Source organism: Kitasatospora sp. NPDC088779 (assembly GCF_040685395.1).
Classification (GTDB): Bacteria; Actinomycetota; Actinomycetes; order Streptomycetales; family Streptomycetaceae; genus Kitasatospora.
In genome coordinates this window covers 1-57,671 of record NZ_JBFBHW010000049.1, presented here as the reverse complement: position 1 = coordinate 57,671, position 57,671 = coordinate 1, and the positions used below count along the sequence as shown (strand labels likewise).

Here is a 57,671-nt window from a genome sequence, read left to right as displayed (position 1 = left end):
TGGATGTTGCAGATCTCGCCCGATCGGGCGCCCTCGTTGCAGATCCAGTTCCCCTCGTGCGCCACCTGCGCGGCGCTCACCCACTTCTTGGTCTGCGAGATGCTGGACTGGTCGGCCGCGCCGCCCGTCCAGATCTGCTGGTCCATCGTGATGCCCGAGGACGGCTTGATGACGGCCGCGTCGAGGTAGACGGGCCCCCTCTCGTCCTGGCGGACGATGTGGGGCGAGATCCGGGTGCCGATCGCCGGCCCCTGTCCGCCCGTGTCGTCCACGCCGTACCGGACGTTGGTCTCGTTGTTCGGCATGAAGCAGTGGTCCGCGGTGAGCATGGCGTTCTCGCCGCGGTAGTTGATCGCGAACGCCGTGCTGCAGAACGGTGAGATGATCTGCGCGCCGCCGGCGCCCGGATCGCTCCGGCGCGAGGGTTCGCCGAGGCTGATCGACTCCGTGCCGTTCGATTCGACCGTCACCGGAACGCTCACGGACGCCACCGCCCGCCGCAGCCGCTGTGCGTCGGCCTCACCGCCCACCACGGTCGCGGTGAGGCCGCTCCCGTCCTGCGGCATCGCCACGTCGGTGATCCGTACTCCGGCGGAATCGGCGATGCGCGTCACCTCGTGCGAGGCGTCCTTCAGGTCCTGCGCACTGTGCGGCGCCGACTTCACGTCGACACGCACCGGGCTGTGCGCGACGACCGCCCGGACCTCGGGCGTCAGCTCGCCGTGCCAGTAGATCGTGAGGTGCTTCGTCTCGGGGGCGGCGACCACGCCGGCGAGGGCCTGGCTGCCGATCCGACCCGACACCTGTTCCACGGCCGAAGCCGTCTCGTTCATCTGGCCCTGGATGGCCATCAGTTGATGCCAGGACAAGAAGGGTGAAGGGCTCCCGAAGGAGTTCGCCACGGGCGCGATGCCGGGAGCCGCGAGCACTCCCACGACGGCGGTCGCGGTGGCGAAGGCCACGAGCGGCCTTCGCCACCTGCCCCTGCGGCGGGCCGGATCTTCGATGTGGTGGACCAACGGGAACTCCCCGGAGCTCGAAACTGCGGGGCGCCTCGGCGCCCCCTCACCCGTGCCTACGGGTGGGGGTGAACGCGCAGTTCAGAGCGGGTGCGGGCCGGCCAAGAACGCTTGCCGGTCCGTGGTTCGGACGCCCGGACGCACGGACGCACGGATGCACGCGAGGCGAGCGCTCACGCCGGCGAGGCCGTGGTGTGCTGGTCCCTCGTGTCCGCGTGCGAGCCGGTCCAGTAGCCGACGAGGTCCGCGTAGCGCGGTGAGGCGGCGAGCAGGTGCGGATGGGTGTCGCTCAGCGTCCGGTCGCCGTCCATCAGCAGGATGCGGTCGGCGCGCAGGGCCGAGCTCATCCGGTGCGCGATGACGACCACGGTGCCGCAGCGCCGCGCGAAGGCCAGCTCCGCCCGCGCCTCCGCACCCGGGTCGAGGTGGCAGGTCGCCTCGTCGAGCAGCACCACGCGAGCGTCCGAGACGTAGGCCCGGACCAGCGCCAGCAGTTGCCGCTCGCCGGCCGACAGAACGGCCCCGCCCACCCCGAGCCGGGTGTCCAGGCCGCCGAGCCGGCCGATCAGGCGGTCGGCACCGACGGCGGTCGCGGCCCGGGCGAGCTCGGTGTCCGCGGCCTCGGGGCGCAGGTAGCAGAGGTTCTCCCGGAGCGTCCCGGTGAAGATGTACGCCTCCTGGGGGATCAGTACGACGTGGCGGCGCAGCCAGTCCTCGCCGAGCCGGTCCACGGGGAAGCCGCCGATCCGGACCTGCCCGGCGCCGGGCGTCGCCAACCCGGCGAGCAGGTTGGCCAGGGTCGACTTGCCGATGCCGCTGGGGCCCACCACGACCAGCACGGCGCCGGCGGGCACGGCGAGCGTGAGGTCGCGGATGACCGGCTCGGCGTGCGGGCCGTAACCGAAGGTCAGGCGGTCGATGACCAGGTCGGCGCCGGCCGAGGCGGCCTCGGCCGGGCCGGCTTCGGCGGGCGGGTGGGCGGGGTGGCGCGCGGCCGGTTCGGACGGGACATCGGCCTCGCCCAACCGCTGTAGCACCGTGTGGAGTTGGATTCCCCAGGAGCCGATGACATCGACCATCGAGCGCAGCGTGGGCTCGATGGTGGTCAGCAGGTAGCCGACTGCGCCGACCAGCGCGCCGACCGTCAGTCCGTCTCCGGCCAGCAGCCACGGGCTCATCACGAACACGGCCAGCACCGGCAGTTTTCCGCCCGCCGAGACGAGCAGCGCACTGACCGCGCCGGTCCGCGCGACGGCCCGCGACGCCGCTTCCCACTCGCCGATCAGGACGTCCAGCCGCTCCCGAGCCCGACCGCGCGCGCCGGCGGCCACCAGATCACGCAGGCCCGCCAGGGTCTGACCGGCCTCGGCGGCCAGTCGCTCGTCCGCGATCAGCAAGGCCCGTCGACGCCGGCTCAGGACGCGCAGCAGCGGCATGTACGCCGCCAGCGTGAGGACCACCGACACCCCGGCGATGGCCGCCACCGGCAGAGCGAGGGCCGCCAACCCCACCAGGGCCATCACCAGTGACACGCCGACCTGCCGGACCGAGCGCAGCAGCGCGGAGACCAGTGCCCGTACGGTCTCCACCTGTCCGGTGAGCCGGGCCACGCTCGCCCCGTCGGAGCGGGCCGTGCCGGCGACCCCGCGCCGGAGCGTGGCGGAGACCACCGAGCTCACCAGTGCGTCCCGCAACGGCTCGACCAGCACGCCCAGCCTGGGCAGGAGTTGGCGGGTCACAGCAGCCCGGAGCACCATGGCGACGCCCAGCACTGCCAGCCAGGCCAGGCCCACCAGCGGGCGCCCGGCCAGGAATCCCCGGTCCAGGGCCCGCGCTATCAGGAGCCCGGACAGCAGAACCGGCAACGCCTCCAGCACGGACAGCGCCAGCACCGCGGCGACGACGCCGCCGCGGCTGCGCAGATGGCGCCCCAGCATCCGCCAGCCGGGGCGCGTGGTCACGGGATCGGACACGTCTCCTCCTCCACACTCTCCGAAGCCGCGGCGAACTGCGCCCGGTACTCCTGGTCGCTCCACAGCTCCGCATGGGTCGCCACGGCTCTGATCCGGCCGTCCGCCAGCCAGGCCACCAGATCCGCACGGGCCGCCGTGGAAGCGCGGTGCGCGACCATGATCCTGGTCCGCCCGGTGAAGGCGCTGTGCAACGCCTGCGTCACCCTCGCCTCGGTCACCGTGTCCAGGCTGGACGTCGCGTCGTCGAGCACGACCACCCGGCTGTCCTGGGCGAACGCCCTCGCCAGTCCGAGCCGTTGTGCCTCACCGCCGGACAGCGGAGCAACCGCCAGGCGGGTGTCGTATCCGTCGGGAAGCCGTCGGATGAAGTCATCGGCGCCGGCGGCCCGCGCGGCGGCCTCGATCACGGACTGCGTCGCCTCCGGACGAGCGAGCGCGATCGTGGCGCGGATGGTGTCGTCGAACAGCGCGGGCCGTTCGAAGGCGTACGCCACGCGACGGGAGAGTTCATCTGCCGTGAACTCCGTCACGGGTACGCCATCGAGCAGCACCGCGCCCTGGTCCGGGTCGTGGAGCCGCCCGACCAGCGCGGCGAGGCTGCTCTTTCCCCCGCCCGACGCCCCGACCACGGCCAGCGCCGTTCCGGCCGGGATCTCCAGGTCGATTCCGTCGAGCACCACCCGGTCCCCGGCGAGCACGCGGACCCCGCGGAAGGAGACCGCACATCCGGCGGTGGATCCGTCCGATCCCCGCTCCCCCGCCAGGGTCACGGGCTGGCCCACGGCCTCGGCGACCCGGCGGCCCGCCGCGACCGAGTGGGCCAACTCACCCACCGCGTCGACCTGTTGGAGAAGTCCGAGGGCGATCGCGACGTACCCCGTGACGGCGACGAGCTCCCCCGAGGAGATCCGCCCGGCGACCACCCCGTATCCGCTCACGGCGAGGACGAGGATCTCGATCGCCGGCAGCAGCAGGCCCATCTGCCAGGCGGTGGCGCGTTGCAGATGCCACGTCAGCAGGCCGGTCTTCGACAGCTCGGGCAGCGGCTCCAGCACGCGGGTCGTCTCCGCTGCCACGGTGCCGCTCGCCCGGATCGTCCGGACGCCGCCCAAGGCCTCGATCAACCGGTCCGCGATCTGTCCCTGCAACTCCTGATAGCGCGTGAGCGCCGACGAACTCCGGCGGAAGAACAACCGCAGGACGACGTACACCGGCGGCAGGCCGAGCAGGAAGGTCACCGCGGGTCGCCAGTCGATCAGCCACAGGGACACCACGCCCACGATCGAGGTGGCCACCGACATGACCGTGTCGAGCACGGTGAGACCGGCGTGCCCGGACTCGGCGCAGCTCCCGACCAGCCGGCCGGTGACATCCCCCGCAGCGTGCCGGCGCTGCCCGGCGAGTCCCGCGCCCAGCACCCGGTGGACGAGGCCGCGGCGCAACCAGCCGGTGGCCGCCGCCCCACTCGTTCCCGCGGCCACCACGTGCACCACCGCGACCCCCGTCGCCACCGCGAACGCCGCCGCCAGGGCCGATACCGGCCCGGTCAGCGGACGGTGGGCCAGGGCGTCGTCGAGTGCCCGGGCCAGCAGGGCGGGGGTCGCCAGCGTCACCGCCGCATCCGTGATCGACGCCAGTACGGCGAGGGCGAACCAGCCCCGGGCCTCCAGGGCTGCCGCCGCCAGCAGGCGGGGGACCGATCTTGTCGACGTCGTCATCCTCTCCTCCAGGAGGGCAATCGGGACCGGTGGCCGGGGCCGATCAGGGCCCCGGCCACACATTGGTCACTGGCCGGTGTAGGTGCAGGTCCAGCTACAGGTGTTCTGGCAGGGCCGCAGACCAGCGGCCTCCTCCTCCCCGTCCAGCGCCTGCAGCGCATCGACGTCAACGGTCATCGTGTTCACCTCCCTTCAGGCAGAAAACTCACCGTCCGACCGACCCGACATCACTGGCCGGTGTAGGTGCAGGTCCAGCTACAGGTGTTCTGGCAGGGCCGCAGACCAGCGGCCTCCTCCTCCCCGTCCAGCGCCTGCAGCGCATCGACATCAACGGTCATCGTGTTCACCCCCTTTCCTGAAGGTCGTCGCAGATGACGCCGGCCGTACCGGCGTCGCACGGCCCGAATGGCCGTGAGTCTCTGGTCCCGCGGTCCCGAGCGGTCCTCACGCGTTCCCGGGGCGCTGGGAGAGGAACTCCACCAGCTGCTCCCGCAGGTGCGCGCCCGCGAGGTTCTCCAGCGGGGAGTGTCCGCCGCCGGGTACTTCGGCGTAGCGGAAGTGGGTGCCCTCGCTGTGGCCGGTGTCGAGCAGCCGTTGCCGCAGCTGCCGGGACTGGTCGACCGGGATCGTCCGGTCGTCCGTGCCGTGGACGATCATCAGTGGGGTGCGGATCCGGTCGGCGAGGGTCCACAGGTCGCGGGGGCCCAGTCCGTCCTCGACCTCGGTCCGGCCGCCGAGCCGGTCGATGAGCGCACGGACCGCGGGCGACGCCTGAGCGTGCAGCCGGGCGGCGGACAGGAAGGGGGCGACGACGGCGCAGCGGGACCACAGCTGCGGGTCCGCGGCAGCCGCCAGCAGGGCGAGATGGGCACCGTAGCTGACCCCGTACAGCATGGGCGGTGGCGCCGATCCGGGGCGCCCTGCGGCGAGGGCTCTGACCAGGGCGCGGATGTCGGCGAGGTCGGGTCCGCCCCAGGCGCCGTGCAGGGCCTCGGCGTGCGCGGCCCCGTAGCCGGTGCTGCCGCGCTGGTTCGGGGCGACGACGGCGATGCCGGCGGTGGCGAGCCGGTGCAGCACCGGCTCGTATCCGAGGTCCCAGGCCGCCTCGGGCCCGCCGTGCAGGGCGACCAGTACGGCGTCGGCGCTGCGCCAGTCGCCTTGGCAGACGGCCTCGAACTGCCCTGCGGGGCCGGAGAACCGCTCGACTCGCGAGCGTCCCGCCGCCTGGCTTCCGGCTGGGGCCCACTCCGTCGTGGCCTCGGGCGAGAGCACCGCGATCTCGGCCGGGCGGTCCGCCGTGGAGACCGGCACCAGCAGGCCACTGCGCCCCCAGCCGGCCACCTGCTGGACCGCCCCCGCCGCCAGCGGCACCTCCGTGAGCCGGTCCTGGCGCAGGTCGTGGACCAGCAGCCGGGCCCGGGCTCCGCGGAGCACTCGCAGGGCCACCCGCTCACCGGCCGGGTCGAAGGCCAGTGGCAGGACGGCGCCGTCGATGGTGTTGAGCCGCTCGGGGGCGCGCAGTCCGGCCGGATCGGCCAGGGATCTCCACGCCAGCCGGCGTCCCTGTGGCGTGTCGGTCGCCATCAGCAGCAGACCGGAGGACGGGCTTGCCAGCAGGAGGGCGTCGCTTTCCCGGCCGGGCGCGCAGGGCAGGTCGTGGTGGCTGCCGTCGGTGAGATCGACGAGTACGGTCCGGGAGCGGCTCTCGTGTCGCAGGGCCACGCCGAGCAGCCGTCCGCTGTGCTCCAACCCGCAGATGCGGCCGACCGTGCCGGGCAGGGCCGCGACCGGCTCCCACCGCAACGGACTGTCGAGCACCCGGTACAGCGTCGACCGGCCCGGGCTGTCGGAGCGGACCGCCAGCGCCAGGGTGCCCGGTTCGGCGGAGGCGACCAGACGCAGCGCGCGGCACTCGACGGTGAGGCGCTCACCGGCCCGCCCCGTCTCCGGGTCGGCCAGGACGAGTTCGTGCCGGCCGGCCGCACCACGCAGTAGCAGGAGTCTCCCGTCCTCGGTCGGCAGCGGCTGGGTCCGCAGGGACTCCTCCAGCGCGAGCGTCCGGCGCCGGGACGACGGCCCGTCGAACGACCGGTGCTCGGGCACCAGGCCGCCCCGCGAGCCTGTCGTCAGGCACGCAGCATGCTCGGCCGTCGCGGAGAAGGCGAAACTCGTCCGGGTGGCCGGCAGCGCGGGCACCACGGGCAACTCGGGCGCGCGGCTCGGAGCCGGGGTCCAGGTCACCATGCGCCGGCCTCGATCCCGACCGGCTCGTCCGTCGGCACGGAGAGTGCGAGGGAGTCGGGCAGCCAGAGCCGGGTGCCGCCGTGCCGTAGCCGGACCAGTGCGGCCAGCATGCCGGCCGTCCCACCGCTGTAACCGGCCGTCACCTCGGTGTTCGACTCGTCGGGCAGGAGCAGGAGACCGTCGCGCAGCGTGTGGCGCGCGTGGGCACAGGCGACGAGTTCCGCCGCCCGCTGGCGGTAGTCCGGGTCGTCCAGGGCGGCGGCCAGGTCCAGCAGGAACTCCGCGTTGCCCGCCAGTCCGTGGCAGGCCGCCGGAGAGAGCTGCCACCTCCTGCGGTACACCTCTGCTGCCGCCTGTTCGGCCAGGTTCCGGTAGCGCTGGTCGGCGGTGGCGGTCCAGAGCCTCACCAGGAAGGTCCCCACTCCCGAGGATCCGCTGCACCAGTAGGGCGGACGGAAGGGGGCGTTCTCGTCGTGGTCGCTCTCGGGCCACCAGGCCGCACCGTCGCCGGTCCGCGCTGCCGCCACCAGGGTGTCACCGGCGCTTTGTGCGAGTGCCAGGAAGTCGTCCCGTCCGGTGGCCTGGCCGGCCAGCAGGAGAAAGGTGCCGATTCCGGCGACGCCATGGGCGAATCCCAGGTGCTTGGCTCCCGCCATCGCGGAGTCGAAGTCCTTCGGAACGGGCCAGAGCGTTCCGGACCGGCCCGGTTCGGCGGCGGCCACCAGCCCCTCGGCGGCCTCGACCGCCCGGGCCAGGAAGTCCGGCTCGCCGGTGGCCTGCCAGAAGTGCAGCTGTGTCAGACCCGCGCCGGCCGCGCCGTGGCAGACGTCGGGGTTCGGCCAGCGCACCGGCACCGCCCGGGCCAGGCGTGCCGCGGTGTCGGCCAGCTTGTCGTCGTCCAGCAGCCGGGCTGCGTCCAGCAGTGCCCAGGCGGTGCCGGAGCGGCCGAAGTACAGGCCGGGGAGCTGTGGTTCGTCCAGCCGCAGACGGCCCGCCGTCCAGTCGGCCGCCTCGGCGACCCCGGACCTGAGCCGGGGGTCCGTCCGCGCGACGTCGGCCGCGGTGAGCACCGCCAGGACCCCGGCGGCGCCGTGCTGCACGTTGAGCGGGTCGTTGAGGGCGGCGAACCCGTCGGCGGGCCACAGCCGCGGCTGCCCGGCCGGGGTCATGGTGTCCAGCAGGTGGGTCAGCCCGTCGGCCAGGACCCGCTCCTCGACGTCCGCCGCAAGGACCGGGCGTGCCGGTTCCCCGGGAAGCTCCGGCCGGCCGGACCGCAGTTCGGCCAGGAGCTCGCGCAGCCGCTCCAGGCTCCACCGCTGATCGACGGACTCCGCCATCAGCCCGAGGATCGCGGGGGCGAACGGCCGCGCGACCGGGTTGTCGGCAAGGGCCCGGGACACCAGAAGGGCCAGACGCTCGCCGTTCGTGCGGGTTGTCGGGCGGTCCGCGGCGAGCACCGTCTCGGCGCCACTCGCCAGGTGGAACAGGACCGCGCCGAGACTGAACAGGTCCGAGGTGAAGTCCGGCGCCGGGCCGCTGTGTTCCGCGGCCACCACCTCGGGCGCGGCATACCCCGGGGTGTAGGCGCGCTGGACCTGGTCGCCCGGTCGAACGATCATCTCCAGGTCGATCAGCCGCAGCGCCCCGTCTCGGGTGAGCATGAGGTTGTTCGGGTTCAGGTCCCGCAGCACATGGCCGGCGGCGTGCACACGCTCGACGATCGTCACCAGCTGCTCGACCAGGTCCAGCAGGACGGCGCTGACCGGCGCGGGATTCGCCACCACCCAGTCCCGCAGGTTCTCTCCGTCCACGCGTTCCTGGACGAGGTAGAGATTGCCCCCCTGGGTGAACACGCCGAACGCCTGCGGGCACACGCCCAGGGGTGCCAGCGCCGCGTGCATCCGCGCCTCGTGCTGCAACAGGTCGCCGGCGTCCGTGCCGGCGACGGTCGACCCGACGTGGCGTCGGGCCTCCTTGATGACGACCTGCCGATCGGTCTCCCGGTCCGTGCCGTAGTACACCCCGCCCTTGTAGGTGTGCCGGACGGCCGAGCGCACCACGTAGCGGCCGTCGAGAAGGACGGCGGCCGGACGGCTCGCCGCCTGCGGCTGCGAACCGGGCTGCGACTGCGGCTGCGGCTGCGGACCGGGCTCCGGCCGCTGCTGCGGCCACGGCGACCGCGCCCAGGCCGGTGGCTTGAACCGCGCCAGGCGGAGGTCCCTGACCAGAGCGCCGTCGGGGGTGCGCAGCAGGGACTCGACGGTGCCGTCGTTGCCGAGCTGCGTCGTGCCGGTGAAGACGCCGTAGCGGTAGTGCACCAGGCTGCCGGGGCGGTACGGCCGGTCGGAGAGGATGCCCGGGCCGGGCAGCCCGCGGGTGGCGTGGTGGAGCTCCTCGGCGAGTGCGCGGAAGTGGTCGTCGTCATCCGGATAGACGGTGATGAACTTGCCACCGCCACCCCGGTCGTAGCTCGCGGAGACCAGTTCGGTCACCCGGTCGAGAGTGCCGGCGAACTTGAACGAGGCCCGCCCGGCGACCAGGACCTCTGCTGCCTTGAGGAGGACGATGGGCGCGGACAGCGGGGTCGCCGAGAGGTGCAGCTTCCACCCCTGCGCCGGGATGGTGCGGCCCTCCGGAGCGACGTGGCACCAGAACTCCCGCGAACCGACCGTCCAGCCGCGCGCACCCAGCCGGTGCAGGACCGACGCCACGAGGTCCGGGAGCAGGTCGGAGTCCTCGTCGCGGACCGCGCTCGGCGTCGCTCTCGTACCTGTCATCAGCGGGCCTCCTGCGGCGGTGGGGAGCGGCGGTGCGGGGCGGCGGCGGACCGCTCTGCTCCGTTTGCATCACCGATCCTTCCGGCGATCCGCCGGCCCGGCATCGGGGCGGCCCACGTAGGTTCCGGTCGGCGACCGGGCGAATCCGGCCGGCGGGCACGTAGGTTCCCGGACCGGGACGTTCATCGCCCGGTACCCGCAGGCCGGTCGCGGGGTCAGGCACGGGGTCAGGCACGGGGGGAGACCTCGATGGCCAACCGGCAGAGCGCCGCACGGTCGGGACTGCCGGTCTTGCTGATCAGCGTGGCCATGTGCTTCTCCACCGTGCGCGGCGAGATGGACAGCCGCCGGGCGATGTCCTGGTTGCCGGGCCGCTCCACGAGCAGGGCGAGGATCTCGTACTCGCGAGCGGTGAGGCCCTGCGCGCGCAGCTGGGCCGGGATCCGGTCCCACCCGCTGCGGCGCTGGGCGACCGTCGCGCCGCTGCGACGCAACAGGGCCCGACAGGCGCCCGCCACCGAGGGGATGTCGTGGTCGTGGAAGTACTCCTCGGAGGTGCGCAGCCATGCCACCGGCTCGCCCCAGCCGTCGGCGATCGCCGCCTCGGCGACCAGCCGCAGTCCGAGGTGATGGGCCATCGGGAAGAGCCCGGCACTCTGCTCGGCCCTACGGACGGCCAGGGCGGCCTCCTCGGCCCGCCCCTCCCGGCCCAACAGGACCGCGTGGGCCAGCAGCAGGAACTGCCGGTTCCAGACCAGCCCCGCCGCCGGGGCGGCGGCCACGGCTTCGTACTCGGCCCGGCCTGCGGTGCCCGCGAGAACGTCCAGCAGGGGGCCCAGCCCGTACCGTCCGGAGAGGTAGAAGACGTTCGGGTGCCGCTCCTCCCATGCCGCCGCGGCGGCGAGTTCGGTGACCGCCTGGATCCGGTCCTCCTCCAACAGCGCGCAGATCGTGCGACAGAGGCCGAGCATCACCGGGGTCAGGAAGGACTCACCACCACCGGACTGCCGGAAGAGCAGCAGCTCGTGCTCCATCTCGCGGCGGCGTCCCGCGTGCGCGGCGAGCGTCGCCGAGGTGAGCAGCAGGTAGCGGTGGGTCCCGAGGTCGCTCATCCGCGCGCTGGCGTCCAGGCAGCGGTCGATGGTCTCGCGCGCCTTCGCGCCGTTCCCGGTGAGCACCGCGTTCATCGCGAGCAGTGCCTCCACGCGCTGGGTCAGCATGATGGCACCCAGCCCTCGCGCGGCGTCCCGCGCCTGTTCGAGCGTGCGGGTGTCACCGGTCCGCATGAAGCTGTTGGCGCCGAGCCGCAGCGCGGCCTCGATGCGCCAGACCGGCAGGCTGTGGGTCTCGGCGACGGCCAGCATCCGCCGCAGGCACTCGTCCGCGTCGTCGAAGCCCCGCTCCCGGGCCAGCAGCGCGAGCAACTGCCAGGCCTGGCAGGCGACCACCGGAAGCCCCTCGCGCTGCGCCACCGCCGCCGCCTCCAGGGCCGACCGCTCGGCGTCGACCATCCGCTCGCCCTGGCCCGGGAGCAGGGCGAGGTGCCCCTCGACCACGGCCAGCGCGGCGGTCTGCTCGGGGCCGGCGCAGCTGTCGAGGAGCGCCCTGGCCGCCGCCACGTGCGCGATGGTGTCGGCGCTCCGTTCCGCGATCACGGCGGCCCAGGCGAGCCGGGTGTGCAGCGCTATCCTGCGGTCGGTGCCGAGAGACCCCGCCCCGACGGACGGCAGGGTGTCCGCCGAGGCGAAGGCGCGGTCGAGTTGACCGGCTTCGGCGAGGGCGGACAGCAGCGCCTCCGTGATGTCGGTCCGGTCCGCCTGGTCGGCGAGGTCGTGAGCGCGCTCCAGCAACCGGACCGCCGACCCCGACGTGCCGTCGGCCAGCGCCCGTCGGCCCGCCTCCGCGTACGCCAGCGCCGCCGCGGCCTCGTCCCCGGCGGCGAGACGGAGCCCCGCGACCACCTGACACCGGCCGTCGGTCAGCTCGGGATCGGCCTCCAGCAGCGACGTGGCGGCCTGGCGGGCGATGGCCGCGCGCTCCGCCCGGGGGAGGTTCGCCAGCAGCGCCTCGGCGGTGAGCGCATGCCGGAACGCGTACTGGTCCGTACCGGCCCAGTCGGGGACGAGCAGGCCTGCCTCGACGCCGGACCTGAGATGGGCGAAGAGGGTCTGTTCGTCGTGCCCGGTGATGAGCCGGAGCGTGCCGACCGAGAAGCGGGCGCCCAGGGTGGCCCCGATCAGCAGGAGTTCCCGCAGCGCGGGGTCCAGCAGATCGATCCGGTGCCCGTAGCTCTGGACGACGCTCTCCGGAACGGTCGCGGAGAGGTCGCGGACCACGTGCCAGCCGTCGGCCTCCAGGCGGAGCGCCCCGGAGCCGACCATCTCCTTCAACAGTTCCTCGATCAGGTACGGGTTCCCGTCGCCGCCCTCGGCCAACCGGTCGGCCACGGCCACCGGTACCTCGTCGACGGGAACGGCGAGGCAGCCGCCGGCGATCGCGCGGACGTCCGGCGCGGCCAGTGGGCGCAGTGGGAGAAGGGAAGCCGTCCGGCGCCGTTCGGCCGCGCGGGCCAGGTCGAAGGCGGCCCCGGGTTCGGGGCGCAGCGTGGCCAGCAGCAGCACCGGCAGTCCGGCGATGTTGTCGACGAGGTACTCGACGACGGCGATCGTCTCGGTGTCCGCGTCGTGCAGGTCCTCCAGCGCCAGCACCATGCCCGTCCCCCGCCCGAGGACGGCGAGCAGGCGCAGCAGCGCCTCGGCGAGTTCGACCACGCTCTCGGGGTAGCCGGGGACGGTGGTGTGCCGCCATTCCGGAACGACCCGGGCCAGGGCCGGACGGTAGGGTTCGAGCTCCGCGTCCTCGGGCGGCCCGCTGGTCCGGAAACGGGACGACAGCGCCTCGACGAGCGGGCGGAAGGGGGTTCCCGCGCTCGTCGGGCTGCCCCGGCCGCGCAGGACCGGCAGGCCCAGGTCGGCGGCCTGGCCGCAGCAGTCGCCGAGCAGCCGGGACTTGCCGATCCCGGCATCTCCCAGCAGGAACACGGCACGACCCGCCCTCTCTCGGAGCGCCGTCAAGGCGCCGCTGAGCTGGGAAAGTTCGGCTTCCCGGCCGATGGTGACCGACGAGGTTGTACGCATACCGCGCAGGTTACTGGAGGGTTGTGACGGTCCGACAGGAATGGATCAAGGGGGGTTTCTCACACCCGGCAGCCGGTGCGACCCTGTCGGAGGCACCGGCTGCCGGTCGGCGGATGCCGGCTACCGGCTCACCTCGGGGCCGCCGGTGAAGGTCATCGTCGGGAACTGGTGGGAGAACCGCACGCCGTCGTGCGCGGCGAGCAGAGCGGTGCGACGGGCAAGCCCGCCGGCCGCCCGGAGCCTGATCTCCCCGGCGGGGTGATCCACGGCTTCGCCCTGCCGCATGCCGGGCTGCTTCCACTGGCGGACCAGATCGGGGGTGTTCATGGTGTTCGGCCGTTCCTTTCCTGAGGCCACGGCGTCCACGATGACGACCGGGGCGTGATCGGCGGCTGCAGCAGCGCCGAAGCTGTTCGTTCGGGGGCGGCGAGCCGCAGCAGACCGTGTCCGATACCGGCGAGCCCGGTCAGCAGGCCGGGTGTGCCGAGCCCTCCAGGGGTGCCGCAGCGCGGTCCGCTCCGGTCGAGCGTCTCCAGCAGCGCGCCCGCGCGCCGGTTCCGCACGGTGTGCCCAACGGAGTGCTCGGCCGTACCGGTGAGCAGTTCGAGGGCGCCGAGTTCACCGTGGCAGAGACTGTGGTTGGGCAGTGGGTCACCCAGCGCGAGCACCCTGACCGCGCTGTCGACGAGCTCCGTCGGCCCGGCTGCGCTGTCGGAGGCCGCCAACGCGATGCCCGGCAGGCCCGTGCACCAGGAGTGGTCCAGGTCCTGCCCGACCGCCGCCCGCAGGGCGGCCAGCCCCGCCTGCTCGTACCTGGCGCCGCCGCCTTCCGCCGCGAACCTGAGCAGAGCCCAGCCGATGCCCGCCGATCCGGTACCGAAGCCGGGGGCGGCGGGGAGGGGACGATCGGCGAGGCGGGCCGCGCACAGCTGCGCACCCTGCCAGGCTTCGGCGGAGCCGGTGGCCGCGTGCACCGAGAGCAGGGCCGCCAGGCCGCCGGCGGTGCCGTCGAAGACACCGGACGCGTCCTCGGCCCGGGCCGCAGCGGTGGTGAGGGCCACGGCCGGTCCGATCCAGCTGCGGATCTCGGCGTCGTCCAGGGTGGTGGACACCTGGGTGAGGCCGTAGGCGATACCGCCCAGACCGGCGAAGGCCCCGGACCCGACGACACCGAGTTCCTCCGGGTGCTCCGCAAGCCGCTCCAGCAGGCGGGGCAGCGGCCGCAGAGCACGGCGGGCCACCTCCGCGTAGCGCGCCTCGCCGGTGAGGCCGGCGAGTTGCGCCAGGAAGAGCGCCACCCCCGGGTAGCCGGCGCCCAGGTCGGCACCGGACGGTCCGACCCGCCAGTACCGGTCCGCGAGGAGTTCGAGCCCGAGCCAGTTGATGCGCGTCCCGCTTTGCTTCGCCCTGTCCACCAGCTGGTCGCCGATGCCCCGGGCGGCGGCAAGCAGCCGTGCCGGATCCAGGGCGGATCCGCGGGCGGGCCGGGGAGGAAGCCCGGGCGGGGCGCCGACGCCGTGGGCGGAGGCGGTGGACCTGCCGGCCATCGCCGCCCGGACTATCCACTCCTGCTCGTCGCGGTCCGTTCGGCCCATCGCCCGGATCTTGTCCGACACCCGGTCCAGACCCGGCCGGTCGAGTACGCCGGGCAGCCGGCGACCCGTGCCGCTCCAGAGGTCCGACGAACCCGGCCGGGTGGTGAACAACGGGATGTCGCCGTCCCACAGTTCGGCGATCTCCTCATCGAGCAGCGCGGGCCAACCGGAGGCTTCGAGCGCGTCCGTCCCCAGGAGGCTCAGGATCTCGTCCCGGTCCGCCGCGTCCCGCAGGACGTCGGGGTGGGTCGACTCGTCGAGCAGCGTCGCGTAGACGAGGCTGGCCCGGGCCACCACGCGCACCTCGTCCTCCGCGAACCCGCGCAACAGGCCCTGTGGTCCCACGAGTTCGTCCCGGCCGGCCTCGATCGCGCGGTATCCGGCGCGGAAGCCTGCGACGAGGGCCTCGGTGTACCCGGCCGGGTCCGCTTCGGCTCCGTCGAGCAGGGGGCGGTTCCCGGCGCCGGTGATCTCTCCGGCCCGGCGGACCAGTCTCATCTCGTCCGTACCGCCGGCCGCCCAGTCCACACCCTCCACCGGTGAGCGGCGCCCCGCGTCACCGCCCAGGCCAGAGACGTCGACCGCCGTCTCGTCGCCGAGCAACAGACGCGGCAGCAGGCCGCTGCGGTACACCGAGGACTCCAGCGCGCGAGCCGCCGGATCCTCCTGCGAGTCGGCCGGGACGCACGGATGGAAGAGGGTCTCGACGTCGACCAGGACGGGTTCGTCCTCGCAGGCGATCAGGTTCTCGAAGTGCAGGTCGGTGCCGTCCAGTGCGTACAGCAGCGCCAGCCACGCCCCCTGCCGGAGGTAGAACCGCTCCAACTGCCGCTCCGCCGTGCAGGAGCCGGGCGCGACGAACTCCACCCAGCCGTACCCGTCACGCTCCAGCAGAGCGAGGACCCGCAGCCCCGGTGTACCGGGCCGCGCGTTGAACCAGCCGACCAGCTCGTTGAAGCGCCCGTGCACGCGCAGCGATCTCGGCTTGTACACCACCCGGGTACCGTCGGCGAACCGCAGCACCGCGACGCTGCGCCCACGGCGGTGCCCGTCGCCCGTGGTCCGTTCGACCGCGACCAACCGCCCGGGGTCGGCGCCGGCCAGCAGGGTGGCGACGATGTCGGCCCGGTCGGCGGCGAACCGGTCGAGCAGTTCCGCCAACGCCGAACCGCCGTGGCGGCAGGCCTGCGCCAGGAGGCGGGCGAGCACCGGGTACTCGCCCAGCAGCGCGGACAGCCCGTCCTGACGTCCGGCCAGAAGCAGGAAGCTCCGGAACCGGTCTGATGGTGCCGCGCCGTCGAGGCGGCCCGTCACCCTCGCGACGTTGAGCTCCAGCACGAGGGTGCGGGCGGCCAGTCGGGCCAGCGCACCGGCGAGCTGTCGGACGAAGTCCGCCCGGATGGCCCGGAGGTCGGCCACGGCGTCCAGCAGGGCGGTCGGGAGTCGCACTCCGGCCAGCTCGGCGAAGGGCGCCAGCACGGCCGCGAAGCCGGTGATGCCCGGCAGCTCCCCGGTCGGCACGCGCGGCGCCGACTCGGCGCGGGAGAGGGCCGATTCGGCGCGGGAGAGGGCCGATTCGGCGAACTCGGCCCACTCCGGCCGCTGGCCGCAGGGCAGTTCGGCCGCGGGTACGCCCCGCAGCCACCAGGCGCCGTCCGTGGTCTCCGCTGCTCCGACGTGCTTGTCGATCATGATTCTGAGCCTCCCAGCCGATGGCAGGCCCACACAAGCCGATTCCGTTGCCCACCGGACCATCAGGATCGAGCACCTGCTCTCGTGTCCGCCGCCCCTGTTCCTGCCTCAACTGCTGACTCCGGGTGGCCGGGATCGGCCGCCGCCCCGAGGGTCCGCGGGAATGGTACGTTCGCCCCATGACCCTATCTGGAAGATATAGCGAGGATCCTCACGCCGCCGACATCGGACTGCCGAAGCTCACGCCCACGGGATGGACGGTGCTCGGCTTCCTGTCGCTCAGCTCCCGCAACGGCTACCAGCTGCGGCAGGCCGTGCAGCGCTCCGTCGGACACTTCTGGGGTGTGAGCTACGGCCAGCTCTACCCGCAACTGAAGCACCTGGAGGCGAACGGCCTGATCGCCGCGGACGAGCCGGCCGCCGAGCGGGGCAGGCAGACCGTCTGGCAGCTGACCGAGCAGGGCGCGACAGCCCTGGACGGCTGGCTCAGCCTCCCGGCCCAGCCGGCGCAGCGGCGCGACGAGGGCATGGTCAAGCTGTTGTTCAGCGACCACGCCGGTCCACGGGCGATGTTGCGGCTGATCGAGCAGCGCCGCGACGAGGCACGCGGGCGCCGCGATCAGGCCACGGCGACCGTGCCCGGCGCCCAATGGCCCGAACAGACCGAGCGCAGCGCCGACACCGTCCCGGCCACCTGGCTGGTCCGTGCCCACACGATCGCCCTGGCCGACGCGGAACTCGCCTGGTGCGACCAGGCCCAGGCCCTGATCGCCGAACAACTCGGCGCCTCCAGCGAGTCCGACGATGTCCGCTGACCGCGACCTGCCCGGGCGGCGACCACGCGACGTGACCGTGATCCGGATGCTGCTGCTCTTCACGGGCGTCGCCACCGTACTCAACGGCCTACTGGAACAGAACCCGACCTACCCGGCCACCACCCGGGGTTTCGGCGTGTTGCTGGCCGTCTTCGGCCTCGGCTGCTGGTGGACGGTCTGGCGGCTGCGCCGGCCCGGAACACGGCTGTTCGGCCGGTTACTGGTGCTGCTCGGGCTGCTCGCGGCGATCCGGGTCTACCAGGCCCTCCGGTTCGGCAGCGCGCTGCCGGCGGCCGGACTCGTCCTGCCGCTGCTGGCCTACGGGCGGCTGCGCAAACCTGCGGTCCGCCGCTGGCTGGAGCAGGGCGCCGCGGACGGGCCCGCGACACAGCGCACAGCAGCCGGTCGGGCGCCGCTGCTGCGCCGATGGGTGGGGGCGCTGGGCGTGCTGGGTGTCACCGTCGCCGCGCTGGGCGTGCTGACCGGTGCGGGCGCCGCCGCCGCGCTGATGCCCTGCGCCTTCCCCACGCCCGCGGTGGGCGGATTGCAGCAGGACCAGACCACCGCAGCCACGAACGCCGACCCGACCGGGCGGGTCGCCGCGACCGACGGGGTGCCGCTCGCGTACCACGCGTACCTCCCCGCCGACCCGGTCGCGAGCCTGGTGTTCTACCACGGCTCGGGCGCCAACAGCGCGGCCGGGTACCTCCCGCTCGGCCGCGAACTCGCCGACGACCACCACATCGCGACGTACCTGGTGGACATTCGGGGCCACGGCGCCTCCGGCGGCCCGCGCGGTGACGCGCCGACGCCGGAACAGGTCTGGCAGGACACCCGGACCATGGTCGACTTCGTGCACCGGCAGCAGCCGAAACTGCCGCTCTTCGTCGGCGGCCACTCGGCCGGCGCCGGCCTGGTACTCAACAGCCTCGACCGGATCGACGACCAGGTAGCCGGCTACGTCCTCCTCGCCCCGGACTTCGGCCTGCACTCCGACACCGAACAGGTGAGCGGCGGCTCGAACTTCGCCACCGTCTGCCAGCGCGCCTTCGTGGTCAACGCGGTCAGCAACCACGTGCTCGACGGACACACCCCGGCGCTCGGGTTCGCGTACACGTCCCAGGAGGTCCAGTCAGCGAAGCTGGTCCCGCGCTACACGGTGAACATGGCACTGGCGCAGAACGCCGACGACAGCGCCGCCGTGCTGCGCGGCCTGACCAAGCCGCTCGGCGTGTGGATCGGCGCCCAGGACGAGGTGTTCAACCCGGCCCGGGTGATCGCCTACGCGGCACAAGCCGGCCGCCCGGCCGACGACACCTTCCAGACCGTGGCACATGACAACCACCTCGGCATCCTGACGGACGGCGCCGCCTCGATCGGCCCGTGGATCGACCATCAGGCCGGCCTCCGCCAGCGGTGATCCCTCGACGGCGGGTCAGGGCCTCGGCAGACCGGCAGCAGAGGAACTCCGCCTCACTGCCCGGGAGTTGCGATGACCCGCCGTCAGTCGTCGCGCCGGTCACCGGGGACCTCAGGACAACCCACGGCCTCGGGCGCCGACACCGCCCGAACAGCGGCCGCCCCACCGGCCGGTTCGCCACCTGGCCACCGCCGGGCGCTCGGACCGGATCAGCCGAGACGGGACGTCCCGAAACATCGAATTCGCACACCTCATCGCCCCCGGACGGGCAGAGTGGGAACCCGATCTGCCGAACAGTCGACCTGGAGGCTCCCGTGCTCGACCTCTCCCGCGAGGAACTACCGGAACGGCACCAGGAGTTGCTGGACGTCCTAGTGACACGGCATGACCTGGCCACCGAGCGCCGCCGTAACACCTCGTTCGTACTCCTCGACCACGACGGACGTCGCTTCGCCGTCTGTGAGTACGGAGCGCACTGGTACGAGGAAGGCGTACCGGTGCACCTGGCAGTCGACCTGACCACGGGCAGCCATGTGTCGATCACCGCCTACCGCGCCTCCGCCATGTGGCCGGGAACGTTCTGGTCGTTCTTCGAACCCGGCCGCGTCCCCTCCGACGACCCGGTGCGGGCCTGGCTGGCGACCCCGGCGGCTGCCCCCGGGCCGCGCCCGAGCGTCGCCGTGGCGTGGCCGGACCAACTCGAACGGTTCTGCGCTGCGGAGCTGGTCCGCACCGACCAACCCGAACTGCTCGCACAGGCAGAGCTGGTCGCGGACCCGGAACTTCCCGAGGACCAGACCACACTGGTCCGACGGCACTCGGCGGCGGCACTGCCGTACGCCGTGCTGTTCCGCCACGAGGACGCGCTGAGCATCGTCAACAAGCTGATCGGCAGCGGCCGGGGCTGCCCGCTCCCCGAGCTCTGAGCTTGGCGTTCATCGTCGCAGGTCGAGTGACCTGCGACGATAAACGCCAAGCTCAGAGCGGGAGCGGAACTCAGGGTCTACCAGTCGGTGCCGATGTTGGTGCGGTTGCCGAAGGTGCTCTGACCGGTGCCGGGGTAGAAGTACATGTCCCCGGTCGATCCCTGGGGGGCCTGGACGGCGGCGAGGTCGGTCCTGCCATCGGCGTTGAAGTCGCCGCCGATGAGGTCGCGCATGATGTTCCAGCCGGTACCGGCGTTGATCGGCGCCGCGAAGGAACCGGCGCCGTTGCCCGGATAGACGTACAGATTCCCGTCAGCAGTACCGACTGCCGCGATGTCCGACTTACCGTCACCATTGAAGTCACCGCCGGCGAACTTGCCCAGGGTGTTCCAGCCGGTACCGGCGTTGATCGGCGCCGCGAAGGAACCGGCGCCGTTGCCCGGATAGACGTACAGATTCCCGTCGCCAGTGCCGACCGCGGCGATATCCGACTTACCGTCACCGTTGAAGTCACCGCCGGTGAGGTGGTCCAGGTTGTTCCAGCCGGTGCCTGCCGACCACGGCGTGCCGAACGCGCCGGCGCCATTGCCCGGGTAGATGTACAGATTCCCGTTGGCGGTGTTCACCGCGGCGAGGTCGATCTTCCCGTCACCGTTGAAGTCACCCGGTGTCACGTTGCTGACCGTGTCCCAACCGGTACCGATCAGACTCCGCTCACCGAACGTACCGACACCGGTCCCCGGGTACAGATACATCTTCCCCGTCGCCGCGTCCACCGCCGCCAGGTCGGTCTTCCCGTCACCATTGAAGTCAGCCGACGCAAAACCCGTCATCCCCACCGGAGTTGCGGGGCTCTGGCCGATGGCGTTGACGATCTTCTGCGCGTCGGCCGCCTGAACCTGGTAGAGGTCGGGATAGGCCGACTGCTGGACGCCTTGGCAGACCTCGCCGATCGGCTTGCTCTGCCAAGTGTTGTTCGGATACGTCGAGAGCATCGCGCTGATGAACTTGCGGGTCGTCGTCGCCGGATCGAGCCGCTGCGCGGTGGTGCCCCACGAGGCCCGCTGCTGGAACAGGCCGACACTGTCGTGGTCCTCCATGTTCGGGTTGTTCCGCAGGGTGGATTCCACGATCGCCGTGGTGATCGCGATGACCTCGGCCTGCTGCGGTAGTCCGTTGGCCCGCACGGTGTTGACGATGGCCCGGGCGCAGGACATCCGGTACGCGTTCATCGCGTTCCGCAGGCTGCCGGTGAGCTGTTGGTTCAGTTGGGCGGCGGCGGTGGTGTCGGCGGAGGTGATCGTGCCGCAGGACACATCGGGCAGGGTCGCGTGCGCGGGGCTCGTCGCGGCCATCGCCCCGCCGGCCAGCACCGCACTCACCACGAGGAGTTGCAGGGCATTGCGCACAGCCTTCTTCATCGTGAAACGTTTCCTTCGTTCGCGGGTCGGATGTGTCGTCGCCAGAGATCCGGGCCACGACAGGTCTCGAGGGCACTGAGGGAATTCGCCTCGACCGTGCGCCGGACAGGGCATGGACGAGCCCGGTGTGCAACACGTGAGAGCAGAGTGAGAACGCCCCGGTCCGGCGACCGCCCCGGCCGCGCGGCGCCGTCACGGCGACGGACGCGGCGCCCGGGCCGGTGACGTGCGGGTGGGCCCGAAGTGGGCTGCTACTGCCGGCCCATGGTGTCGATGCTCACAAGGGGCGGCGTCGGAAGCGGGGTGGCGGTGACGAGCGGGGTGACGAGGGCGGCGACCGCGGCGGCCTTCGCGATGCGGGTGCGGATCATGGCAGGGCTCCTTCGGAACACACGCGCGACGGGAGGTGGTCCGGATCCGGTGCGTCCCGCGATGACGCTGCCCCGGTTCCTTTCGGCTGCTTGTCGCTGCCGTTGGGTACGATCCTGCCCTCTGACCAGTGGCCCAACTAGGGGTCCGTGCTGGCCTGAACCGGCATTGGCCCAAGCCGTCCACCGTGGTCGGATGCGGACGCCCAGTGCCTCGGGCCGGCGCATACGGCGGCAGGGCGATCGACGTTCCGGAATGCGGCCGGTGACGGTTCGGAATGTGGCCTTGAACGTGCGATCGTCAGGCTCGGCAGGCTCGGCAGGAAATCTGACTGTCCATCAGCTCCATGGCGGGTGCTCGCGGCCAGGGCGTTGACACCCGCGCTGCGCGGCGAAGGCTGGGCCGTGCAGACATGGGTCAGCAGCTTGTCCGGGTCCCGCTCGACGGCGGTGGATCCATCCTCGTCGAGGCTGTGGACGGTGCGGCCGGGCCGGTGAAGGCGGGCCGGGCCGGTGACGCGATCTACCGGTGGGGCTGTCCACGGTGCTGGGCCCGGTCACCGCGACGGCGAGCACCGTACTGGCCCGGTTGCGCGAGGCGGGGCCGGCCGAGGTGGAGGTCGGGTTCGGCATCGATCTCGCGACCGAGGCCGGGGTCGTGATCTCCAGGGCCGCGGCCGACCGCCATCTGACGGTGAGGATGGTGTGGTGCCGGGGGCGACAACGGCCCTGCGGCTGTCGGGCGTCGGCGGACTGACCCGTGGACGCCGAACGCACCGCCTACGGGGTCGGATCCGGGCCGGGCCGGCCCGTGGCGGTCGCCCGGGAGCTCGGCCACGACGTCACCGATCCCCTTCGCGTCACCCGTCGGCTCGGGGGCCGACCCGTCGGTGTACCGCTCGACTGCCTTCCTGAGGTACGAGGGGCTCCAGGCCCCGACGGCCCCGCTGACGTCGACGGCCGCCACCCCACCGACGGCACGCTTGAGCGGCGGCAGGACCTCGTCCGAGTGGTTCGCCCGCTTCGGCCGGGTTCTCCGTTCGTGCCATGTCGCGTCGTGTCATGTCGCGCACTGGAGCTGCCGTCCCGGCCGAAGGGCTCGGGCGGGTGGGCGGTTTCTGACCGTCCGGGCCCCGCCCGAGCCGTTCGGGGTCAACGGCCGGCGGTCTCCGGCTCCAACACGAAGACAGGGATCACCCGGTCCGTCTTCGTCTGGTATTCGGCGTAGTCCGGCCAGACCTCGACCGCGCGGGACCACCACAGCTCCCGCTCCGCGCCCTCGACCTCGCGGGCCGTCATGTCCTGGCGCACGCCGCCGTCCTGGAGCTCGACCCGCGGATGCGCGACCAGGTTGTGGTACCAGGTCGGATTCTTGGGCGCGCCGCCCTGCGAGGCCACCAGGGCGTACGTCCCCTCGTGTTCCACCCGCATCAGCGGGTTCTTGCGGATCTTCCCGCTCTTGGCCCCCAGGCTGGTGAGGACGACCACCGGCACGCCCCGGAGCGTCGTGCCCTCGGCGCCCCCGGAGCCCTCGTACAACGCGACCTGGTCGCTGACCCACTTCTCCGGGCTCGGCTCGTATTCGCCGCTAAGAGGCATGCTGTTCCCATCCCACTCGATGAGGACCCTCGACGGCCGACCTGATGCCGTCCGCCCCGAGGCCCTCGCTCCGTTCGGCCGCCTCCATGATTCACCACGAGGCCGCCGCCCGATAGGAGGCGGCACAACGGCGGGGCGCAACGGCGGGGCGCGCCGCCGCGGACCGGCCGGGTGGTGATCGACGGTCAACGGCGCGGCTGCGGCCGTGTGCGGTCAGGTGGCGGGCGATGGCCTGTCGTCGTCGTCGAGGAGGGCCAAGCGGGCGATGACGTCGTCGGCCAGCCTCGCGAGCAATCGGCCCAGGTCCCCGCGGTCCTGGTCCGACCAGTGCGCCGTCGCGTCCGTGAACCAGCCGATCATGGACGTCGCGTAGGCGTTCGCGGCCCTCGTCCCTTCAGCGGTCGCCTCGATGAGGCTGGCACGCCGGTCGTGCGGGTCGCCGACGCGATGGACGAGGCCGCGCCGCTCCAGCGCCTGGACCTGTCGCGTGACGTGCGGGCCGACCACCTGCATCCGTTCGGCGATCTCCCCGATGCGCAGCGGCCGGTCCGCCATGTGCAGGGTCATGAGCGCGCTCAGTGCGGGGCGGTCCAGGGCGAGTCCCGCCGCCTCGGCCGCCCGTTCGGCCAGGCGGCCGCGGGTCATGGCGTTGCTCAGCTGGGCCAGCCGGGGCAGGGCCGCCCAGACGGCTGCCGCCTGCTCGTCCGCGCCGGGGTTGTCCCGCGAGTCCGCGGTCATCGGACCACCACCTCCACTTGAATACCTAACTTAGGTATCTATATCCTGGGGTTGCGCCCGCTCTCCGCGGGTGCGCCGTGCCGTCCATAAAGATACCTAAGGTACGCATCTTCGGTGTGACCGCCAGGATGCGACAGCCAGGAGGAGAGCACACCGTGAACAACCACTCCGCGAACCGCAAGGTCCTCATCTCGGGCGCGAGCATCGCCGGCCCGGCCCTCGCCTACTGGCTCGACCGCTACGGCTTCGACGTCACCGTCGTCGAGCGCGCGTCAGCCGTACGGGGCGGCGGGTACGCCATCGACATCCGCGGCGCCGCCCGCGAGGTCGTCGACCGCATGGGGCTGCTCCCGCAACTGCGCGAGGCCCACGTGGACACGCGCAAGCTCTCGTTCGTGGACGCCGACGGGGCGCCCATCGGCTCCGTCGCCCCCGAAACCGTCAACGGAGGCGCCGCAGGCCTGGACCTGGAAGTACGGCGCGGCGACCTGGCGAGCGCCCTCTACGCTCCGCTCCGCCACCGGGTCGAATTCCTCTTCGGCGACTCCATCGCCACCCTGGACGACCGGGCGGACCGCGTCGACGTCACCTTCGACAGCGGCGCCCACCGCACCTTCGACCTGGTGATCGGTACGGACGGGCTGCACTCCAACACCCGCGGGCTGGTCTTCGGCCCCGAGGACGCGTTCCACCGCTACCTCGGCCACGTCTTCGCCGGTTTCACCCTCGCGAACGACCTGGGCCTCGCCCACGAAGGGATCGTCTGGAACACGCCAGGCCGGGCGGCCGTCCTCTACGCCCACGAACCCGCCGACCGCGTACACGGGTTCCTCGTCCTCAAGCGGGAGGACGCCCCCGTCAACGCCTTCCGGGACCCGCAGGCGCAGCGCGAACTCGTCGCCGCCGCCTTCCCCGAGCGCGGCTGGCACATCCCGCGCCTGGTGAACGCGATGCGCGAGGCCGACGACCTGTTCTTCGACGTCGTCAGCCAGATCCACATGCCCACCTGGTCCCGCGGCCGCGTCGCCCTCGCCGGTGACGCGGCCCACGCGACCTCGTTCCTGTCCGGCCAGGGCTCCAGCGTCTCGCTCGTCGGCGCCTACCTCCTGGCCGGAGAACTGGCCGGCCACACCGACCACGCGGCCGCCTTCGCGGCCTACGAGCGCAAGGCACGCCCCTTCGTGGAGCGGAACCAGGCGCTGGCCGCCTCCGGCGGCACCACCCTCGTCCCCGGCACCCAGGACCTGCTCGACACCCGCAACGCGACCCTGCGCAACCCCACCAACCCGGCGGGCGCCGAGGGACGCGCCGCCCACAACGGCGTGATCCTGCCGGACTACGACCACGCCGGATGAGCGCGCCCGCGTGCCGGGCTCAGCGAGTTGGACGCGGTTCTGCCGCCCGGCGGCCACACCCTGCTTCGACGGTGCCGACCAGGTCGCCGTCCAGGTCGATGCCGAGCACGTCCTGGGTGAGGGGTGCGCCTGGTTGCTGGTGGCGCTAGAGGGTCACCCCTTGCAGGGACAGCACGATGGCCGCGCCGATGCCGCCCATCCCCAGGGCGACGGCCGCACTCCACCACCCGCCCTGGCCCCACCGGAACGAACGGTCCAGCGCCAGGCGTCCGGGTCCGATGGCGGAGACCGCGATCGCGATCAGCGCCAGGCACAGCGGGTACTCCATGCCGCCCTTGTCGGCCCACAGGCCGCCGCCCGAGCTGACGGACATCGCGTTGATCATCACCCCGATCACGGCGGCGGCGGCCAGCGGGGTGAACAGCCCGAGGGCGAGGCCCAGGCCGCCACCCAGCTCCGAGGCGCCGCCCAGCGCGGCGAAGAGCACACCGGGCCGGTAGCCCAGGGCCTCGAAGCCCTTGCCGGTCGCGCTCAGGCCGGCGCCACCGAACAGTCCGAAGAGTTTCTGGGCACCGTGGCCGGCCAGCAGCAGGCCGGCGAGCCGGAGTACCAGCAGGCCGACGTCGGCGGCGGACACCGGCGGCGGATGCGTGGAGGTCGGAGCGGCACTGCGGACGGAGGTCCGCAGCCGCTCGGCGGTCAGTTTCATGGCGAAGGTCTCCTCCCGCGCGCCGCAACCGCCGCGAGCAGGATCGCCTCTCCCGAGACGAGGCGCCGACGCGCAGATCAGATCGGCCGGGCGCGACTCGCGCCGCCGTCGACCAAGTCCAGGAACGGCCGGACCGGCACCGCCTCACCGGAGGCATCCGTGCGTCTCACCGATGACCCTCCGAAAAGGGAAGCCGTGATCCAGCACTCTCTGTGTCCACTCTACGCGGCGGCAACCGGCGGCAGGACTCCTCGTGGCGGCTGATGCGGAGCTCAGCGGAGCTCAGCGGAGCTCAGCGGAGCTCAGCGGCTGCCGCGCGGAGTTGGTCGAACGCGGCTCGCGTGTGGGGCGCCAGCTCGCCGGGGTCCTCGTCGCGGCTGGGGTCGGCCCACCGGGCGTAGCCGAGCCTGAACGCGAGGACGCCGAGTTCGGCGGCCACCTGCGCCGTGGGTTCCGCGACGTTCCGTCGCTTCAGCGCGTCGACCATCGCCGTGGCCATGCCGATGCACTTCAGCACGTTGCGCGCCTGCAACTCCGCGTTCGCCTCGATCGCCGCGTGCAGCAGCGGGCTGAGCTCGCGGTTGAACGACGTCATCTCACCCGATGCGCGTTCGAGTCCGGCCGCGACGGCCGTCATCGGCGTCGCGTCCGCAGGGGCGCCGTCGATGCCCTCGGCCAGCAGGCGGCTGAGCGCCGTCTGTCCCATGGTGAGGATCTCGCGCTTGTCGGTGAAGTGGCGGAAGAAGGTGCTCCGCGTGAGCCCCGCCCGCTCGGTGATCTGAGCGACGGTCGTTTCGTCGTAGCCCTGCTCGGCGAACAGGCCGAGCGCAGCCACGACCAGGCGTTGTCGGGCATCGGGTTTCCATCGCGGCATAGTGCCAGTCTAGGTGACGGGACAAGTGTCGCATCGCGTCGTACAGTGATGGGACAACAGTCGCATCACTCCTCGGAGCTCACCATGCGCGTCTTCATCACCGGCGGCACAGGCCTGATCGGCTCCGCCGTCGTCGCCGAACTGCTCACCGCAGGCCACCTGGTCACCGCCCTCGCCCGATCCGACGCCTCCGCGGCCACCGCGAAAGCCGCCGGCGCCGATGTGCTCCGTGGCGGGCTCGCCGACCTCGACGTGCTGCGGACCGGCGCGGAACAGGCGGACGGCGTCATCCACCTCGCCTTCAGCAACGACTTCAGCTCGCCCGACGCGCTCGCGCGAGGGATCGCCGAGGAGAGCGCCGCACTCGCGGCCCTCGGCGACACCCTCGTCGGCACGAACAGGCCGCTCGTCACCGCGTCCGGCACGCCCCTCGTGGTGGGACGCGCCTCGACCGAGGAAGACCCGCTGCCGCTGGACGGACCTGTCAGCGGACGCAGCCTGTCGGTGAACCGCACACTCGCACTCGCCTCACGAGGCGTACGCAGCTCGGCGGTACGACTGCCGCGCACGGTCCACAACCGGGGCCAGGGCGGGTTCGCCGGGCTGCTCACCAACATCGCCCGCGGCACCGGCGTCGCCAGCTACCCCGGAGACGGCGCGCAGCGCTGGCCCGCCGTCCACGCGCTCGACGCCGCCGTCCTGTTCCGGCTCGCCCTGGAGAAGGCCCCGGCCGGAAGCGCGTGGCACGCCGTCGCCGACGAAGGCGACGCGGTACGCGACATCGCCGCGGTCATCGGACGGCGGCTCGACCTTCCCGTCGAGCCGGTGCCACAGGAGAGCTTCGGTCCCCTCGGCCCGATCTTCGCGGCCGACCAGCCTGCCTCCAGCACTCACACCCGCACCGCCCTCCGCTGGAAGCCGACGCACCCGGGCCTGCTCGCGGACCTGGAGAACATCGAAGCCTGAGCTGCCTGCCTGCCTGCCGGACCGGCAGCCGCCAGGGGACCGGGCCCCGCTCGCCCACCGAGCGGGGCCCGGGCCCGCTCCTCGATCCCGCTGAACACTGTGCGGCCGCCACGCGGACCGGCCCGCGACCGGAGACCGGCTCTACGGTGAACGGTGCCCTGCGACGGTTGGTGCTCAGCCGCGGAGCTCGGGCCAGCCGTCCGCGTTCGAACAGGACTCGTAGTCGTAGCGGGTGAGGCGGTCCCACTCCGTCCCGGTCACAAGCTCGAACGCCTCCTCGTGCACGTAGAGCAGCGGTTCGCACTGTCGCGCGGTGAACGGAGCGAACCGTTCGGGATCGTGGAACACGCTCTCGTACACGTCGCGGGCCCGCAGCCACGACCGCAGCTCGCGCGTACAGGAAGTGATCGCTCGACTGAGGGAACGGCGAGCCGTCGGGCAACACCGCCCCGGTGATCGGCAGCGTTCCGAACTGCTCCTGGTCCAGGCGGTGGAGCGCCTCGGCGAGACGCTCACCGAAGCCGATGCTCCGGCCCAGCGGCTCGCGTGCGAGAACTTCGGTCAGGCGGCGGACGGTCCGGCACTGCCCGCCTCCCCTCCGCCCTGCCCGTCCGCGTCCTCGAACGGCTCGTCACTCCACCGGAACCAAGCCCTGTCGTCCTGGATGTGCAGCAGGAACTCGGCGACCGGGCCCGAGGGCGAGAGCATCGACACGGTGCTCGCGATCTCGTCGTACGCGTCGTCGAAGGCCTCCCAGTCCTCCGCCTCGGACAGCGCGAGCGAACGGGCGAAGAACGGCTGGACGGCGGGGAACGCCGTTCCCGGCACGAAGCGCCCGTGGAGCCACGGGAAGTCCGCCTCCTCGACCACGATCTCGCCCACCGGCTCTTCCCGGCGCACCAGACGCCAGACCCCGCCCTCAAAACCCATCGCACACAGCCCTTGCCACCCGTTGCCGGCCTCTTCCGTCCGGCAGCATGCCAGCTGGCACTGACAGGCGACGGGCGACGGGCCACGGGCGACGGGCGACGGGCGAGGCGCATCCCCCCGTGGGGTGGGTCGGTGACGGCCGGGTCAGGTGAGTGCGCCGGCCGTTACGCGGGGCGGGCGGCCGCCGAGATCTGGCCGACCAGGACGGCGAAGGGCATGTCGAGGGCGGCGTAGAGGTCGCCGGCCTCGGGGGCGGCGTTGTCGGCCAGGGCCTCGACCATGAGGGTGGCGTAGTCGGAGACGGTGACGCCCGCCTGCTGCATGCGCAGCAGTCCCGCCTCGCGCTTGGCCTGGCTGAAGGTGCCGGAGGCGTCCACGGCGACGTACGCGTGGTGCCCGGCGGCCGTCGCGGCGATCGCGGGCAGCGCCGCGCACACCTCCAGGGACACTCCGGCGAAGATCAGTTTCTGCCGCCCGGTGGCCTCGATGGCCTCGCGGACCCGGCCGTCGTGCCAGGCGTTGACCGTGCTGCGGTCGATGATCCGCTGTCCGGCCGGCAGGGCCTGGACCAGTTCCGGAGTGGTCGGCCCCCACATGCTGTCGGCCGCGGTGGTGGTGACGACCAGCGGGATGCCGAGCACGGTCGCCGCGCGCGCCAGCGCGACCACGTTGTGCTTCAGCTCGCCGAGCGGGATGTCCCGGACGCCGGACAGCAGGCCCACCTGGTGGTCGACCAGGACCACGGCGGCGTTCTCCCGGGTTACCGGCTCCAGGAACTTGCTGTGCTCGCTCATCGTGCGCTCCTTCGGGTTGAGCCACGGCTCCATTGGCCACTAGTAGTCACTGATATTGATAGTCAAGATTAGTGACTACTTTGACGCTATACCCCTGTCCCCCGGGGCGCAAGCACTGGTCAGGGCGGGGCGCCGGAACGCCTGGGGTGTCGCCCGAGCCCACCGGGCGGGCGACTAAAGTTGCTGGTCACAGGGCAGAACGCGGGGCAGGCCCAGAGACGGCGGAAGCGGGAGAGGCGTTGAGCGGACACCAGGCGGCGGAACCGGACCTCGGCGTGCTCGCCGCCCGGGTGCTCTTCTCCGTCCAGCGCGAGCTGTTCACCGTGCTCGCCGAGCAGGGCTTCGACGACATCCAGCCCCGCGCCGGCGCCGTGCTCGCCTACCTGCGTACCGACGGCATCCGCGCCAGCGAACTCGCCCGCGCCTCCGGACAGCACAAGCAGGTCATCGGGACCCTCGTCGACGACCTCGAACGCCTGGGTTACGTCGAACGCAGACCCGACCCCGCGGACCGCCGCGCCAAACTGATCCACCCCACCGAACGCGGCCTGCTCCAGATGGAGGCGGCCGCCGCCATCATGCGCTCGATCGAGGAGCGCCACGCGAAGGCGCTGGGCGCGCGGGAGTACGCCGCCTTCAAGACCGCCCTCCACCACGTGGCCGACCTCCAGCGCGAGACCCGGCGTGAGACCCGGCGCGAAAACTAGGCAGTGCCGCGCCCTGTCGATCGGCGCGACCTGACGCCTCCATGGTCACGGACTTCCGCGCCAGGAAAGGGATTCACGGAGCGGCCTGTCAGGAGGTGAGGACGGAGATCCCGTCTCCGAACAGTTTCAATCCGAGGACGAAGAACAGGACCGCCATCACGGCGACGTTGTGCTGGGCTGCCCAGTCCTTCCAGTTACCGAGCGTGGTCTGGGCTCGCTCTCCCCCGAGCACGAAGACTCCCAGGGGGGCCAACAGGCCGAGGGTGGCGATCACGACGAAGACCGCCAGTGAGGCGATCTGCTGCCCTACCGGCAGTCCGGCCGAGCCGATCGCGGCGCCCGCGGCGATGGTCAGCGGGGCGTTCTTGGCGTTGAGCGCGGACAGGGCCAGTCCGAGTGCGAGGACCTTGACCGGCGTGAGGCGGTCGATCGCGCTCATCCACTTCGGCAGCTGGGCCTGCGACGGATCCTTCGGGCGCCGGTGCCACTGCCGGGCGCCGAAGAGGACGAGGAGCAGGCCCAGAACGAGCTTGAGGACTCCCACCCAGGTGGCCGGGTGATCGTGGGCAGAGGCGCCTGCGGGGGAAGCGACCGCCAGCATCACCGCGCCCAGCGCCGAGAGCCCCAGGATCCAGCCGACGGCGAAGAGGACTCCGTTGAGGCGTCCCCGAGGCGTGGCGAGGATGAGGATGATGGCGATGATCGGCAGTGGGCTGATCGCGACGCCGGCTGCGAGACCCAGGACGTCACCGAGAACTTTGCCCATGATTGCCTCCAGACGGGAGTCAGAGCGCGTGACGACGAACCCGGCAGGCCCATGTTCCATGATCCTGCGCTCTGACGAAGCTGTCCTCGTGAGCTTCTCGGAGCTCTGAGGGCCTCGGCCTGCTCGTTGCCCGGTGGTGCCCCCGTCGCGCTCGGGTCAGGATGAAGAGGTGAGGGCGATGGCGCCTCATGTTCGGGCGGTTGGCGACCCTCGCACCGACCATGGCAGGAGGACGTCATGATGACCGCGACGACAGGCGCAACGCCATCGGCTCACCCCGAACGCCCGGGCAGGTCGGATGGGGTCTGCAGCGAGTTCACCGTCTTCACCAGGATCAAGCCGGGCCACGCGGATGCGCTGCGTGAGGACCTGGCCACGCTCGCCGACTCGGCGGACGACGAGAAGGTCCATGCGGCAGTGCGCCAGATCGGCACCTTGCACGACGCACGGCACGTGATCTTCGACAACGACACCCGGTTCATGTTCGCCAGCGTTTTCGACGGCTCCTGGGACACCTACATCGACGACTTCGCCCAGACGGTGGTCGGGTCCCGCTTCGACAGGATCTTCTCGCACAGCGAAGGGTTCCCCGGCGTCACCGATCCGGGGGCGAAGGACTGGTTCGTCGCCCACCAGGAGCCCGCGGGGGTCTTCGTCAGCGCCTATCCCGACCTCACCATTCAGCAGATCTACAAGGACCACCGCGTGGACGACGCGTTCCAGGAGGTGCTGGACACCCCCCAGTTCCGGGCGGCGCTGGACAACCCGGCCAACGCGGAGTTGGTGGCCACGCCGGCGTTCCGGAAGCTGCTGGAGGAAGCCTCGGCATAGAACCCGGGCACGGCCGACGGTCGGAGCCCACCCACCATCGGTGGAGCAACTCGGCCGGTGCGAGTCGGCCGTTGCCGGGCTGTCCAGGCAGAGACAGATGCAGAGACAGGTGTGGAGACAGGTATGGAGAGGCACAAGCGACCATGAACACAGCGGACGGCAGCAGCGCGGCGGGCGTGCGCGTCGAGATCGACGACGTCCAGAGCGGGGCCCTGCGTCCACGGCCCGTGCCCTACGAGGGAAGGTTCGTCTTCCTGCGCGTGGATGACCGCCACGTCGGGCGCGCCCTGCTGCGCCGGCTGCTCCCGTTGACCTCGGGTGGTCTGCCCAGCGTGGACCCGAGCCGGGATGCCTGGGTGACCGTGGCGTTCACCTACCAGGGGCTGAGGGCCCTGGGGGTGCCCCGGGAGTCGCTGGACAGCTTTCCGCGGGCGTTCCGCGAGGGCATGGCCGCTCGGGCCGGGCTGATCGGCGACGTGGGCGAGAGTGCACCGGCCCACTGGGAGGCACCGTTCGGAACCGGTGAGGTCCACATCGCGTTGAGCGCCCTCTCCTCCGACGCGGCGCAGCTGGAGAGGGAGCTGGAGCGGGCCCGTGTCGCCTACGAGGACACACCCGGTGTCCAGGTGATCTGGCAGCAGGAGGTCCACCAGCTCCCGACCGGGCGTACCACCTTCGGCTTCCGTGACGGCATCAGCCATCCGAACATCGAGGGCGTCGGGCTGCCCGGCTCCAACCCGCAGGAAGTCCCGATCAAGGCCGGCGAGTTCATCCTCGGTTACCCCGACGAAACCGGCAGCCTGCCGCCCGTGCCCAGCCCCGACGTCCTGGGACGCAACGGGACCTACGTGGCCGTTCGCAAGATCCACACCAACGTGGCGGCCTGGCGCCGGTACCTGCGGGCGAACAGCTCCAGCGCCGAGGAGGAGGCACTGCTGGCGGCGAAGATGGTCGGGCGCTGGCCGAGCGGGGCGCCGCTGACGCTGGCGCCGGAGCACGATGATCCGGAGCTGGCGGCCGATCCGCGCCGCGTCAACGACTTCCTGTACCGGGAGAACGACGACCGCGGCTTCCGGTGCCCGGCCGGTGCGCACATCCGGCGCACCAACCCCCGTGATTCCACCATCATCGGCGACGCGCGGATGCACCGGCTCATCCGGCGCGGCACGACCTACGGCCCGCCGCTGCCCGAGGGCGTGCTGGAGGACGACGGCGCCGACCGCGGCCTGGTCGGAGTGTTCATGGGGGCCCATCTGGAACGGCAGTTCGAGTTCATCAAGGCCGAGTGGGTCAACGACGGCAACTTCATCGGCTACCCCGGCGAGAAGGACCCGGTGGCCGGGCATCACGGCGGAACCGGCAGCGTCACCATCCCCGAGAAGCCGGTCCGGCGTCGTCTGAGGAACCTGCCCAGCTTCGTGGTCACCCGCGGCGGCGAGTACTGCTTCCTGCCGGGTCTGCGCGCCCTGCGCTGGCTCGCCGAGCTGGAGGGCTGAGGGCGATTCCCACCCCCTGAGGTCCGGTCGCACTCTCCGAGGAGAGGTCGGAGTCATGACAGCACAGTTCGTCCGCTACACGCCCGACGTCGAAGACGACGACCCCCACTTCGACCGCGACGTGCAGACCGTGATCGAGAAGACCGAGAGCTACATCGCCGAGTCGGTCAAGGCCGGTGGCACCGGACGGGCCCTGCGCGACGCCCACGCCAAGGGCTACGGGCTGGTCCGAGGGGAAGTGGAGATCCTGGACGGGCTGCCCCCCGAGTACGCCCAGGGAATCTACGCGACTGCGGGAACCCACGACGCGCTGATCCGCTTCTCCAACGGCTCGCCCCACGCCGGAGCCGACGCGCGTCTGGGCGCCGCCACCGGACTGGCGCTGAAGATGTTCGACATCCCCGGCCCGACCCTGCTGGAGGACGAACCGGACACGGGCACGTTCGACTACGCCAACATCAACGGGCCGGTCTTCTTCTGCAACACGGTCGAGCACTACCTGTTCATCCAGGAACTGTTCCTGAACGCGCCGGCGTACTTCTCCCAGGGCCGACCCGGCGCACATCGGTTCTTCACCGAGTTCGTGACCGGAAAAGGAACGCTGGACCAGGACGACTGGGCCTGGGACGAGTTCCTGGCCTTCCTCCGCCTGTCGAAGACGCCTCCGGCGAACCTGCTGCTGTCCAGCTACTGGACGATGGGCGCGGTCCGGCACGGGGACTACATCGCCAAGGTGCGCATCACCCCCGACCCGGCCTTCGCCGCGGCGGTGGTCCGGCGCACCATCGACCCGGCCTCGGGGGAGGAGATCTTCCGGCCGGCCCTGCAAGCCGAGCTCCAGGAGCGGCCCTACGCCTTCGACATCCAGGTCCAGCTCTGCACCGACCTGGAGCGCATGCCGGTGGAGGACACCACCGTGGAGTGGCCCGAGCAGCTCTCGCCGTCCGTCACCGTGGCCAAGCTGCGGCTGCCGCAGCAGGACATCTCCGGCCCCGAGAACCTGGAGAGGATGGACTCGCTGTCCTTCACGCCCTGGCGGGTCACCGCCGAGCACGCGCCCCTGGGCAACATCATGCGGGCCCGCAAGGAGGTCTACCGGCGGTCCTCCATCGCGCGCCACAAGCTCAACCAGCAGCCGCGCACGGAACCCCGCAGCGCCGACGACGTGCTCGGCGCCTGACCCGGCCCGCCATCGCGAAGATGCGCCGACCGGGGCGGTCGGCCCTGGCAGCCCGCTGCCGCCGGCGTGCCAGGGCCCGGCCGGTCACTTCAGGGTGACGATCTTGCGCATGCCCAGGCCGGCGTTCGGGACGCCCGTCCGCTCGTCGGGAATCATGCAGAGCAGGACGTACCGTCCGGGCTGCAGGCCGTGGGCCTGCACGGAGGCGGTGCGGTCGCCGGACATGGCGCCGAGGCCGGTGGCCGGCCCGGTGAACGGGGACCGGGCCGGCAGGCCGCCCAGCGCGACGTCCCTCAGGTACTCCCCGATCTGCTCGTCGGTGGTGTCCGCACCGATCGGCCGCAGCTGCATCTCGTGGATCTGCTCGGACCCGTCGTGCACCAGGTAGGCCAGGTGCGCGTGGTCGACGTCCTCGGTCTGGAAACGCGGGCCCTCGGCCGTGTCCTTCTCGATCACGATGCCGTCGTCGAAGCGGACCTGGTTGTCGTTCTGACCGTTCGTGCCCACCAGGTTCAGCAGCCTGGAGACCGGGTGGGCCGGGTCCGCCCGGAACGCGGTGAGGTCCATCAGGTAGACCGGCCCGGGGCTGACCTCCTCGGTGAACTGCTCGTGCACCTGCGAGGTGACCAGCGCCCCGCCCAGCAGGTCCGCCTCACCGTTCACCGCCCGGATCCCGGCGCTCGCGGTGGCCGGCGACGGGCTGACCGCGTCGGCGAGGTCCCGGATGACCTGGTCGATGGTCACTCCCCCGTGCGGACGCAGCAGCTGTAGCTGCCGGCCGTTCGGGTCGTCCGTCTTGACCCGGAAACTGACCAGGCCGCCCTTCGCAGTGTCCGGTGCTTGCAGACCGGAGGCTCCGATGCTCACCTCGACGGGGTGGTCCTCCGGCGAGGCGGCGCCGGCCGTACCACTCGCACCGACGCTCGTCGCCAGGGCGAGGGCCGAGACGGTCACCGTCCGTACCACGCGCGCGAACACGTGCTCCACCATGAAGAATCCTTTCTGTTGGTCGCCTCCGGCGCGGAACATCCCCCACCGCGCGCGGCAGACCACGCCCCGCGCCGGAAGGCGACCGGTTCGGACCATCGGGCAGCGGGGTCCGGTCACCGATGGCAACGGTGCCAGCCGGCGCGAAGGGGCGCCCGCAGCTCCGACCGGGCTCGGTTCGGCGGGTGCCGGGCGGATCGTTGCGGTCCTGTTGCGCGGGCAGTGGCGCAGCTCATAGTCGTTCCGGGTGGTTCGTGATCGCATCGGCTGATGCATCAGTTCGAGAACGCCGGGAATCACCTGACGGCCCGCCGGCCGGCTGCCGCGGTTGTGGTGGTCGCGGCCTGCGCGGCCCTGCTCGTGGGCTGCGCAGACGGGGCGACGGGGATTCCGGCGGCCTCCGGCAGTGCCGGGCCGTGCGGGGCGCCGTCGCCGTCGTCGTCCCGCGATGCGCAGGCGTCGCCCGGGCCCGCACAGGGCGGGGTGCGGATCACGGCCGCCAGTGCGGCCTGCGCCGAGTACGAGGTCACCAATCCGGAGGACGAGACCTCTGATGTCACAGCGGTGTTCAGCCGGCTCTCGGCGGCCGGGGGTGCGCTGGACAACGTGACGCAGGTCGTCACCTCGCTCGCTCCGGGGGCCACCGCGAAGGGTCGGATCGAGCTGGACGGGCACGGGCAGGCGCGGCCGGGCGCCGGACCGTTGGTGAAGATCGTCCAGGTCCGCAGTGTGCCCAGCGCCGAGGCCTCGCGGCCGGGCGGCCCCTGCCCGGCCTCGGGCCTGCGGCTGTACGCGGATGACGGCGACGCCGCGATGGGCCTGCGCGCGGTCGGCCTGCACCTGCGCAACTGCGGGACGTCCGCGGTGTCCGTCAACGGCTACCCGAAGCTGCAACTGCTCGACGTGGGGCACCGGCCGGTCGACGGGGTCCGCTTCCTGTCCGGCGGCGCCGGGATCGCCGGCGGCACCGGCGCGGACGACCCGCCGCAGGAGATCGTGCTGCGCCCCGGAGAGGGCGCCCGTTCCACGCTGGTGTGGCGCAACACCGTGGAGGCGGGCAGCCCGGTGAACGCCCCGTACGTGCGGGTCCGAGCCACCCCCGACGCGGCCCCGGTGATGGTCGTCCCGGAGATCGACCTGGGTACCACGGGACGGCTCGGCGTCGGCGCCTGGACCAGGGAGGACAGCCGTCCGTGAGCGGGGTGCCGGTGATGCTCCCCCCGGTGTGCTCTCGTGCTGGGAGAATTTTCCACGGAAAATTCTGGTCTCCGATCGCACTGCCCGGGGTGCTTCCACTCCCCCGGCAAGCCGACGCCGAGGAGCCCGAGCGGCGGCTGACCCGGTCGTAGGCCCTCTCGGCCGGGTCAGCCGCCGATCGGCCAGTCCGCCCGGTCAGCCCGGCCGGTCCGTCAGGTGCCGGGCCAGGTCGTTCACCAGGGTGTCGAGCCAGGAACGCACGGTGTCCGGGTCGAACAGGTCGGCGTCGTACTCGGCCAGGCCCTCGTAGCCGTCCGCGTCCGGGGTGAGGAGCAGCAGGAGGTCGGAGCGGGCCGAGGGGCCCGGCACGTCCTCGACCTCGGCGGTCAGGCCGGGGAGGTCGAGGACGGCGGGCGGGGTGCTCTGCACGGTGAGCAGGACCTGCGGGTAGGCGTCCGGCAGCCGGACGCCGCGTTCGCGCAGCGGTTCGACCAGCAGGCCGAAGGGGACGGTGGCGTGGTCGAGGGCGGTGGCGATCGCCGTCGCGGCCGTGTCGACCGACGCCCCGAACCCGCCCGGGGAGCGGGTGGGCAGCCGGATCGGGAGGCCGAAGGTGAGCAGGCCGACGACCCCTTCGTCGGCCGGCCGGGTGCGGTTGGCGTGGGAGAGCACCACCAGGGTCTCCGCCGCCCCGCTCAGCTCGCCCAGCAGCCGCGCGTAGGCGGCGAGCAGGACGGCCGAGGCGGTGGTGGAGCGGGCGGCGGCGTAGCGGCCCACCGCCTCGGCCAGTGCCGCGGGGAGGCGGAAGGCGGCCGTGGCGCCCCGCCCGGAGCGCTGTGCGGGGCGGGGGCGGGCGGTGGGCAGGTCCACCGCCGACGCGACGCCGTCCAGGGTCTTGGCCCAGTGGTCGGCGGCCTCGGCGACAGCGGCGCGGGTGACCACGGTCCGCTCCCAGCAGGCGTGGTCGGTCATCCGGCCCGGGTCCTCCGGCAGCCGCCCGTCCGGGCGGTACAACGTGCCCAGATCGGCCAGCAGAGTGGCCAACGACCAGCCGTCGACCGCGATGTGATGGAGTGTCAGCAGCAGCACCCACGCGTCATCGGCGGGCCGCAGCAGCCGGGCGCGCAGCAGCGGGGCCGTGGCCAGGTCGAAGGGGCGGTCGCTCTCGGCCCGGGTGGCCTCGGCGAGCGCCGCGTCCCGCGCACCGGGCGTGAGCGTGCGCAGGTCGGCGACCGGGAGCCGCACCGGGGCGTTCGGCAGCACCTGTTGGAGCAGGCCCAGGTCGGTGTCCCGGTAGCTGGTGCGCAGGCTCTCGTGGCGCCCGGTCAGCGCCGTCAGCGCGGCGGCCAGCCGCTCGGGCTCCAGCGGCCCGCGCAGGGCGATCCGCTGGGTGATGTTCCACACCGCCGGGTCCGCCGCCCGGTCGTGCGCCCGGTGCATCCGGCGCTGTGCCACCCCGGCGGGCGCGGCGGCGAGGGCCGTGCCGGCGCCGGTCAGGGTGGTCAGCAGCCGTTCCCGGTGGGCCCGGACGAGCCCGGTGGCCTCCTCGTCGAGCGCGCCGGGCGGGGCGAGGTAGCCGAGCCGGTCGCCGGTGGTGCGCAGGACGATCTCGCGCTCGTCGAGCAGCCGGACGAGCCGGTGCCAGCCATCGTCGATAGGGGTCGTCACAGCGTGCCCTCCTCGTAGGCCGGGGCCTGGCGGTCCTCGGTCTGCGGCTGCTGGGCGGCCATGGCGCGGATGGTCGGGCGGCGGAAGAAGTCCAGGACGCCGGTCCGGATCCCGGTGGCCTCGCGGACCCGGTTCAGCAGCCGGGTGGCGGCCAGCGAGTGCCCGCCGAGGTCGAAGAAGGAGGTCTCCACGCCTGCGGGGCGGCCGAGCTCCTCCTCCCACAGCCGTTGCACGGTGCGTTCCAGTTCGGTGGCCGGGGCGACGGCGGCCCGGCCCGCGCCCAGCGGCAGCGGCTCCGGCAGGGCGGCGGCGTCCAGCTTGCCGTGCGCGGTGAAGGGCAGCGCCGCCACCGCGGCCCAGAGCCCCGGCACCATGTGCTCGGGCAGCAGGTCGGCCAGGTGGTCGCGGACCCGGGGCAGTTCGGCGGCGGCGCACTGCACGTACCCGGCCAGCGTGGTGCCCGTCTCGGTGCGGCGGGCCGTCACGGCCGCGCCGCGCACGCCCGGGACGGACTGCAGCACGGTCTCGACCTCGCCCGGCTCGATCCGGTAGCCGCGCACCTTGACCTGGCGGTCGGCGCGGCCGAGGTACTCCAGGGTGCCGTCGGGCCGCCAGCGGCCGAGGTCGCCGGTGCGGTAGCGGCGGCCGTCCGGGGTGTCGGTGAAGACGGCGGCGCTCTCCTGCTCCCGGCCGGGGTAGCCGAGCCCGACCTGGACGCCGAGCGCGTGGATCTCGCCGACCGCCCCGGGCGGGACGGGGCGCCCGGCGGCGTCCAGCAGCAGGATGCGGGTGCCCGGCACCGGGCGGCCGATCGCCGCGTGGTCCGGTCCGTCCGGGGCGACCTCGCCGGCCGTGACGGCGTGGGTCTCGGTGGGGCCGTAGTGGTTGATCAGCCGGCAGCCGGGGTTGCGGGCGAGGAAGGCCCGCAGCCCGGGGGTGAGCAGCAACTGCTCGCCGCCCGTGATCAGTTCGCGCAGGTCGGGCACCGGTTCGCCGCCGAGGGCGTCGACCAGCGCGGCCAGCGGGGTGTACGGCAGGTGCAGCCGCTCGGCCCGGGTCGCGCGGACCACGGCGGCCAGCGCCGTCACGTCGTAGCGGGTCTCCTCCTCGATCAGCAGCAGGGTGCCGCCGCCGGCCAGCGTGGTGAGCACCTCCTGGACGCTGACGTCGAACCCGCAGGAGGCGTACTGCAGCGTGCGGGCGGCCGGGTGCTCGGCGACGTTCCAGGCCAGCAGCGCGGACAGGCCGAGGGTGTGCATCAGCACGCCCTTGGGGCGGCCGGTGGAGCCGGAGGTGTACAGCAGGTACGCGGGGGCCTGCGCGGAGGGGGCGGGCAGCGGCGGCAGTTCGGCGGCGACGACGGCCTCGGCATCGGCCTCGGCATCGGAGTCCGTCAGGACCGTCGGCAGGGACAGGCCCATCAGGTCCGTGTCCGAGGCGGTGAGCAGCACGGCCGGTGCGCTGTCCGCGGCGATCAGCCGGCAGCGCTCTGGGCCCTGCAGCGGGTCGATCGGCACGTGGACGGCGCCGAGGCGCAGCACGGCCAGCAGCGCGGCCACCTGGTCCACCGAGCGCGGCAGCAGCACGCCCACCCGGCTGCCCTCCCGCACCCCGGCGGCCAGCAGCCGGCCGGCCAGCTCGCCGGCCCGGGCGTGCAGCGTCCGGTAGTCGGTCCCGGTGCCGTCGGCGGCGACCACCGCGAGGGCGTCCGGACGGGCGGCCGCGACGGCGGCCACCGCCGCCAGCGGGTGCGCGGGCGCCGGCTGCGCCTCGGGCCCGCACTCCAGGGCGGGGTCGGCCGGGGTGGCCGTCAGTTCGGCGAGCGGGCGGGCCGGGTCGGCGACGGCGGCGGTGAGCAGCCGCTGGAAGGCGTCGAACAGCCGGTCCACCGTGGCCCGGTCGAACAGGGCCTCGGCGTACTCGACGTGGCAGCGGATGCCGTCCGGCAGGTTGGTGAGGAAGAGCGACAGGTCGAAGGCGGAGCGGTCCACCACGTGGTCCAGCGGGCGGGCCGTCACCCCGGGCAGGTCGAGTTCGAAGACGGCGTGGTTCTCGAACTCGACGAGGACCTGGAAGAGCGGGTTGCGGCTGGTGTCCCGCTGCGGGTTGAGCTCCTGGACCAGGACCTCGAAGGGCAGCTGCTGGTGCTCGTAGGCGTCCAGCGCGCTGGAGCGGACCCGGTCCAGCGCCTCGGCGAAGTCCGGTTCCCCGGACAGGTCCAGCCGCAGCGCCAGCGAGTTGACGAAGAAGCCGACCAGGTTCTCGGTGCCCTCGGTCCGGTTGGCCACCGGGGTGCCCAGCACCACCTCGTCCTGGCCGCCGTAGCGCTGCAGCACCCCGGCGAAGGCGGTGAGCAGCACCATGAACAGGGTCGAGCGGCGGCTGCGGGCCAAGTCCCGCAGGCCGTCAGAGAGTTCGGCGGGAAGTTGGCGGACGTGGGAGCGGCCCCGGCCGTCCGGCACCGCCGGGCGCGGCCGGTCGGTCGGCAGGGCCAGCACCGGCAGGTCGCCGCCGAGCACCTTGCGCCAGTACGCGAGGCTCTCGTCGTACGCCCCGGCGGCCACCGCGGCCCGCTCCCGGGCGGCTTCGGCGGCCGGGGTGGTGGTGAGCACCGGCAGCCGGGCGGGGCGCTGCTCCCGGGCGGCCCGGTACAGCTCGCCCAGTTCCCGGGTGATCACCACGGTGGACAGGGTGTCGATCACGATGTGGTGCATCGACAGCACCAGGACCTGCCGGTCGGGCCCCGTCTCCAGCAGCCGGGCCCGGAACAGCGAGCCCTCGGTCAGGTCGAAGCGGTGGGTACCCTCGGCGGCGACCAGCGCGGCCACCGCCTCGTGCTCGGGCCCGTCGGCCGCGACCCGCTCCAGCAGCGGGCCCTCGGGCACCGGGAGCACCTGCTGGAACGGTTCGCCGTCCTGCTCGCGGAAGGCACTGCGCAGCCCGACGTGCCGTTCGACCAGCGCGCGCAGCGCGGTGTCGAGTGCGGCCGGGTCGAGCGGGCCGTCCAGCTCGATGGCCTTGACCTCGTTGTACTGCCCGGTGTCGGGCAGCATCCGGTGCAGGAACCACATCCGCTGCTGCGCGTAGGACAGCGGGGCGCCGCGCTGGGCGGAGCGGCGCAGGGCGTCGATCTGCGGCAGGCCGGAGGCCACCAGGTCGGGGGCGAGCCCGAAGTCCACGAAGCAGGCGATCTCGTCCGCGCCGGCCGCCCGTAGCTCGGCCAGGACGGACCGCACGCTCTCCGGGGTGCCGATCAGCGCGCGGGAGGCGCAGTACCGCTCGTAGGCGCGCTCCAGCACGAACTCCAGGTCCTCCTCCGGGGTGTTCTCGAAGTCCAGGGTCAGGCCGAGGCTGTTGGCCATCTGCCCGAACAGCGAGAGCGAGGAGCGCAGGTAGTGGCAGAACGGGCGGTACGCCTGCTCGCGGGCGGTGGCGAGGTCGGCGCCCAGGTAGGTGTGGACGAGCACGACCACCCGGCCGGCCTCCGGGTCGAGGCCGTGCTCGGCCCGGGTGCGCCGGTAGAGCGCGACGTTCCCGGCGAGCTGGGCGACGTCCTGGGTCATCAGGTTGGTGATGATGCCCAGGTCGTGCCGGGCGGCCTCGCGGAAGCTGTCCGGGTTGCCGACGATCGCGGTGAACATGGGCGGCTGCTCCTGCAGCGGGCGCGGGTGCAGGGTCACCTCGATCGGCTCCCCCTTGCCGTTGCGGCCCCGGTAGGGCTCGCCGCGCCACAGCGCCCGGACGGTGTCGATCTGCTGGTGCATCAGCTCCTTGTGGCCGCCGTAGTTCTCGGGGAAGAACAGGAAGTCGTTGGGGTGCCAGCCGCTGGCGCAGCCCAGGCCGACCCGGCCGCCGGACAGGTTGTCGACCACCGACCACTCCTCGGCCACCCGGACGGGGTGGTGCAGCGGCAGGACCGCGCAGCCCGCGTTGAGCCGGATCCGGGTGGTCTCCCGGGCCAGTGCGGCGGCCAGGACCGAGGGGTTGGGGAAGATCCCGCCGAAGGAGTGGAAGTGGCGCTCCGGCAGCCAGACGGCGTGGAAGTCGTGCCGGTCGGCGAAGCGGGCGCTCTCCAGGACGATGCGGTACTTCTCGTCCTCCGGGGAGTCCAGGGGGTAGTCGCCGAAGAAGTAGAGGCTGAAGTCGACCGGGCGCTGCGGGTCGCTGACCGGGTGGTACGGCGTCCCGGCGGGCTCGGTGTGGCCGGCGCCGGTGGTGCCGGTGGTGCCGGTGGTGCCGGTGGTGCCGGTGGTGCCGGTGGTGCCGGTGGTGCCGGTGCTCGTACGGTCGTCCGCCGCGGGCTCCGGGAGTGCGGCCGCCGGGCGCGGGGCCGGGAGCCGTACCCCGGGCGAGGCCGGGAAGAAGCCGCCGCGCCGCAGGTCGCGCAGCGAGTCGCGGACCGCGTCGACCACGAACTCCAGGTCGCCGTCGGTGTGGGCGGTGGAGAGGAAGAAGTTGCGCCACTCCCACACGTAGACCCCGCGGGTCAGCAGCTGCGGGAAGAGCAGTTCCATGTCGGCCCGCGGCTCGAACCGGAACAGCGAGCCGAAGTGGGCCAGCCGCAGCGGGAACTCCTCCTCCTCGAAGAACCCGTTGAGGGTCGCGGCCAGCTCGTCGGTGCGGGCGTTCAGCCGCTCCTGCAAGCCGGGGCCGGACGCCTTGAGGTGGCGCAGCACGGCGCCCGCCGCGGTCATCGCCAGCGGGTGCTGGATGTAGGTGCCGCCGAAGAAGGTGGTGTCCCTGGGCGGGTAGCTGTCGTCCCCGTAGTCCCAGTGGCCGCCGTCGATCCCGTCCAGGATGTCGGCGCGCCCGGCGATCGCGCCGATCGGGTAGCCGCCGCCGAGCACCTTGCCGTAGGTGGAGACGTCCGGGGTCACGCCCCAGAAGCCCTCGGCACCGCGCAGGTGCGGCCGGAAGCCGGTGAGCATCTGGTCGAAGACCAGCACGATGCCTCGGCGGGCGGTCAGTTCGCGCAGCGAGCGGACGAAGTCGACCGGCTGGCGCCCCGGGTGGCGGCTCTGGACGGGTTCGACCAGCACGGCGGCGATCCGGTCGCCGAGTTCCTCGATCACCTGGAGGCTCTCCGGATCGCCGTACCGCAGCACCACGAGGTCGGCGACCGCGCTGCCGGGGATGCCGATCGACACCGGGACGGTCTCCCGGTCGGCGCCGCGGCCCACGGTCCGGCCCAGGGTGTGGTCGAAGTGGCCGTGGTAGGAGCCCTCGAACATGACGATCTTGTCGCGGCCGGTGTACGCGCGGGCCAGCCGGATCGCCCCGGCGTTCGCCTCGGTGCCGGAGTTGGCGAACGCGACCCGCTCGGTGCCGGTCAGCTCCGCCAGCAGTTCGGCGGCCTCGCCGGTCTCCGGGCCGCGCGGGCCCAGCCGCAGTCCGCCGGCCAGGTGCTCGCGGACGGCGTCGGAGACGAACTCCGGGTCGTGGCCGAACAGCAGGACGCCGAAGCCCATGGTGATGTCGACGTACGTGTTGCCGTCGAGGTCCTCCAGGCGGGAGCCCCGGGCCCGGCGGGCGGCGAGCGGGTAGAGCATCTCCTTGGTCGCGGAGCGGAAGCCGACCACGGCGCGGCTGTCCGCGAGGGTGCGCCGGTGGCGGCGGGTGACCGCCTTGGAGGCGGCGGTCCGGGCGGTGAAGCGGGCGACCAGCTCGTCCACGTGGGCGCGCTGCTGGTCGGTCAGGCCGCCGGAGGCCATGCCGGACTCCCGGGAGACGGTCACCCGGGGGCCGTGCACCTGCGGGGCGGGCGGGGTGGCCGACGCGGGTGCGGCGGCGGCGGAGGTGACGGCGGGGGCAGCGGCGGCCGGGGTGACGGCAGCGACCTGGGCGACGGCCGGCGGCAGGGCGACGGGGGCGGCAGCCCCGGGGAGCGCGGGCGGCGCCGCCCCGGTCCCGGCCAGCAGGCCGAGCTGGTCGCGCATCAGGTCGGAGAACTGGCCGAGCAGGTCGAGCTGGCGCTCGATCAGGCCGGCGCCGTCGGCCACCGGGGCGAGCGCGGGCGGTGACGCGGGCACGGACGGGACGGGCGGAGCGAGGTGGACGGGCGGAGCGGGGACGGCGGCTGCCGCGACCACCTGGGGCGGGGGTGCCGGAGCCGGTATCGGTGCCGGTATCGGTGCCGCTTCCGGGGCCGAGGCGGGGACGGAGGCAGGGACCGGTGCCGGAGCCGCCGCCGGCTCGGGCGCGGCGGCCGGTAGCAGCGCGTCCCGGACGGCGGGCTCCAGCCGGCCGGCGATCAGCCCGGCCAGCCGGGCCGGGGTGTCCGCCGCCTCGAACAGTTCGCGCATCGAGACCCGTACCCGGAAGGTCCGCTCCAGGTCCCGGATCATGTTGATCATCGAGAGCGAGTCGGCGCCGAGGTCGAAGAAGGGCTCGTCGGCTCCGACCGACCCCTCGTCGTGGCCGAGCTGGCGGGCCGTCTGCTCCAGCACCTGGCGCAGCACGGCCTCCTCGGCCAGTTGCTCGGGGCTCGCTGCGGGCGTCACTGCGGGCGCCACTGCGGCGGGTGCCGATACGACGGGCACCGGGCCGGGCGTCGATACGGCCTCGGGTATGGACGACGGCGGAACGGGCTGCCGGGGCGGCGGTGCCTGGTGCATGGCGGAGTCCTCGGTGGTCGGCCGGTCGGGGGCGGTGAACCAGTGGCGGCGGCGCTGGAAGACGGTGGTCGGCAGGGGAACGCGGCGGGCCGGGCCGTCCGGCCAGTCACGGGCGGCGGCGAAGCGTGCCCAGTCGAGCGGGACGCCGTGGGACCACAACGCGGCGGCCGCGACGCCGAACTGCCGCTCCGGCGGTGCGCCGCGCCGGGCGCCGGCCACGAAGTGGCGGTGCGGCAGCTCCCGGCGGCCCATGCCGGTGAGCGTCGGGTGCGGGCCGAGCTCAAGGAAGAGCTCGCGGCCCTGCCCGTCCAGGGCGGCCAGGACCAGGTCGAAGCGCGCGGTCTCCCGGGTCTGCCGGACGAAGTAGTCGGGCGTGGGCACGGTGCCGGGAGCCAGCACCTCGCCGCCCAGGTTGCTCACCAGCGGTACGGTCAACGGCCGCAGGCGCAGCCGGGCGAGCTGCTCGCGGAACGGGTCGAGCACCGGGTCGAGCAGGCGGGAGTGGAAGGCCCGGTCGGTGGCGAGCCGTTCGGTGGTCACGCCGTCGGCGGCCAGCACGGCCTCGGCTGCCGCGATCTCGCGCGGCGCGCCGGCCAGCACGCACTGGCCGGCGCCGTTGACCACGGCCAGCTCCACCCCGGGCAGCCAGTCACCGAGTGCGGCGAGCCGCTGCGGGCCGGCCATCACCGCCGTCATGGCGCCGGGCTCGGTCGCCCGGTGCATCAGCCGCCCGCGCAACGCGGTGAGGAACATCCCGTCGGCGAGGTCGAGCGCACCCGCCGCGTGGAAGGCCGCGTACTCGCCGGCGCTGTGCCCGGCGACCGCGGCCGGACGGAGCCCGAGCTCCTGCCAGAGCCGCAGGTAGGCCGCTTGCAGGGCGAACAGCGCGGGCTGCGCCGCCTCGGTGGTCCAGGCGTCGTCGGCGCCCTCGGGCACGGCGTCGAGCAGCAGCGGCAGCAGCGGCTCGCCCCAGGCGTCGCGGTGCAGCCGGTCGCACTCGTCCAGCACGGCCCGGAAGACCGGGAAGGCGCGGTGGAGTTCGGCGGCCATGCCCCGGTACTGGGCGCCCTGGCCGGTGAAGAGCAGCACCGGCTGCACGTCGCCGCGCCGGGCCTCGCGGTGGACGGGTACGCCGCCGGAGGTGCGGCCCGTCACAGGTACGGCGCCGGAGGTACGGCCCGCAGCGGGTGCGGCGCCGGAGGTGCGGCCCGCGAGGTGGGCCTCCAGGCCCCGGCGCAGCTCGTCGGGGTCGGCGCCGGTGACGGCGAGGCGGTGGCGCAGCGCGCGACGGCCGCCGCCGAGGGTGAGCGGCAGGTCGCCGGGGGCGGGGGCAGGCCCGGTGGCCAGCCGGTCGCGGAGCAGGCCGGCCAGGGCGGTCAGGCCCTGCTCGGTGCGGGCGGACAGCGGCAGCACGGTCGGGGCGGGGCGCGGGTCGGCGATGCCGGGCGCGGCCGGCGCCTCCTCCAGCACCAGGTGGGCGTTGGTACCGCCGACGCCCAGCGCGCTGACCCCGGCCCGGCGCGGGGTGGGGCCGGCCGGCCAGTCCCGGCGCTCGGCGGAGAGCCGGAACGGGCTTCCCGCGAGCTCCAGCGCGGGGTTGGGGCGGCTGAAGTTGACCAGCGGCGGGATCGTGCCGTGCCGCAGCACCAGCAGGGCCTTGATCAGCCCCGCCATTCCCGCGCAGGTGTCCAGGTGGCCGATGTTGGGCTTCACCGAGCCGAGCGAGCAGAAGTCGGCGGCCTCGGTGCGGGCGCGGAACGCCTGGGACAGCGCCCGGAACTCGATCGGGTCGCCGAGCGGGGTGCCGGTGCCGTGCGCCTCGATGTAGCCGACGCTCTCGGCCGGCACCCCGGCCAGGTCCAGGGCCCGGCCGACCACGGCGGCCTGCCCGTCCACGCTGGGCGCGGTGTAGCCGACCTTGAGCCCGCCGTCGTTGTTGACGGCCGAGCCGAGGATCACGCCGTGCACGGTGTCGCCGTCCGCCAGCGCCCGGTCCAGGCGCTTGAGCAGGACGGCCGCGACGCCGTTGCCGCCGACCGTGCCGCCGGCCGCCGCGTCGAAGGCCCGGCAGGCGCCGTCCGGGGAGAGGATCGACCCCTCCTCGTAGCGGTATCCGGCGGCCTGCGGGATGTGCAGGGCGGCGGCCCCGGCCAGCGCCAGGTCGCAGTCGCCCGCCAGCAGCGACTGCACCGCCAGGTGCACCGCGACCAGCGAGGTCGAGCAGGCCGTCTGCACGCCGATCGCCGGCCCGGTCAGGCCCAGCCGGTAGGCGACCCTGGTGGCGGCGAAGTCGGCCTGGTTGCCGATCGCGGTCTGGAGCGCGGCCACCGGCTCGGCCGGGTCGGCGGTGGCGGCCAGGGTGTGCTGGTAGTAGTTGCGCAGCGCGTACAGGGTCATCCCGGTGCCAGCGAAGACCCCGACCGGGCGGCGCGGGTCGGGGGCGTCGTAGCCGCCGTCCTCCAGGGCCTGGCGGCAGATCTCCAGCAGCAGGCGCTGCTGGGGGTCCATCAGCGCCGCCTCGGTGCCGCTGATGCCGAAGGCCTCGGCGTCGAAGCGGTCGGTGTCGGGCAGCGCGCCGGTCACCGGGACGAAGTCGGGGTGGCGGTACTCCGCCGGGCGCAGACCGGCCGCCGCCAGTTCGTCCTCGGTGAAGCGGGTGGTGCTGCGGACGCCGTCGACGATGTTGCGCCAGTACTGCTCGGGGGTGTCGGCGCCGGGGAAGCGCAGGGCCAGGCCGACGATGGCCACCCGGCGGTCGCCGCCGTCCGGGCCGCCGTCCTGGGCGGCGCCGGGCGCGGCGGCGGCGGTCGTGGCGGCGGCGGTCGTGGCGGCGGTGGGCGCTTCGGCCAGGTGCGCGATCAGGGCGTCCACGGTGGGGTGCCGGAACAGCTCGGTGGGCGCCGGGGGCGTCGGCAGGACGGCGCCGAGCGCGCCGTGCACCCGCATCAACTGGAGTGATCCGATGCCGAGTTCGGCGAGCGGGCGGCCCGGGTCGAGCGGGGTGTCGAGGACGGCCTCGAAGGCGTCCAGGACGGCCCGGCGCAACTCGGCGGCGGCAGGGGTGGCGGGGTGGACGGGGCCGGCGGGCCCGGTGGCGGCGGACGGTACGGCTGCGGGCGGCTCGGTGGCCCGCTGTGGGGCCCGCTCGTCGGTCGGCCGCGCGGCGGTCGGCCGCTCGTCGGGCGCTTCGCGGACCGGTCGCGGTGCGGTGGCCAGCAGGCGGCGGCGCGCGGCCGGAGCGCTCGGGTCGGGCCCGGCGTACCAGCGGCCCGGGGCGGCGGCCAGCAGCAGCGAGGCCAGTCGGCGGCCGTGCGCGGCGCTCAGCACGGCGATGCCCCGGTCGGCGGCGGCCTGCTCGTGGTCGGTGGCGCGGTTCATGCCGACCCCGCTCCACAGGCCCCAGGAGATCGTCCAGGCCGGGGCCCCGGTCTCCCGGTGCAGCCGTTCCACGGCGCTCTCCAGGTAGCGGTTGGCGGCGGCGTACGCCGTGGAACCGACGGCCTCCTGGAAGCCGACCATCGAGGAGAAGCCGACGAACTGGGCGCCGGGCCGCTTCCGGACCAGCTCGACGAGGTGGTCCGTGCCGGTCGTCTTGGCGCGCACCGCCTCGCGCCAGCCGTCGGGGCCGGTGTCGGCGAGCAGCGCGAGCCGGTAGCTGCCGGCGAGGTGGAGAACGCCGTCCAGCGGCGCCTGCCAGTCCCGTTCGGCCTCGGCGACCACCGCTGCCAGCTGCTCGGGGTCCGTCACGTCGGCGCGGCGGTAGTCGACCCGGCCGCCGTAGGAGGACAGCCGGTGCAGCGCGGCGCGGCGCTCGGCCGCCTCGGCGGTCGGCGCGTCCAGGTCGGTGCGGCCGATCACGAGCAGCCGGGAGCCGTGGTCGCGGAGCAGGCCGGGCAGCAGCTCGGCGGCGATCCCGCCGAGGCCGCCGGTGACCAGGTAGCGGGCGCCGGGGGTGAGCAGTGAGCAGCCCTCGGTTGCGGTCCCGGCGCCGGGCCCGCTCACGATCCCGGCGTCGGCGTCGGCGTCGGTGGCGGTGGCGGTGGCGGTGGCGGTCCCGGTCACGGTCCCGGCCGGTCCCAGCCGGGGCACCCACGGGCGGCCCTCGCGCCAGGCGCACTCCGGCTCCGGCCGGGCCTCGGTCAGCAGGGCGAGCAGCGCGGCGGCCTGCTCGGCGGCCGGTGCGCCCGCCGGCAGGTCGATGTGCCGGGCGGCCGGCACCAGTTGCTCGGCCCGGGCTCCGGCGATCAGCGCTGCCGTCAAATCCGCACTCGGGTCCGGGAGTTCACCGGGGAGCACGGCATGCAACCCGGCGCTGACGGTGACCAGCTCGCCGATCGGCGGCCGGCCGGCCAGGGCCCGCAGCAGGGCGAGCAGCGCTTCGTCCCGCGCAGCGGCGTCCGAGGGCCGCGGCGCACCCTCGGGCCCCGCGCCCCACAGGTGCACCACCCGCGCGGGACGCTCCTCGCCGAGCGCCCGCAGCCACTCCCCCGGGTCGGTGGTCGGCGGCCGGTCCACCACCACGGCCTGTGGCAGGGCGGCGCGCAGCGCCTCGGCGAGGGTGCCGGGGCCGGCGGGGCCGAGCAGCAGGGTCGGCCCCGCCGGAGCCCCGTCGCCCGGGACCGTTCCGGCCGCCGGGGCCTGCGGCACCGGGCGGGGTTCCCAGGCGAGTCGGCGCACGCAGTCCGGCAGGGTCCGGGAGTTGGCCTCCGCCAGGTCCAGGGCCACGATGTGCTCGTCGAGTTCGCCGTCGAGCAGCCGTCGGCGCAGCGCGGTGCGCTGGATCTTGCCGCTGGTGGTGCGCGGGAACTCCGCCGGCGGCACCGGCAGCACCAGGGCGGGGGCGGGCTGTCGGCGGGCGGCCAGCAGCCGCCGGACCTCGGCGGCCACGGGCGGTGCGGGGGCGTCCTGGTCGTTCGGCACGTAGGCGACCACCAGCTGCTCGGTGCCGGTGCGGTCGTCCGGGACCCCGAAGGCGGCGACGTGCCCGGAGCGCACTCCCGCCACCGAGGCGACCACGTCCTCCAGCTCGTGGCAGAAGTAGTGCACCCCGTTGACGATGATGATCTCCTTGCGACGGCCGGTGAGCACCACCTCCCCGTCGGCCAGGAAGGCCAGGTCTCCGGTGTCGAACCAGCCGTCGCCGACGAAGGACTCCCGGTCGGCGGCCGGGTTGTTCAGGTAACCGGGGGTCACCCGGCCGGAGTTGACCTGGAGCCGGCCGACCCAGTGCTCGGGCAGGGCCCGGCCGTCCTCGCCCGCCACCCGCATCCGGGTGCCGGGCGCGGGACGCCCCATGCTGAGGAAGCCGGTGCCGCGCTCGCGCGAGGCGGGGTCGGTGGGCTCCAGCCGTCCGGTCAGCGAGTCGGTGCGCACCAGGCGGCGGGCGCCGTCCTCGTGGTAGCGCTTGTAGGTGATCACGGTGCAGGTCTCGGCCATGCCCCAGCCGAGCAGGACGTGGTCCGCGCGAACGCCGAACGGACCGGTGGCGGCGAGGAATTCGTCCAGCACCGCCTCGGTGCACTGCTCCCCGGCGTTGATCAGCGACTTGAGCGCGGAGAGGTCCCAGTGCCGGCCGGGGTCGGCGGCCCGGACCGCCTCGGCGACCAGCCGGAAGCCGAAGTTGGGCGACCAGGAGTGCGCGCCCCGGTAGCGCTCCAGCGTGTCCAGCCAGACCAGCGGGTCGGCGAGCACCAGTTCGGTGGGCACCTGCACCTGGTCGGCGGCCAGCGCCACGTCCCGCAGGTGGAACATCAGCAGCCCGGCGACGTGGTCCAGCGGTAGCCAGTTGACGGTGACGTCCTCGGGCGAGCTGCCCTGGGAGGTGGCTCCGGCCACGTACTCCAGGATGCCGCGGTGGGTGATCTGCACCGCCTTGGACCGGCCGGTGCTGCCGGAGGACAGCTGGAGGATCGCGACGTCGCCGGGGTCCGGGGCGTGCTCGGCGCCTGGCACGCCGATGGTGTCGAGCGCGGCGCCGGTGACGGTGGCGGCACCGGTATCGGCGGGCCGGTGGTCGACCGCGATGACCCGCAGCCCGGGCGCCGGGTAGAACTCCCCGAGCCGCGCCAGGCCCGCCACGGCCGGGCCGCAGGCGAGTACCGGCGGCTCCTCCAGGGTCTGCCAGGCGTGCCAGAGCTTCTCCAGCACGGGATTGCGCTCGTCGTAGGCCGGCGGGCGGGCCACCGTGACCGGCTGCACCCCGCCCAGCAGGCAGGCCCACAGGGTGGGGAAGTAGCGTTCCGGGTCGGGGACTTGGAGGATCACCCGGTCGCCCGCCCGCAGTCCGGCGGAGGTGAGCAGGGCGAGGGTCTCCCGGGCCTGCTCCAGCAGTCGGCGGTAGGTCAGCCGGGTCGCCCCGCCGTCGGCCCGGACCAGGTGCAGGCCGCGCCCGGGGTGCCGCTCGGCGGCGCGCAGCAGCGCCTCGGGCAGCGTCCGGGGCGCGGCCGGCGCCGGGTCGGGCAGCGGGGCGCCGACCGCCTCGGTCCCGGCGCCCTCGGGGGCGGCCGTCGGGCCGTCCGGGGCGGGGCCCGTCGTCGTCCCGGTGTCGCCGAACGGCCGCCAGTGCGCGGTGAGTTCGCGCAGGTGGCGCAGGGCGGGTCCGGGCTCGGCGGGTGGCCGGGCGGCGGCGGCCGCCAGTGCGGCGCGGTCGGGCTCGCCCTGCGGGGTGCGGACGATGCCGTCCAGGAGGTGCACCTCGGCGCTCGGGTCGGCGTCCAGCAGGGCAGCGGCGGCCCGGCGGCGCAGCGCGGCGGTGTCGGTGTCGGCGGCGGGCACCAGGTAGGCCAGCAGCCCGCGGCGGCCGTCGGCGCGCTCGACCGGCAGCAGCGCGCAGTCGGCGACCTCGGGACGCAGCAGCAGCCGGGCCTCCAGGGCACGCAGCCGGGCGCGGTCGGGACCGGTGGAGCTCATCAGGTACGGCACCTTTCGGATCGGTGCCGGGGCGCGCGGGTACGGACCGCCCCGGGGTACGGCGGGTGAGCGGATCGGGCTGGTGCCTGCGGCGCGGTGGCGCCGGCGGATCCGGTGGCGCGGTGCTTGTGGTGGGGTGTGGTGGGGTGCGGTGGGGTGACTGCGGCGGGGTGGAGGGTTCAGCGTTTGCGGGACCGGGCGACCACGATTAGGAAGCCGAGCGCCAGCACGATCGGGACGGCGTGCGAGACGCCGACCACGGTCAGCGGGCTGAGCAGCGCCAGCAGCGATCCGCTCAGCAGCATCCCGGTGCCCATGCCGACGTTCTCGGCGGAGGTCAGCAACCCGAAGGCCTGGCCGCGCCGTTCGTCGGCGAGGGCCTGGATCCGGGTGGTGTACGAGATCTCGGTGAAGCCGTCGCCGAGCCCGGCGCCGATCGCCGCCAGCAGGAACAGCGGGGTCGGCAGTCCGGTGAAGACCAGGATGAAACAGCCGGACATCAGACAGGTGCCCAGGGCGAAGGCGCGCTCGCCCGGTTCGATGCCCCGGCGCAGCAGGAGCCGGGAGACCAGTTGCTGGGCGCCGAGGTTGCCGACCGCCCAGGTGGCCCAGAACATGCCCAGCAGCGCGGCCGGGTTGCCGGGAGAGTGCTGGTTGGCGAAGACCGGCAGGCTGATGTTGTGCGCGGCCGAGCCGAAGGCGTCCAGCAGCCGGATCGCCGCCATCGCGCCGACCACCGGGGCGGCCCGCAGGACGATCAGCGCCTGCCACCGGCTCCCGCGCCGCTTCGCCCCCGCGGCGGGACCGGCGGGACCGGCGGGATCAGCCGGTTCTGCGGCGGACTGCTCGGCGGGCTCGGCCCGGGTGCGCAGCGGCAGCCGGAGCACCACCGCAGCGAACACCAGGAAGCTGGACGCGTCGATGAGCAGCGCCGCGCGGAACCCGGCCCAGGCCACCACCACGCCGGCGGAGGCGAAGCCGAGCACCATGGCGGCCGAACGGCAGCTGGCCATCAGGCTGTTGGCACGGGCCCTGCGTTCGGAGCCGACCATCTCCGGGATGCTGGTCCGCAGCGCGACGGCGCACACCGCGGCCGCGCCGCCGAAGACCAGCGCGAGCGAGTAGAGCACCGGGATGCGTGCCGGGACCGGCGCGAGGGCCACCACGACCAGGGCCAGCGCCTGGGCCAGCGCGCAACCCGTCATCAGCCGCCGCCGGTCGGTCCGGGCCACCAGCCGCCCGGAGACCAGGCCGCCGACGAGGCCGCCGGCCAGCCGGATGATCAGGTACCCGGCCGTGCCGAGCGCGTTCCCGGCCGCCTCGTAGGCGAACAGGCTGAGCGCCACCAGGTCGAGCTGGCTCCCGTACGTGGACAGGGCGTCGCCCAGTGCCAGCCGGTAGAACACCCGGGGCAGCTTGTCGGCGCTCTGGTGCGGTACTTGCTGTGCAGTGTCCGGCACCGGTCCCCCAGGCACGCCGTGTCGGTCGGTTCAGTGTGACATTGCACTGCAATCTAAGGGTGACCCCTCAGCAGATCAAGACCTTGATCGCCTGCTTGTCCGAAAGATCGCAAGTTCGGCCGACCCGAAACCATCTTTCCAGCCAGACTGGCGAGTTGGTGCCGGTACGCCCTACCGCCCGACGGCCGCGCGGGTGCCGGGCGGGAGGCCCGCCGGTGGACGGCGGAGGACGGGGAGGCGAGTTGGGCCAGGAGCAGGAGCAGGAGCAGGGCCAGGACCGGGCCGGAACGGCAACGAACGTCGCAGCGGAACCTGCCCGCCCGTCAGCCCCGCACGGGTGGGAGGGTATGACCATCGCATTCGCACAACGGAGGAGACCCCCGGCATGTCCGTCATCCACCAGACCACCCTCCAGCCGAGCAAGCTGGAGCTGCTCGCCTCCTGGCTCCCCTCCCGCCCCTGGTACCGCGGCGGCGCGGGCGCCCCGGACCTGGCCAAGGCCGGCGGCTTCCGGCTGGACGACCCCCAGGGCGAGGTCGGGATCGAGTTCATGGTGGTCACCGACACCTCGGGCCCCGCCCCCGCCACCTACTTCGTCCCGCTCACCTACCGCGGCGCCCCGCTCGACGGGGCGGAGCACGCGCTCGTCGGCACCATGGAGCACGGCGAGCTGGGGCGGCGCTGGGCCTACGACGGCTGCCACGACCCGGTGCTGGTCGCCCAGTTGTCGGCCCTGATCGAGGGCCGGGTCCAAGCCCAGGACCAGAACATCAGCGACACCCCCGACCTGGAGGTCACCCGCTCCTACCGCGGCGACACCCCCCTGAGCCCCACCGCCGCCGCCGACGACCAGGAGGGCACCGAGCTGTCGGCACCCCGGGGCGCGACCCTGCGCCTGCACCGGGTGCTGCACCCCGCCGCGGACGACGCGGCCCTCCCGGCCCCGGAGACGGCCGGCCACCTCGGCGGCCTCTGGCAGCTGCCCGACGGCACGCGCGCACGAGGCCTGTTCGCCGTCCTGCACACCGCCCCGCGCGCCTGACCGGTGCTCTGACCACCCACGTTCCCCCGGCCGATCCGCCGAGCCGGGGCCGGACCGCCCGGGGCGCGGCCCTGCGCCGGGAGGCGCCGGCCGCGGCTCCCGCCGATACTGGCCGGGATGCCCGGGCCACGTACGACCTGCGGGACGCGGCATGGACCACGGTCGCGGCGTCCGGCTCGACCGCCCCTTCCGGCGGGCGGTCGAAACGGTCGCCGCCGCCCTCGACTCGCTGCGGGCCCGACCGGCCCGGACCCGACCCCTGGGAGGTCGCCGTGAACGGTCCCGTCACCGTGAACGGTCCCGTCGTCGCGGGCTTCGACGGTTCGCCGGAGAGCCTCGCCGCCACCGCGTGGGCCGCCCGGGAGGCGCTGCGCCGCGGGCTCGCCCTCGAACTCCTCCAGGCCTGGCCCTGGCCCAAGCGGGACTCGGTCGGCACCAACGAGGTGTACAACCGCAGCCGGGACGCCCTGGCCGCCCGCGAGGCGGAGCTGCGCGCCACGCACGCCGGCCTCCAGGTCTCCTCCCGCCAGGTCCCCGACGACCCGGCCAAGGCGCTGGAGACCGCCGGCCGGACCTCCGCGGTGCTCGTACTCGGCTCCCGGGGGCTGGGGCCCGTGCGCGGCTTCCTGGTCGGCTCGGTGAGCCAGGAGGTGCTACGCCGGGCCACCTGCCCGGTGGTGCTGGTCCGGGCCGGTGAGGGCGAGGGGGGTGCCGCCACCGACCCCGTCCTGGTGGGCGTCGACCTCGCACATCCGCCGGACGACGTCCTCGCGTTCGCCTTCGAGGCGGCCGCCCACCGCTCGGCACCCCTGCGGATCGTCCACGTCTGGGCGCCGCCGGCCGGCAGCGAGTACATGGCGTTCGACGCCATCGGAGGGCTGGAGAAGGAGCTGTCCGCCTCCGAGCGGAAGCGGTTCGCCGACGCCCTGGCCCTCTGGCTGGCCCGCTACCCCCAGGTGACCGTGACGTCCGAGCTCGTCCGGGGCAACGCCGCCATCGTCCTGGTGGAAGCGTCGGAGACGGCCCGGATGGTCGTCCTCGGCCGCCACGTCCGGCGGATGCCTCTCGGCGCCCACCTCGGCCCGGTGGCGCACGCCGCGATCCACCACGTCCGCTGCCCGGTCGCCGTCGTCCCGGACACCTGACCGCTCGCGAGGGCCGCCGGCCGCTCCGGCCCTCCCACGACAGAGCAGACCCCATGAATGCCGACGATCGCCCTTGACCAGTCGCCGGGGAGGACGCGCGATGAGAGCGCGAGGTCAGGCGGAGGTGCCGGGCCGCGGGGTGGGAGAGGGATGAGCTTCCGAGCCGGAGATCATGGTCCCGATCCATCGTCGCGGCCCAGCCGGCCAGCAGGTTCAGGGCGTCGCACGCGGGTATGGCGGGTTCGGCGCCGTAGGCCATGAGGGTCAGTCCGGTGTCGCGGCGAGTTCCAGGGCCTCGCAGCCGAGGGTGAGTTCACGGTGGGGGGGAGTGAGCGCGGCGGCCTTTCGGAGCAGGTACACACGTCCACGTCACCGAGGAAGAGGAGTACGCCATGGAGTACACGCGTTTGGGAACGTCGGGGCTCAGGATCAGCCGGATCGCCCTGGGCTGTATGAGCTTCGGCGACCCGGCCAGGAGGACGACCTGGGCGCTCGACGACGACGCGGCCGAGCCGGTCTTCCGCCAGGCCGTCGAACTCGGCATCACGTTCTGGGACACCGCGAACATCTACGGTCTGGGCACCTCGGAGGAGGTCGTCGGGCGGGCGCTGCGCAAGTACACCCGGCGTGAGGACATCGTCGTGGCCACCAAGCTGTGGGCGCCGATGCACCAGGGACCGGGCGGGTCGGGGCTGTCCCGCAAGGCCGTCATGGAACAGATCGACGCCTCGTTGCGGCGCCTGGACACCGACTACGTCGACGTCTACCAGATCCACCGCTTCGACCCGCAGACGCCGGTCGAGGAGACGATGGAGGCGCTGCACGATGTGGTCAAGGCGGGCAAGGCCCGCTACATCGGTGCCTCGTCGATGTGGGCCTGGCAGTTCGCCAAGATGCAGCATGCCGCGCAGGCCCGCGGGTGGACCCGGTTCGTCTCCATGCAGGACCAGTACAGCCTGATCCACCGCGAGGAGGAGCGCGAGATGTTCGGCCTGCTCGCCGACCAGGGCGTGGGAAGCATTCCGTGGAGCCCCCTGGGCGGGGGGCTGGTCACCCGGCCCTGGGGCGAACGCTCCACGCCACGTGCGGAGCTCAACCGGACAGTCGATCAGCAGGACCGGCCGATCTTCCTGGACAGCGACCGGGCCGTCGTCGAGGCTGTCCAGCGCATCGCCCTGGCCCGCGGTGTGTCGATGGCACAGGTCGCGATGGCCTGGGTGTTGAAGAACCCGGTGGTCTCCGCCCCGATCGTGGGCGCGACCAAGCCGCACCACCTCGCCGACGCCGTCGCCGCGCTCGACCTGACGCTCACCGCCGAGGAGACCGACTCCCTCGAAGAGCCCTACGTCCCGCGCCGGCCCACGTTCTTCTAGCCTCGCGCGCTCACGGCCTCAGCCCTCCTGCCGCATCGTGCGACGGCCGGGAGGGCCGGGCCGTACGGTCCGAGAGGGGACCGCCGCGGAGGCGGTCCTCGTACCGGTCACAGTCCGGTGACACCCTCGACGACGAGGAGCACGCCGATCACGGCCAGGACCAGGGCGGTGACGGCGCTGTTGTGGGTCTCCAACCACGTCCTGGCCCTGCCCAGCGGAGTGAGGACCCGCTCCCCCGCCGCGATGTGGAGCAGCAGGGGAAGCCCGACGGTGGAAACGGCGATCGCGGTGAACACCGCCACGGCGGTGACGCCACGGGACGGACCCAGTTCGGCGGAGCCGATGGTCAGCCCCGCCGCCGCGGACAGCAGGATGTTCTTCGGGTTGGCTGCCGACAGCAGAAGGCCCAGCCGCAGGGCCTTGGCCGACGTGGCATCCGTGAGGCTCCGCATCCAGGCCGGGGTCCCCGTCTTGGAGCCGGAGCGCCACTGCCGCCCGGCGAGCAGGACGAGGACCACGCCGAGGACGGCCTTCGTCCAGGACGCCCAGGTGGGCGTCTCCTCGCGGGTCTCGATGAGGGCCGCGAGGGCCGTGGACACCGACGCCACCACGAGGATCCCGGCCGCCCACCCGGCCAGGAAGGCTCCGCCCGTCGCCCTGGGCCGGGGAGTGAACAGCAGGAAGAGCGCCGGAACGATCGGCAGCGGCGACAGCGCGATGGCCAGGGCGAGCGGCGTCACCTCGCTCAACACGACGTTCACGGACCACCTTCCTCCCGCCGCCGCACACGGCCCGGGTACCAGAGTCCAGCCCAGGCCCGGGGGCGACCGGGCCTCGGCACGGCCCGGTCCGGGTCCGAGACGTCGTCTCGCGCGCGCTCCATGGTCTCCATGTCTACCGCGCGGCCGCTCCGCGCCCGTCGCGACAGGCCAGGACTCGGGAACGGGTGCCGGCCTCGGGCCCGGGCGGCCGGGTCGGCCCGGGACACGGCCATGGCAGTGTCCCCCGTGCGCGACCGCGGCTCGCTCCGTCAGCGGTGATCGGACGGCCATCCGAGGGCGCGGAAGACGGCGACGGGGTCGAGGTAGTCGCGCCAGTGCGTCACCCGGCGGTCCTTGACGGTGATCACTGAGAGGGTGTTCGATACCGATTTAGGCTGCTGCGAGAGGTTTCGGGCGGAGGTATTGCCCGATTTTGTCGGGGCTGGCGGTCAGGCGGTTGGTCAT

At 73.5% G+C, this 57,671-nt stretch carries 38 protein-coding genes (1 of these 38 running past the window's edge); 14 read left to right on the top strand and 24 right to left on the bottom strand.

Going from position 1 to position 57,671, the window contains the following annotated elements; genetic code table 11:
• The 10 genes from AB0P03_RS32540 to AB0P03_RS32495 all read right to left on the bottom strand — a co-directional run.
• Positions 1-851, bottom strand: the beginning of a protein-coding gene (locus AB0P03_RS32540; protein ID WP_363632215.1) for a trypsin-like serine protease. It extends 2,038 nt beyond the left edge of the window; only the first 851 of its 2,889 coding nucleotides appear in the window; the start codon lies at positions 849-851; its stop codon lies off the left edge, out of view.
• 341 nt (positions 852-1,192) lie between these two features.
• Positions 1,193-2,992, bottom strand: a complete 1,800-nt coding sequence (locus AB0P03_RS32535; protein WP_363632213.1) for an ABC transporter ATP-binding protein — start codon at positions 2,990-2,992, stop codon at positions 1,193-1,195.
• Positions 2,977-4,710 carry an ABC transporter ATP-binding protein gene (locus AB0P03_RS32530; RefSeq protein ID WP_363632212.1) on the bottom strand — a complete coding sequence of 578 codons (1,734 nt, stop codon included), beginning with the start codon at positions 4,708-4,710 and terminating at the stop codon, positions 2,977-2,979. The genes AB0P03_RS32535 and AB0P03_RS32530 overlap by 16 nt, the downstream gene beginning before the upstream one ends.
• A gap of 66 nt (positions 4,711-4,776) precedes the next feature.
• A complete protein-coding gene (locus AB0P03_RS32525) occupies positions 4,777-4,887 on the bottom strand; it encodes an ALQxL family class IV lanthipeptide (protein WP_363586623.1) in 111 nt (36 codons plus the stop codon).
• Positions 4,888-4,937: 50 nt separating this feature from the next.
• Entirely contained in the window at positions 4,938-5,048 is a 111-nt protein-coding gene (locus AB0P03_RS32520; RefSeq protein WP_363586623.1) for an ALQxL family class IV lanthipeptide, read from the bottom strand.
• A 106-nt stretch (positions 5,049-5,154) separates the two neighbouring features.
• Positions 5,155-6,954, bottom strand: a complete 1,800-nt coding sequence (locus AB0P03_RS32515) for a prolyl oligopeptidase family serine peptidase (RefSeq protein ID WP_363632210.1) — start codon at positions 6,952-6,954, stop codon at positions 5,155-5,157.
• Entirely contained in the window at positions 6,948-9,731 is a 2,784-nt protein-coding gene (gene lanL / locus AB0P03_RS32510) for a class IV lanthionine synthetase LanL (protein ID WP_363632208.1), read from the bottom strand. Before lanL ends, AB0P03_RS32515 begins: the two co-directional genes overlap by 7 nt.
• Positions 9,732-9,958: 227 nt before the next feature.
• Positions 9,959-12,868, bottom strand: a complete 2,910-nt coding sequence (locus AB0P03_RS32505; protein WP_363586626.1) for an AAA family ATPase — start codon at positions 12,866-12,868, stop codon at positions 9,959-9,961.
• Between the two features lie 120 nt (positions 12,869-12,988).
• Positions 12,989-13,195, bottom strand: a complete 207-nt coding sequence (locus AB0P03_RS32500; RefSeq protein ID WP_363586627.1) for a hypothetical protein — start codon at positions 13,193-13,195, stop codon at positions 12,989-12,991.
• Positions 13,192-16,155, bottom strand: coding sequence for a type 2 lanthipeptide synthetase LanM family protein (locus AB0P03_RS32495; protein ID WP_363632207.1), 2,964 nt, complete (start codon positions 16,153-16,155; stop codon positions 13,192-13,194). The genes AB0P03_RS32500 and AB0P03_RS32495 overlap by 4 nt, the downstream gene beginning before the upstream one ends.
• 179 nt (positions 16,156-16,334) lie before the next feature.
• Here AB0P03_RS32495 and AB0P03_RS32490 point away from each other — a divergent pair, with 179 nt between their 5' ends.
• From AB0P03_RS32490 to AB0P03_RS32480, 3 genes are all read left to right on the top strand, one after another.
• Entirely contained in the window at positions 16,335-16,970 is a 636-nt protein-coding gene (locus tag AB0P03_RS32490; protein ID WP_363586629.1) for a PadR family transcriptional regulator, read from the top strand.
• On the top strand, positions 16,960-18,390 hold the full coding sequence (locus tag AB0P03_RS32485) for an alpha/beta fold hydrolase (protein ID WP_363632205.1): 1,431 nt from the start codon (positions 16,960-16,962) through the stop codon (positions 18,388-18,390). Before AB0P03_RS32490 ends, AB0P03_RS32485 begins: the two co-directional genes overlap by 11 nt.
• Positions 18,391-18,704: 314 nt before the next feature.
• Positions 18,705-19,316 carry a hypothetical protein gene (locus tag AB0P03_RS32480; protein ID WP_363586631.1) on the top strand — a complete coding sequence of 204 codons (612 nt, stop codon included), beginning with the start codon at positions 18,705-18,707 and terminating at the stop codon, positions 19,314-19,316.
• A 77-nt stretch (positions 19,317-19,393) separates the two neighbouring features.
• Here AB0P03_RS32480 and AB0P03_RS32475 read toward each other — a convergent pair whose 3' ends face one another.
• Positions 19,394-20,737, bottom strand: a complete 1,344-nt coding sequence (locus tag AB0P03_RS32475; protein ID WP_363632204.1) for a VCBS repeat-containing protein — start codon at positions 20,735-20,737, stop codon at positions 19,394-19,396.
• Between the two features lie 897 nt (positions 20,738-21,634).
• On the opposite strand from AB0P03_RS32475, the gene AB0P03_RS32470 reads away from it, so the two are divergent.
• Positions 21,635-21,862: a CU044_2847 family protein gene (locus AB0P03_RS32470; RefSeq protein ID WP_363632203.1), complete on the top strand. Its 228-nt coding sequence runs from the start codon at positions 21,635-21,637 to the stop codon at positions 21,860-21,862.
• A gap of 395 nt (positions 21,863-22,257) precedes the next feature.
• On the opposite strand, the gene AB0P03_RS32465 is transcribed toward AB0P03_RS32470, so the two are convergent.
• Complete coding sequence (locus AB0P03_RS32465; RefSeq protein ID WP_363586634.1) at positions 22,258-22,704, bottom strand: nitroreductase family deazaflavin-dependent oxidoreductase; 447 nt, start codon at positions 22,702-22,704, stop codon at positions 22,258-22,260.
• A gap of 213 nt (positions 22,705-22,917) precedes the next feature.
• Entirely contained in the window at positions 22,918-23,442 is a 525-nt protein-coding gene (locus AB0P03_RS32460) for a MarR family transcriptional regulator (protein ID WP_363586635.1), read from the bottom strand.
• Between the two features lie 155 nt (positions 23,443-23,597).
• Between AB0P03_RS32460 and AB0P03_RS32455 the strand changes: the two genes are divergently transcribed.
• Positions 23,598-24,797: an FAD-dependent monooxygenase gene (locus AB0P03_RS32455; protein ID WP_363632202.1), complete on the top strand. Its 1,200-nt coding sequence runs from the start codon at positions 23,598-23,600 to the stop codon at positions 24,795-24,797.
• Between the two features lie 145 nt (positions 24,798-24,942).
• On the opposite strand, the gene AB0P03_RS32450 is transcribed toward AB0P03_RS32455, so the two are convergent.
• Both AB0P03_RS32450 and AB0P03_RS32445 read right to left on the bottom strand, forming a co-directional pair.
• Positions 24,943-25,506 carry a DoxX family protein gene (locus AB0P03_RS32450; protein WP_363632200.1) on the bottom strand — a complete coding sequence of 188 codons (564 nt, stop codon included), beginning with the start codon at positions 25,504-25,506 and terminating at the stop codon, positions 24,943-24,945.
• Between the two features lie 292 nt (positions 25,507-25,798).
• A complete protein-coding gene (locus AB0P03_RS32445) occupies positions 25,799-26,380 on the bottom strand; it encodes a helix-turn-helix domain-containing protein (protein WP_363586637.1) in 582 nt (193 codons plus the stop codon).
• Positions 26,381-26,464: 84 nt separating this feature from the next.
• Here AB0P03_RS32445 and AB0P03_RS32440 point away from each other — a divergent pair, with 84 nt between their 5' ends.
• Positions 26,465-27,346 (top strand): SDR family oxidoreductase, encoded by an 882-nt coding sequence (locus tag AB0P03_RS32440; RefSeq protein WP_363632199.1) that lies wholly within the window; start codon positions 26,465-26,467, stop codon positions 27,344-27,346.
• Between the two features lie 174 nt (positions 27,347-27,520).
• On the opposite strand, the gene AB0P03_RS32435 is transcribed toward AB0P03_RS32440, so the two are convergent.
• From AB0P03_RS32435 to AB0P03_RS32425, 3 genes are all read right to left on the bottom strand, one after another.
• On the bottom strand, positions 27,521-27,706 hold the full coding sequence (locus AB0P03_RS32435) for a hypothetical protein (RefSeq protein WP_363632197.1): 186 nt from the start codon (positions 27,704-27,706) through the stop codon (positions 27,521-27,523).
• Positions 27,707-27,907: 201 nt separating this feature from the next.
• Positions 27,908-28,276, bottom strand: a complete 369-nt coding sequence (locus tag AB0P03_RS32430; protein ID WP_363632195.1) for a hypothetical protein — start codon at positions 28,274-28,276, stop codon at positions 27,908-27,910.
• A 164-nt stretch (positions 28,277-28,440) separates the two neighbouring features.
• Complete coding sequence (locus AB0P03_RS32425) at positions 28,441-29,070, bottom strand: isochorismatase family protein (RefSeq protein ID WP_363620733.1); 630 nt, start codon at positions 29,068-29,070, stop codon at positions 28,441-28,443.
• A gap of 239 nt (positions 29,071-29,309) precedes the next feature.
• Here AB0P03_RS32425 and AB0P03_RS32420 point away from each other — a divergent pair, with 239 nt between their 5' ends.
• Positions 29,310-29,777, top strand: a complete 468-nt coding sequence (locus tag AB0P03_RS32420) for a MarR family transcriptional regulator (protein ID WP_363586641.1) — start codon at positions 29,310-29,312, stop codon at positions 29,775-29,777.
• An 88-nt stretch (positions 29,778-29,865) separates the two neighbouring features.
• Here the strand turns inward: AB0P03_RS32420 and AB0P03_RS32415 are convergent, their stop codons facing one another.
• Positions 29,866-30,543 carry a GAP family protein gene (locus AB0P03_RS32415; RefSeq protein WP_363620737.1) on the bottom strand — a complete coding sequence of 226 codons (678 nt, stop codon included), beginning with the start codon at positions 30,541-30,543 and terminating at the stop codon, positions 29,866-29,868.
• A 237-nt stretch (positions 30,544-30,780) separates the two neighbouring features.
• Here AB0P03_RS32415 and AB0P03_RS32410 point away from each other — a divergent pair, with 237 nt between their 5' ends.
• The 3 genes from AB0P03_RS32410 to AB0P03_RS32400 all read left to right on the top strand — a co-directional run bounded on the left by AB0P03_RS32410 (position 30,781) and on the right by AB0P03_RS32400 (position 34,050).
• Complete coding sequence (locus AB0P03_RS32410; protein WP_363632194.1) at positions 30,781-31,374, top strand: hypothetical protein; 594 nt, start codon at positions 30,781-30,783, stop codon at positions 31,372-31,374.
• A gap of 143 nt (positions 31,375-31,517) precedes the next feature.
• Positions 31,518-32,870 (top strand): Dyp-type peroxidase, encoded by a 1,353-nt coding sequence (locus AB0P03_RS32405; RefSeq protein WP_363632193.1) that lies wholly within the window; start codon positions 31,518-31,520, stop codon positions 32,868-32,870.
• Between the two features lie 55 nt (positions 32,871-32,925).
• Positions 32,926-34,050: a catalase family protein gene (locus AB0P03_RS32400; protein WP_363632192.1), complete on the top strand. Its 1,125-nt coding sequence runs from the start codon at positions 32,926-32,928 to the stop codon at positions 34,048-34,050.
• Positions 34,051-34,134: 84 nt separating this feature from the next.
• Here AB0P03_RS32400 and AB0P03_RS32395 read toward each other — a convergent pair whose 3' ends face one another.
• A complete protein-coding gene (locus AB0P03_RS32395; RefSeq protein ID WP_363586646.1) occupies positions 34,135-35,040 on the bottom strand; it encodes a hypothetical protein in 906 nt (301 codons plus the stop codon).
• A gap of 267 nt (positions 35,041-35,307) precedes the next feature.
• Between AB0P03_RS32395 and AB0P03_RS32390 the strand changes: the two genes are divergently transcribed.
• A complete protein-coding gene (locus tag AB0P03_RS32390; protein WP_363632191.1) occupies positions 35,308-36,234 on the top strand; it encodes a DUF4232 domain-containing protein in 927 nt (308 codons plus the stop codon).
• A gap of 195 nt (positions 36,235-36,429) precedes the next feature.
• Here the strand turns inward: AB0P03_RS32390 and AB0P03_RS32385 are convergent, their stop codons facing one another.
• The 3 genes from AB0P03_RS32385 to AB0P03_RS32375 all read right to left on the bottom strand — a co-directional run bounded on the left by AB0P03_RS32385 (position 36,430) and on the right by AB0P03_RS32375 (position 52,885).
• Entirely contained in the window at positions 36,430-37,902 is a 1,473-nt protein-coding gene (locus AB0P03_RS32385; RefSeq protein ID WP_363632190.1) for a condensation domain-containing protein, read from the bottom strand.
• Complete coding sequence (locus tag AB0P03_RS32380) at positions 37,899-51,425, bottom strand: MupA/Atu3671 family FMN-dependent luciferase-like monooxygenase (protein WP_363632189.1); 13,527 nt, start codon at positions 51,423-51,425, stop codon at positions 37,899-37,901. The genes AB0P03_RS32385 and AB0P03_RS32380 overlap by 4 nt, the downstream gene beginning before the upstream one ends.
• Before the next feature lie 179 nt (positions 51,426-51,604).
• Entirely contained in the window at positions 51,605-52,885 is a 1,281-nt protein-coding gene (locus tag AB0P03_RS32375) for an MFS transporter (RefSeq protein WP_363632187.1), read from the bottom strand.
• Between the two features lie 385 nt (positions 52,886-53,270).
• Here AB0P03_RS32375 and AB0P03_RS32370 point away from each other — a divergent pair, with 385 nt between their 5' ends.
• From AB0P03_RS32370 to AB0P03_RS32360, 3 genes are all read left to right on the top strand, one after another.
• On the top strand, positions 53,271-53,927 hold the full coding sequence (locus AB0P03_RS32370) for a 1,4-alpha-glucan branching protein (protein ID WP_363586651.1): 657 nt from the start codon (positions 53,271-53,273) through the stop codon (positions 53,925-53,927).
• A gap of 272 nt (positions 53,928-54,199) precedes the next feature.
• Positions 54,200-55,072, top strand: coding sequence for a universal stress protein (locus tag AB0P03_RS32365; RefSeq protein ID WP_363632186.1), 873 nt, complete (start codon positions 54,200-54,202; stop codon positions 55,070-55,072).
• A gap of 392 nt (positions 55,073-55,464) precedes the next feature.
• Positions 55,465-56,445: an aldo/keto reductase gene (locus AB0P03_RS32360; RefSeq protein WP_363586653.1), complete on the top strand. Its 981-nt coding sequence runs from the start codon at positions 55,465-55,467 to the stop codon at positions 56,443-56,445.
• Between the two features lie 107 nt (positions 56,446-56,552).
• Here AB0P03_RS32360 and AB0P03_RS32355 read toward each other — a convergent pair whose 3' ends face one another.
• Positions 56,553-57,206: a GAP family protein gene (locus AB0P03_RS32355; RefSeq protein ID WP_363632185.1), complete on the bottom strand. Its 654-nt coding sequence runs from the start codon at positions 57,204-57,206 to the stop codon at positions 56,553-56,555.
• Positions 57,207-57,671 lie beyond the last annotated feature (465 nt).

Excerpts from the sequence above, each read along its gene's own strand:
- AB0P03_RS32530 (WP_363632212.1), bottom strand. The coding sequence starts at position 4,710 with ATGACGACGTCGACAAGATCGGTCCCCCGCCTGCTGGCGGCGGCAGCC.
- AB0P03_RS32525 (WP_363586623.1), bottom strand. The coding sequence starts at position 4,887 with ATGACCGTTGACGTCGATGCGCTGCAGGCGCTGGACGGGGAGGAGGAG.
- AB0P03_RS32520 (WP_363586623.1), bottom strand. The coding sequence starts at position 5,048 with ATGACCGTTGATGTCGATGCGCTGCAGGCGCTGGACGGGGAGGAGGAG.
- AB0P03_RS32515 (WP_363632210.1), bottom strand. The coding sequence starts at position 6,954 with ATGGTGACCTGGACCCCGGCTCCGAGCCGCGCGCCCGAGTTGCCCGTG.
- lanL (WP_363632208.1), bottom strand. The coding sequence starts at position 9,731 with ATGACAGGTACGAGAGCGACGCCGAGCGCGGTCCGCGACGAGGACTCC.
- AB0P03_RS32505 (WP_363586626.1), bottom strand. The coding sequence starts at position 12,868 with ATGCGTACAACCTCGTCGGTCACCATCGGCCGGGAAGCCGAACTTTCC.
- AB0P03_RS32500 (WP_363586627.1), bottom strand. The coding sequence starts at position 13,195 with ATGAACACCCCCGATCTGGTCCGCCAGTGGAAGCAGCCCGGCATGCGG.
- AB0P03_RS32495 (WP_363632207.1), bottom strand. The coding sequence starts at position 16,155 with ATGATCGACAAGCACGTCGGAGCAGCGGAGACCACGGACGGCGCCTGG.
- AB0P03_RS32490 (WP_363586629.1), top strand. The coding sequence starts at position 16,335 with ATGACCCTATCTGGAAGATATAGCGAGGATCCTCACGCCGCCGACATC.
- AB0P03_RS32485 (WP_363632205.1), top strand. The coding sequence starts at position 16,960 with ATGTCCGCTGACCGCGACCTGCCCGGGCGGCGACCACGCGACGTGACC.
- AB0P03_RS32475 (WP_363632204.1), bottom strand. The coding sequence starts at position 20,737 with ATGAAGAAGGCTGTGCGCAATGCCCTGCAACTCCTCGTGGTGAGTGCG.
- AB0P03_RS32465 (WP_363586634.1), bottom strand. The coding sequence starts at position 22,704 with ATGCCTCTTAGCGGCGAATACGAGCCGAGCCCGGAGAAGTGGGTCAGC.
- AB0P03_RS32460 (WP_363586635.1), bottom strand. The coding sequence starts at position 23,442 with ATGACCGCGGACTCGCGGGACAACCCCGGCGCGGACGAGCAGGCGGCA.
- AB0P03_RS32450 (WP_363632200.1), bottom strand. The coding sequence starts at position 25,506 with ATGAAACTGACCGCCGAGCGGCTGCGGACCTCCGTCCGCAGTGCCGCT.
- AB0P03_RS32445 (WP_363586637.1), bottom strand. The coding sequence starts at position 26,380 with ATGCCGCGATGGAAACCCGATGCCCGACAACGCCTGGTCGTGGCTGCG.
- AB0P03_RS32440 (WP_363632199.1), top strand. The coding sequence starts at position 26,465 with ATGCGCGTCTTCATCACCGGCGGCACAGGCCTGATCGGCTCCGCCGTC.
- AB0P03_RS32430 (WP_363632195.1), bottom strand. The coding sequence starts at position 28,276 with ATGGGTTTTGAGGGCGGGGTCTGGCGTCTGGTGCGCCGGGAAGAGCCG.
- AB0P03_RS32425 (WP_363620733.1), bottom strand. The coding sequence starts at position 29,070 with ATGAGCGAGCACAGCAAGTTCCTGGAGCCGGTAACCCGGGAGAACGCC.
- AB0P03_RS32415 (WP_363620737.1), bottom strand. The coding sequence starts at position 30,543 with ATGGGCAAAGTTCTCGGTGACGTCCTGGGTCTCGCAGCCGGCGTCGCG.
- AB0P03_RS32410 (WP_363632194.1), top strand. The coding sequence starts at position 30,781 with ATGATGACCGCGACGACAGGCGCAACGCCATCGGCTCACCCCGAACGC.
- AB0P03_RS32405 (WP_363632193.1), top strand. The coding sequence starts at position 31,518 with ATGAACACAGCGGACGGCAGCAGCGCGGCGGGCGTGCGCGTCGAGATC.
- AB0P03_RS32400 (WP_363632192.1), top strand. The coding sequence starts at position 32,926 with ATGACAGCACAGTTCGTCCGCTACACGCCCGACGTCGAAGACGACGAC.
- AB0P03_RS32395 (WP_363586646.1), bottom strand. The coding sequence starts at position 35,040 with ATGGTGGAGCACGTGTTCGCGCGCGTGGTACGGACGGTGACCGTCTCG.
- AB0P03_RS32390 (WP_363632191.1), top strand. The coding sequence starts at position 35,308 with ATGCATCAGTTCGAGAACGCCGGGAATCACCTGACGGCCCGCCGGCCG.
- AB0P03_RS32380 (WP_363632189.1), bottom strand. The coding sequence starts at position 51,425 with ATGAGCTCCACCGGTCCCGACCGCGCCCGGCTGCGTGCCCTGGAGGCC.
- AB0P03_RS32370 (WP_363586651.1), top strand. The coding sequence starts at position 53,271 with ATGTCCGTCATCCACCAGACCACCCTCCAGCCGAGCAAGCTGGAGCTG.
- AB0P03_RS32360 (WP_363586653.1), top strand. The coding sequence starts at position 55,465 with ATGGAGTACACGCGTTTGGGAACGTCGGGGCTCAGGATCAGCCGGATC.